Source organism: Phaeospirillum tilakii (genome assembly GCF_042683125.1).
GTDB lineage: Bacteria > Pseudomonadota > Alphaproteobacteria > Rhodospirillales > Magnetospirillaceae > Phaeospirillum > Phaeospirillum tilakii.
In genome coordinates this window covers 113516-171186 of the sequence record NZ_JBHUIY010000001.1, presented here as the reverse complement: position 1 = coordinate 171186, position 57671 = coordinate 113516, and the positions used below count along the sequence as shown (strand labels likewise).

Below are 57671 nucleotides of genomic sequence, written 5' to 3'. Positions count from 1 at the left end.
CCTTCTTGAGGTCGCTCCAGGTGGTCGGGACAGACACGTTCGAACCCCTTTCTACTCGTTCTCGATGGTGGTGTAGCGGCCCTGGCCGGTGATCACCTGGGCGAACGCGCCGGGACGGTGCAGATCGAACACGACGATCGGCATCCGGTTCTCGCGACACAGCGCGATCGCCGCGGTGTCCATCACCGCGAGGTTGCGGGCCAGCGCCTCGTCGAAGGTCAGGTGGTCGTAGCGGACCGCGCCCGGATCCTTCTTCGGATCGGCGGAATAGACCCCGTCGACCTGGGTGGCCTTGAGCAGGGCGTCGCAGCCCATCTCGACCCCGCGCAGGGCGGCGGCGGTATCGGTGGTGAAAAACGGATTGCCGGTGCCGCCGGCGAAGATCACCACCCGCCCCTTTTCCAGATGGCGGATGGCGCGGCGGCGGATGAAGCTCTCGCAGACGGTCGGCATGGTCACCGCCGACTGCACCCGGGTCGCCACGCCGCGCCGTTCCAGCGCGTTCTGCAACGACAGGGCGTTGATCACGGTGGCGAGCATGCCGACATTGTCGGCGGCGGCCCGCTCCATCCCGTTGGCGGCGCCCTTGACCCCCCGGAAGATATTCCCGCCGCCGATGACGATGCCGACCTCGACCCCGAGGGCCCGCACCGATTCGACTTCCCCGGCAACCCGGTCGAGGGTGGCGGGGTCAAGCCCGTACGCCTGCGGGCCCATCAGGCCCTCCCCGGAAATCTTGAGAAGAACGCGGCGGTAAAGTGCGTCGCTGGCCATGGACTCCCTTTGGGGACTTGGTGGCGCGAAAGGCCGAAAGGCGCGCCCCTCGGGACGGGTCGGGGCCGGGCGGCGGCGATCATACACCATTCCGTCCCGCTGTCGCCCCTGTTGTCGCGGGGCCGCGCCGGGTCACACCGGGCGCCCCACCCGGCTCCCGCCCGTTCGGACGGGAGGGGGTGGGACGCCCGGTGCGGCGGAGATCAGCGGCCGAGCTGGGCGGCGACTTCGGCGGCGAAGTCGCTCTGTTCCTTCTCGATGCCCTCGCCGAGCGCGAAGCGGGCGAAACCGGCCAGCTTGATCGGCGCGCCGAATTCCTTGCCCTTGGCTTCGATCAGCTTGGAGATCTTGCTCTCCTGGTCGATCACGAACACCTGCTCGGACAGACAGACTTCTTCGTAGTACTTGCGGATGCGGCCTTCGACCATCTTCTCGATGACGTTGGCCGGCTTGCCCGAGGCCTGGGCCTGCTCGGTCAGCACCGCGCGCTCACGGTCGAGCGCCGAGGTATCGACCACGCTCGGATCGAGGAACAGCGGGTTGGCGGCGGCGACATGCATCGCGATCTGCCGGCCGAGCTCGGCCAGCTTGCCGGCGTCGGCGGCGGATTCGAGCGCGACCAGGCAGCCGATCTTGCCGAGGCCGGGGGCGACCTGGGTGTGGACGTAGGAGGCGACCACGCCCTGGGCGACCTCGAGCCGCACCGCGCGGCGCAGGTTCATGTTCTCGCCGATGGTGGCGATCAGGCCGGTCAGCTGGTCGCCGACAGTCTTGTCCGCGCCCGGGAAGGCGGCGGCCTTGATCGCCTCGACGTCATCGCCGACCGCGAGGGCCACCTGGGCCACGCCGGCGACGAAGCCCTGGAACTGGTCGTTGCGGGCGACGAAATCGGTCTCGGCGTTGACTTCGACCACCACGCCACGGGTGCCTTCGGCGGCGAGGCCGACCAGACCCTCGGCGGCGACGCGGCCGGCCTTCTTGGCGGCGGCGGCGAGGCCCTTCTTGCGCAGCCAGTCGATGGCGGCCTCAAGCTCGCCGGCGGTCTCGTTGAGCGCCTTCTTGCAATCCATCATGCCGGCGCCAGTCTTCTCGCGCAGCTCCTTGACGAGCGAAGCGGTAATCTCGGCCATGGGTGTGTTCTCCAGGGGGAAGTTCTGCGGGTTGGGCAAGGGGTCAAACGAATGGCGGCGACCAAAGCCGCCGCCATTCCAACACGGGAGCGCGCACGATCAGGCCGGCTGCGCGGCTTCCTCGGTCTCGGCGCCCTCGATCTCCGGGATCGCCTCGACCGGAGCCTGGGCATTGGCGCCGAGGTCGCCGCCGCTGCGGCTGATCTCGGCCTGAATGCCGTCGAGCACCGAGCCCGACATCAGGTCGCAGTAGGTCTGGATCGCGCGGATCGCGTCGTCGTTGCCGGGGATCGGGAAGCTGATGCCTTGCGGATCGCTGTTCGAGTCGATCACCGCCACCACCGGGATGCCGAGCTTGTTGGCTTCCTGGACCGCCAGCGCTTCCTTGTTGGTGTCGATGATGAACAGGATGTCCGGCAGCCCGCCCATTTCCTTGATGCCGCCCAGCGCCCGCTCGAGCTTGTCGCGCTCGCGGGTCAGGTTGAGCTGCTCCTTCTTGGTCAGGCCCGACAGGGCGCCCGACGACAGCTGCTCGTCCAGCTCGCGCAGACGGCGGATCGACTGGGAGATGGTCTTCCAGTTGGTCAGCATGCCGCCCAGCCAGCGGTGGTTGACGAAGTACTGGCCGCAACGACGGGCGCTGTCGGCGACGATGTCCGACGCCTGACGCTTGGTGCCGACGAACAGCACGCGGCCACCGGCGGCGGTGACGTCACGCACCGCCTGCATCGCGCGGTGCAGCATCGGCACCGACTGCTGGAGGTCGATGATGTGGATCCCGTTGCGCACCCCGAACAGGTACGACGCCATCTTCGGGTTCCAGCGGCGGGTGTTGTGGCCGAAATGAACGCCGGCTTCGACCAGCTGGCGCAGGGTAAAGGTGGGCAGAGCCATCGGGAAGATCCTTATGCTTCTCCGGTTGAACCTCCGCGGGCGTGGCCGGGGCAGACCCCGGCACCGGAGCGAACGGGCGACAGAACAAGGTCGCCGCCGCGGACCCGCGTGCGGATTGATCCGGGCTAGATACCCCCTCGCGGCCCGATTTGCAAGCGCCGCAAGGCCCCGCAAGAAACGTGGGCTCCGCCCACACCCGGCCCCGGGCCGCAAGGCCCTTGGAACCCATTCCTTTTTCTCGGCGCATCGGCTCCGCCCTGCCCCGCCCCAATCAAGGGGATCCAAGGGCCCTGTGGCCCGGGGCCGGGTTCGGGCGGAGCCCGCTTCACCTCCGTCAGTGGCTCATATGATGAGACATCGGCGCCGCGCCCAGCGTCGGGTCGAGCATCCCGAAGATCATCGCCACATGCGCCACCACCAGGAAGCCGCCGACCGCAGCGACATGCCAGCCCAGCCGACGCCGGGGCGACAGGCTACGGCCGAGCAGGCCGAGATCGAGCAGCGCCACCAGCCCGAGCGGCACCGCCCCGGCCAGATAGCAGCCGACCGCCACCACGTCGATCCAGCCGCGCCACGCGCCGCTCGCGGTCAGCGGCACCACCACGGTCGGCACGAGGTAGAGCAGGATCGCGGCGAACACCAGCCCGGCCAGGATCGCGGCGGCACGGTTGATCCGCCGCAGCGGGCCGTCGCCTTGGCCGGTGAACAGCAGCGCCAGTTCGGTGATCGCCAGCGTCTCGGCCAGGACCACCGGAATCGCCATGAAAATCAGCAGGTTCCACGGCTGATTGGTGGCAAGAAGCTCCATGTAATGGGTCATCGACATGATAAAGGCTCTCCGTCGCGGCCGCCTCGGGGCGGCCGCCGTCAAACAGGATTTCGATCGCAATGATAAGGATGTGACGGAGTCAGGAGAGCCGGGGCGGCGGCGCGGCCGGCGGCCAGACGCGCGAGCGGGGCGCGTGCAGGGCGACGGCCGACGGCGCGGCGGGCCGCAGGGTGGCCGGTGCCGTCAGCGGGACGATCAGCCCGGCCAGACCGGCCAGGACGCAATCGATCGCGCACAGCGGCGCCCCCGTCGCCGGGGCGGGCGCGGAGGAATGATGGGAACCGCCGCAGGCGACGAGTGCCGGCGCGCGCACCACCGTCCCGCCGCCGCCGGCCAGCGCCAGCACCGGCGCCAACAGCAGCAACAGGCCGAGCAGCACGAACATCGCCCGCCGTATCGTCCGCATTCGGGTTCCAAACCGCGATGACGCGGCCGGGATCGGCCGCCGGCGCACTTTACCCCACCCCTGCCCCGCCCCGCAGCTGTTTTCGAAACGGCCGGGCGGGAGTATAAGCCGGCGCGGAACGATCATCGCAGCAAGGAGAAGCCAGGGTGAGTGTCGCCAGCATGACCGGCTACGCGCGGAGCGAAGGACGCGACCAGACCGCGTCCTGGGTGTGGGAGGCCAAGAGCGTCAACGGCCGCGGCCTCGACCTGCGGCTGCGGCTGCCGGCCGGCTGCGACGCGCTGGAGCCGGCGGCGCGCGAGGCCGCCGCCCGCCGCCTCGGGCGCGGCAGCATCCAGCTTGGCCTGACCCTGACCCGCCAGACCGAGGCGGGCGAGATGCGGATCAACACCGCGTTGCTGACCCGGCTGGCCGACCTGTGCCGCGACTGGCAGGCGGCGCGGCCGGAGCTGGCCCCGGCCCGGCTCGACGGGCTGCTGGCGATCCGGGGCGTGGTCGAACCCGCCGCCGAGACCGAACCCGCCGACGACGAGGCCGGGCGCGAGCAGCGCCTCGCCGCGATGCGCGCCGGGCTCGACGCGGTGCTCGACCGCCTCGCCGCGATGCGGCGCGAGGAAGGCGCCCGCATCGCCGCCCTGCTCACCGGCCAGCTCGACCTGATCAGCGCGCTGACCCGCCGCGCCGAGGCCTGCGCCGCGCTGCGCCCCGAGGCGATCCGCGCCCGTTTCACCCAGCAGGTGGCGGCGCTGACCGAGGCGGCCCCCAGCCTCGATCCCGACCGCGTCGCCCAGGAAGTCGCCCTGCTGCTGGTCAAGGTCGATGTGCGCGAGGAACTCGACCGCCTCGCCGCCCATGTCGCCGCCGCGCGCGACCTGCTGACCCAGGGCGGGGTGATCGGGCGCAAGCTCGACTTCCTCGCCCAGGAATTCAATCGCGAGGCCAACACCCTCTGCTCCAAGTCGGCCGACGTCGAACTGACCCGGATCGGGCTCGACCTCAAGGCGGTGATCGACCAGTTCAAGGAGCAGGTGCAGAACATCGAGTGACCCGGGCCGCCTCCGCCGTGCGAGGGCGCTTGCCCCGGCGGCGGAGTCCGGCCAATATGCCCCCCTCATCCTCATGGATTGCGAAGGTTGTAGCCCCCATGATCGTCAAAGCCCTAGCCGCCCTCGCCGTGACTTCCGGCCTGGTCCTGTCGGCGTCGCCGGCCACCGCCCAGGACAGCGGCGCCCTGACTCCCAAGCAGGCCGAGGCGGTCAAGAAGGTGGTGCGCGATTACCTGATGGAGCATCCCGAGGTGCTGGCCGAAACCCTGGAGGCGCTGCGCGAGAAGATGCGCGCCCAGGCCGAGGCCGACGCCCACAAGATGCTCGAAGCCCGCAAGGACGAGATCTTCCACAACGCCGACGATCCGGTTGCCGGCAATCCGAAGGGCGACGTCACCATCGTCGAGTTCTTCGATTACAATTGCGGCTTCTGCAAGCAGACCTACGAGTCGCTGTGGGACGCGGTCAAGGCCGACGGCAAGGTCCGGCTGGTGCTGAAGGAACTGCCGATCCTCGGCCCGGATTCGGTGTTCGCCTCCCGCGTCGCCCTCGCCGCCCGCGCCGCCAACCCGGCCAAGTACGACGACCTCCACCGCGCTTTGATGAAGTATCGCGGCAAGCTCGACGAGAAGACGGTGCTGAAGCTGGCCGCCGACCAGGGCTACAACGCCGATCAGCTCAAGAAGGCCGCCACCGGCCCCGAGATCGACCGCGAACTGACCAAGATCTCCGACCTCGCCCATACCCTGGCGATCGGCGGCACGCCGACCTTCATCATCGGCGACCGCATCCTGTCGACCGCGCTCGACCAGACCACCGTGCGTCAGTTGATCGACAACGCCCGCAAGGGCACCCCGGCCAACGCCAAGAACTGACCGCCAATCACTGACGAAAACGGCGCGGCCCTCACGGTCCGCGCCGTTTTTTTGTGGAAATCCGGGGAAGAGATAACCGCGCCCCTTGTTGGGCACTCGCCCAAGACCATTTGGGGCGCCCCCCTTTAAGGCTCAATTCGCGTTAAGGGGGAAGACTCTTCGCGGGCTCTGCCCGCCCCCGCCAAGGGCCGCAAGGCCCTTGGAACCCTTTCCTTGCCCTTCGCGCGGCCAACACCCGCGCCCAAGCGGGAAGGCCGATCCGCCCCCGATCCCCAATGGGTTCCAAGGGCCTTGCGGCCCTTGGCGGGTGTGGGCGGAGCCCACATCACTCCAAAACCCGATATCCGCCGGACCGACTTAACGCGAATTGAGCTTTTCAAAAACAGGGGAGGTCTGGAGGCGGAAGCCTCCAGGCGGGTCGCGGGCGGCAGCCCGCGTAAGGGCGCGGACGGCACAACCGCCCGCAGCCCGTTACGGTCCTACTTTTCCAGCGCGGCGGCGATCGCCTCGACCGCCGCTTCGGCCTTGGCGGCATCGGGGCCGCCGGCCTGGGCCATGTCGGGACGGCCACCGCCGCCCTTGCCGCCCAGCGCCTCCGACCCCACCCGCACCAGATCGACCGCGCTGAACTTCGCGGTCAGGTCGGCGGTCACCGCCACCACCAGCGAGGCCTTGCCGTCGGCGGTGGCGGCCAGCGCCACCACGCCCGAGCCGATCTGCTTCTTGATCTCGTCGGCCATTCCCTTCAGGTCCTTGGCCGGCACCCCGTCCAGCACCCGGCCGGCATAGGTGATCCCGGCAATCGTCCGGGTCGCCGCGCCCTGGCCGCCGCCGGTGGCGAGCTGCTTGCGCGCCTCGGCCAGCTCGCGTTCCAGCTTGCGGCGGTCGTCCAGCACCTGGGCGATGCGGGCCGGCAGATCGGCCGGGGCGATCCGCAGCGTCTCGGCGGCGCGGTGGAGCAGATCCTCCTCGGCCTGGGCCCAGGCCAGGAACGCCGCCCCGGTCACCGCCTCGACCCGGCGGATGCCGGCCGCGACCGCGCTTTCGCCGACGATCTTGAAGCCGCCGATGTCGCCGGTGCGGCGGACATGGGTGCCGCCGCACAGCTCGACCGAGAAGGTCGCAGCCTCGCCGCCGCCCATCGTCACCACCCGGACCTCGTCGCCGTACTTCTCGCCGAACAGGGCCATCGCCCCGGCCTTGATCGCCTCTTCCTGGCCCATCACCTTGGTGGCGACCCCGGCATTGGCGCGGATCTGGCGGTTGACCTGGGCCTCGACCGCGCGCAGTTCGGCCAGATCGAGCGCCTGATTGTGGGCGAAGTCGAACCGCAGCCGGTCGGGGCCGACCTGGCTGCCCTTCTGGGTGACGTGCTCGCCCAGGGTCTGGCGCAGCGCGGCGTGCAGCAGGTGGGTGGCGGAATGGTGGGCGCGGGTGGCGTCGCGCCGCTCGGCATCGACCACCAGCCGGGCGTCGCTGCCGACCGCGAGCCGGCCGCTTTCGACCACGCCGCGATGGATGATCAGGTCGCCCAGCTTCTTCTGGGTGTCGGTGACCCGCAAACGGCCGGTGGCGGTCTCGATCAGGCCGGTATCGCCGACCTGACCGCCGGACTCGCCGTAGAACGGGGTCTGGTTGACGATCACCGCCACTTCCAGCCCCTCGGTCACCTCGGCCGGCTCGGCATTGGCGGCATCGACGAAGGCCAGGATCCGGCCCTCGGCCTCGGTGGTGTCATAGCCGAGGAACTCGCTGGCCCCCAGCCGCTCCTTGAGGTCGAACCACGCCCCCTCGGTCGCCGCCTCGCCCGAGCCGGCCCACGCCGCCTTGGCGCGCTGGCGCTGCGCCTTCATCTCGGCGTCGAACCCGTCGGTATCGACCGCGATCCCCCGGCCCTTCAGCGCGTCCTGGGTCAAATCGAGCGGGAAGCCGTAGGTGTCGTACAGCTTGAACGCCACCGCGCCCGGCAGCTTCTGACCGCCGCCCAGCGCCGAGATCTCGTCCTCCAGCAGCTTCAGCCCCTTGTCGAGGGTGGCGCGGAAGCGGGTCTCCTCGGTCTTCAGCGTGTCGGCGATCGCCGCGCTGGCCCGCTCCAGTTCGGGATAGGCCGGCCCCATCTGCCGCACCAGCGCCGGCACCAGCCGCCACAGCAGCGGATCGCGGCAGCCCATCATCTGGGCATGGCGCATCGCCCGCCGCATGATCCGCCGCAGCACATAGCCGCGCCCCTCGTTCGACGGCAGCACCCCGTCGGCGATCAGGAACGCCGACGAGCGCAGATGGTCGGCCACCACCCGGTGCGACACCCGGAACGGGCCGTCGGGATCGGTGTTCGAGGCGTCGGCCGAGGCCTCGATCAGCGAGCGCAGCAGATCAACGTCGTAATTGTCGTGCTTGCCCTGCAACAAGGCGGCGAGGCGCTCCAGCCCCATCCCGGTGTCGATGCTGGGCTTGGGCAGCGCGAGGCGGGTCTCCTTGTCGACCTGCTCGTACTGCATGAAGACGAGGTTCCAGATCTCGATGAAGCGGTCGCCGTCCTGGTCGGCGCTGCCGGGCGGACCACCGGCGATCTTCTCGCCATGGTCATAGAAGATCTCGGAACAGGGACCGCACGGGCCGGTGTCGCCCATCGCCCAGAAATTGTCGGAGGTCGGAATGCGGATGATCCGCGAATCCGGCAGGCCGGCGATCTTCTTCCAGTGGCCGAACGCCTCGTCATCGTCGTGATAGACCGTCACCAGCAGCCGCTCGGCCGGAATGCCGAACTCGCGGGTGATCAGGGTCCAGGCCAGCTCGATCGCCCGTTCCTTGAAATAGTCGCCGAACGAAAAATTGCCCAGCATCTCGAAGAAGGTGTGATGCCGCGCGGTGTAGCCGACGTTATCAAGGTCGTTGTGCTTGCCGCCGGCGCGGACGCACTTCTGCGCGGTGGTGGCGCGGACGTAATCGCGCTTCTCCACCCCGGTGAAGACGTTCTTGAACTGCACCATCCCGGCGTTGGTGAACATCAGGGTCGGGTCGTTGCGCGGCACCAACGGGCTGGACGGCACCACTTCATGGCCGTTTTTCTCGAAGAAGCCGAGGAACGTGGAGCGGATGTCGTTGGCGGTCTGCATGGCGATCCTGAAACAACGGAAAATGGGGCGGCGGAGTAACCCGGCCGCAAGGCGGGTCTATTTACCGCGCGTCGCCTTGACCTGTCCAGGTTTTGCACCGCCGTTATCGTCGTGCTAGACTCGCGTCATGCGTGCCCTGCCCCTCCTGCTTCTCGCCCTGCTCCCGGCCGTCGCCAACGCCCAGACCGCCGCCCCCACCCCGCCCCCGCCGCTGCCGCGCTGCGCCGAGGACGCCGACGGCACCGCCTGCGCCTGGGGGCGCGCCGAGGCGTTCGATGCCGGCTCGCTTCAACTCCATGGACTCTCGGTCAGCCTGATCGGCATCACCGTGCCCGGCCGCAAGGATCTGTGCGCCAGCCGCGCCAGCCGCGAGGAATTCGACTGCGCCCGCCTCGCCAAGCGCAAGATGGCCGATCTGGTCAGGAACGGCGTCGCCTGCGAACTGCTCGATGTCGGCGGCGGCGAATTGTGGGGGCGCTGCCGCACCGTCGAAGGCGATCTTGGGCGACTCCTGGTTCAGGCCGGCGTCGCCCGCGCCGCCAAGGATGGACCTTATGAAGATAGCCAGCTTCAGGCGATCAATGCCAAGCGCGGGTTATGGGCCGGTGATGTCGTCCTGCCGCGCGATTGGGATAACGCCCGGCACAAGGCGCTCGATAAGGATTAGAAAATAAAAGAAAACGTGGGCTCCGCCCACACCCGCCAGGAGCCAGCGGCTCCTGGACCTGCTTCGATGGTCGTTCGTGGCCAGCAATCTTCAGCTTGGGCGCGGGCAACACGGGAAAGTCAGAAATTTTCAGGAGGCTCCTCCCGGTAAGCTTGGTGCAGGATATCCAGGAACCGGGACGACATAGGCAGATCCTGGGCACCGATCCGGCTGACTGAAACACCCGGAGTCCAGGAATTCATCACCGCGGCGCCCGCCATCCCCTTCAGCCCCTCGAGCGTGATCGGTTGCTGCCGTTGTGGAACGCCGAGCCGTTGCAGTTGGCGCCGGACAATCGCCATCGTGATCCCCGGAAGCATGGTTGCTTCAGGCCAGATCACCGCCTCGCCGTCCCAGAAAGCCAGATTCCAGATCGTGGCCTCGCTGAGCCGTCCCTCGGAATCGATGAAGGCGGAATCATCGAACCCCGCATGCACCGCTTGACGCAGATAAAGGGTCTTGGCCGACTCGCCGACATGCTTGATCGTCGGCAGAAGCCGTTGATGCGCCACGGCCATCAGCCGCAACGGGCCGGCCGGGCCGGTCGCGGCCGGGCCGGTTCGCACCAGAACCGCCGGATCGTTGGCCAAGCCCGTGGGCGTGAATTCTCCCGTGCGCGAAAACATCGTTGCCGTCAGCGACAGATCGGCGGGACCATCCGCCAGCGCCGAACGGAGATAGGCGCAAACCTGATCATCCGGCAGGGCGCTGCCAAAAAAGACCCGTGATGCCGACCTCAATCGGGCCAGATGAAGATCCAGGCCGCGCACGCATCCGGCCCGCACCTGCATGGCGGTGAAATGGGCGAAGCCGGCAAAGGCCAGCGGGGCCAGATCGATGGCGGTGGCCGGACGCCCGTCGAGATGGGTTTGAAACTGAACATTTTCCGACATCGGCTTGCTCCCGGGCGGTTTACCAGATCAAGCCCGTGCTATAGCCTGTGACAGCACTGTCAGGGTCAAGCCCCGTCATGAAGATCGGTGAACTGTCCCGGCGAACGGGCGTCAGTATTCGCATGCTGCGCTATTATGAGGCCGAGGGACTGCTGGCTCCCCGGCGAACCGAGCGCGGCTATCGGGCCTACCAGCACTCCGACGAAGAAACCGTCATTCGCATCAAGGCATTGGGACTCGCCGGCCTGACCTTGCCGGTAATCCGCCAGTTTCTTCCCTGCGCCCTGGTGGGGCGGCCCGACTTTGAACCCTGTGACGAATTGAAATCTCTTCTGCGTCGTCAGATCCTTGTGGTTGACCACCGGATCGAAACGCTGAACCAAAGCCGCGCCCTGCTGGCCGACCTGCTGGCGCAGCTGGACGCCTCCACCCCGTAGCCCGAAAAGAGCGGGGGTCGTCGGCACGGGGGGCATCCCGGCGCAAGACGCTCGATTAAGGGTGGCCTCCGCCGACACCCGCCAGGAGGCGACGGCTCCTGGACCTGCTTCGATGGTCGTTCGGGGGCGGCACCTCTCAGGTTGGGCGCAGGCTGCGGTTCAAGATAGACTCGACACCGCTTTATTAAGGTCGCGCCCGATGTCCCTGAAGATTTTCGCCTTTTCCTGCGGCACGATGACCGCCGAATTCGCCCGCGTGATGGACGGTGGCGCAGGCGACGTCACGATGCCGATCCCGGCCTTTCTGATCGAACACCCGAAAGGGCGAGCTTTGTTCGATACCGGGCCGCACCCTGACTGCCAGCGCGACCCCACCGCCAGAATCGGCAAGGAGATGGCCAGCGCCTACCGCCTCTCGTTTCAGCCAGGGGAAGAGATCAGCGCCCACCTGGAAGCGATCGACCGGGATCCCGGGAAAATCGACCTGCTGATCAACTCGCATTTTCATTTCGATCATGTCGGCGGCAACGCGCTGATCCCCAACGCGACCCTGTTGGTGCAACGGCGCGAATGGGAGGCCAGCCGAGACCCGGACAAGGCCGCCTTGCACGGTTACGATCCACGGGATTTCGACGTCGGCCACAAGGTCCGCCTGATCGACGGCGAGTATGACGTCTTCGGCGACGGTTCGGTCACCTGCCTGCCGACACCCGGCCATAGTCCGGGGCATCAGTCCTTGCGGCTGAAACTCGCGAACGGCACCGTTGTCCTCGCCGCCGACGCCAGCTTTTTCCGCCGAACCCTACGGGAACGAAGGCTGCCGCGATATATCGACGATCGTGACAGCCTGCTGGCTTCCCTTGACCGCCTGCAAGCCCTTGAGCAGGGCGGCGCGCGGATTCTGTTTGGTCACGATCCCGATTGCTGGAATATCCCACCGCAAAAAGACGACAACATAGAATATTGATTTTGAAATAAAAATGGGGTCAGGGGCCTCGCCCCGGGCGGGTGCGGGCGGCAGCCCGCCAACGGCGCCCCCCCTACATCTCGTCGCCGGTACGGAAATAATGGTCCGCGAGACGACCCTGGACGTAGCGGATCCGCAGGCCACGGGCGACCAGGAAGGCGCGGGGGTCGTCGCAGCGGCACAGCACCACCTGGGTGCCCTCGCCCAGGCCGTGGATCCCCTCCACCAGAATCCTCAGGTCCGCTTCCGGCAGCGAAACCAGATCGCAGTTCCACGACAGCTTGACGAAATCGGGCCGCAGCCGCTTGAACGACAACACTTCGAAATCATGCCAGTCGACCCCGTCGATGGCGATCTTGAAGCCCCTGGCATCGGCCAGTTTCCGCAGATCACGCATCGCCCCCATGTTCTGCACCATGTCGGTCTTGTGGATCTCCGCCACGATCCGTCCGGCCATCCGGGTCGGCAACTGATCGTAAAAGTTTCGGAACTCCCGCCCCAGCACGGTGTTGAGGGACAGGTTCAGACTGAACCCCTTGTGACGATATTCCGTGATCTCCGAGCCGATTCCCCGCAGCGTGGCCACGTCGAAATCATCCCGCAAGGCATGGAACAGCCAGGGATTGCCCTGAAGATTGACGTCTGGCATGAAGCGGAGCTGGATCTGCTTGGTCGAAACTGAAAATTCCAGAAATTCAATCGAGGGAACCTTCTCCCCGACGAAATAGACCGGCTGATTGAAGATGCAACTGCGCATGTCCTTGGTGCGCAGCACCTCCGACAGCATCGGCAGATGCTCCGGCATCATGTTTTTTACCGGCTGATTGTCCTGCCCGCTCGCCTGCGCGGCGGCGATGATCGCGCGGATGGCAACCATCACCTTGTCATATTCCGTCCCGGCGTCGCAGATCTTGAAAAAGGCATACTCGCCATAGGGGTTGCGGGTGTTGAACCTCCCGTCCCCCAGAAACATCTTTTCCAACTGCGCGCAGACCTCCAGCACGTCGGAGATCGTGACATGGGAATAGGCAACAAAGATATCGCCGTTATTGGCGCGGAATAACCTGTAATACGGAGAATGCGCAAAACTTCTTTGCAACAATGCCGTGGCTTTTTCAACGACATTGACTTTCGGATCGGCACCTTTCTCGATCTGCGAGGCGCACAGATGAATGATGCGCTTCCCCAACGGGTCTTTCTTGATCTTCTGCATCTCGTGCAGCAGCGCCCGTTCCGATTCAGTCACTAACATATCCACCCCACACGCAACGGATCAGCCAAGCGGCCTCGCGTCTCATCGCCGGAGCCCGACAGCGTGGAAAGGATCTGTCGATCCCCCACTTGCGGACGCTCCTCCCCTGAACACAAAAAGCCCCAGACCCGGCCCGAAACAAAAGTCATAAGCATTCATCGCGCAATTTATGACCAACCAACGTCAATGATCGGCTTATGATTTGATAGGCCAAATGGTTTATAGTCACTTATGTGACTATCATAGATTCCATGTCGTCACATTGGAATCAAGAACTCCATCCACTGATGAATTAATTGTCACATTACTCGAAACGCCGCCACCGGCCCGGGGCCCTGCGGCAGATGAACAATCAATCACCACCCGCACCGGCCAAGGAATGCTTGCAACCTTGGGTCTATATTTTGAAAAATGGGCAGAAGACCCGAGCGTAAAGGAAAAGATGCCTGTCGGGAGCAACAGGCCCGATCCCCGCGTCAGGGCAGGTCGATGCTTGCCCTGGAGCAACCGCAGGGCGAAGTCGCGCGTGTTTTTCAGTTGGTGTTCCTGCGACAGGAAACCGTGTCTGACGGCCTCCTCCGGCGAAAACGAACGGCCGGAGTGGGATCAGCTTCCCGGCGTCGCCGGACCGCCATTGAGGACGAGGAATTTCGCCGTCGCGTCGATCCAGCCCCGGCTTCTGCCGTACCAATGCTCCGGGGCATCGTAGCGGTAGGTCCAACTGTTGGGCCGGCCGGAGGTATCGCACCACCGCCCCGGGCGACGGGACAGCGGGTCGCGGCGGCTGTTGATCGCCAGCACCGGCACCGCCGGATCGGCCTGAATCCGGGCCGGGCTGTCGAGGCCGCCGATGCAGTCCCAGCCGGTGACGATCAGTCCGGCCCATTGCCCCGGCCGGGCCGGATAGCGGGCCACCGCCGCGCCGCCCTCGCTGTGGCCGGCCAGGAACAGCCGGCGCCGGTCGGCCCAGGCCGCCTGCTTCAACCGGCTCCAGGCGTAATCGATCTCGGCGAGACGGAATTCGTATTTGCGCGGGAACAGGCCGAATTCGGGCGTGGCGCCGTCAAAGCGGCAATTGGCCTCGCGCCCCGGCTGGGCGAGGCTGTCGGGCAGGATGGTGACGTAACCCATCCGGGCATAGCGCGCCCCGTCCCAGCGGGCGGTGGCGTGCAGGCCGGCGCAGCCATGCAGATAGACCAGCACCGGCTGCCCCCTGAGCCCGGCCAACTCCTCCTGCACCGCCGGATCCTCCATCCGGCCGCGCAGCCCCGAGGGCAGGAACACCCGCGCCTTGGCCCAGGCGATTTCGGGACGCGGCTCGGGCTCGGCGGGACCGCTTTCGACACAGCCGGCCAGGGCAACCAGACACAGCACGGAGAAGGGGCGCAGCGGCCTGATCCGCCCAGAATCGCCAGGCGAGCTGCGGAACCGCCTCACTTCTTCTCCTTCTTGTCCATGAATTTATGGAAATCCTCCCAGGAGGCGAACCCCTTGGCGCTTTTATCCATCTCGTTTTCCAGTTCGACCTCGGCCAAGGTCCTGGCGCCGCCACCGAAGAACACCACCCATTCGATCAGTTTCGCCTCCATCTCGGCGAAACTGTTGGCGCCCTCGCACTGGTTCTGGAGATGACCCAGCGCAGCATAGGCCGCCAACAGGCCGTTGACCTCGATTTGCTTGGCGAAATGGGGGCGGGTGTCCTTCAGATGACCGATGGACAAGCCATTGACGTAATTCGGATATTCATGGACATGGATCGGATGGGCCGAGGAGGGAATGAACTCGCTGGGGTCATTCTTGAACTTCTTGGCCTTTTTCGACATCAGCACCACGCCGGCCACCGGCCCAGAACGGATCGGCGCCACCGGCGGGGGCGCGTGGCGCACCGGCGCGGGCGACATGGCCACCGGAGGCCGAATTCCCGGCATCGCCTTCCGTTGCGCCACCGGCGGGGCCGCAGGGCGCACGGGGCCGGCGGCGGGATGGGAGGGGGCGGGAGGCCCGACCGGCCGGTTGCGGTCATTCGCTGCCATGACGCCGGTTCCTCCTCTTGACGACGGTTCCGCCTCAAGCATAGTCGAATCGCGCCTTATTACGAAGATCGATCCCCTCCCCCCTCCCGTCACGCTTGCCGTCCCGCCGGCCGTCTCCCGAGCGGCATGCGCCCAAGCCGACCGGCGGCGGCCGCGCCCGACAAAGTCGGGGAGGTCCTGGACCCTCAGGTTCCTGGTCTTCCCTAATCCGCCGCGCGGGCTTATAAGCAGCCCCCGGACCTTATGTTCAGGAATCCCCCCGATGCATGACCTGAAGACGATTCGCGACAACCCGGCGGCCTTCGATGCCGGCCTCGCCCGCCGGGGCATCGCGCCCCAGGCCGAGGCGCTGCTGGCGCTCGACGCCCGGCGCCGCGCCGCCCAGACCGCGTTTCAGGAAATGCAGGCCCGCCGCAACGATGCCTCGAAGCAGATCGGCGCCCTGAAGCGCAGCGGCGGCGACGCCACCGCCCTGCTCGACGAGGTGGCGGTGCTGAAGGAGAAGATCCCGGCACTGGAGGAGGAAGACCGCGCGCTGGGCGCCGAGATCGAGGCGCTGCTGGTGTCGCTGCCGAATCTGCCGGCCGACGACGTGCCGGACGGCCCGGACGAGAGCGCCAACGTCGAGATCCGCCGCTGGGGCACCCCGCGCGCCTTCGACTTCACCCCGCTTGATCACGACGCGCTGGGCGAGAAGCTGGGCGGGATGGATTTCGATGCCGGCGCCCGGCTGTCGGGCGCCCGCTTCGTGGTGCTGAAGGGGGCTTTGGCCCGGCTGCAACGGGCGATCGGCCAGTTCATGATCGACCTTCAGACCAATGAACACGGCTACACCGAGATCGACCCGCCGCTGCTGGTCAAGGACGGCGCCGCCTTCGGCACCGGCCAGCTGCCGAAATTCACCGAGGATCTGTTCCGCGCCAACACCGGCCACTGGCTGATCCCCACCGCCGAGGTGCCGCTGACCAATCTGGTGGCCGACAGCATCCTCGAAGAAGCCGCGCTGCCGCTGCGGATGACCGCGCTGACCCCCTGCTTCCGCTCCGAGGCCGGCTCGGCCGGCAAGGACACGCGGGGGATGATCCGCCAGCACCAGTTCCACAAGGTCGAGATGGTCTCGATCGCCCATCCCGACCATTCCGAGGAAGAGCATCAGCGGATGACCCGTTGCGCCGAGACGGTGTTGCAGCGTCTCGAACTGCCCTACCGGGTGATGGCGCTGTGTGCCGGCGACATGGGCTTCTCGGCGCGCAAGACCTATGACCTTGAAGTCTGGCTGCCGGGCCAGCAGCGTTATCGCGAGATTTCCTCCTGCTCGAACTGCGGCGACTTCCAGGCGCGGCGGATGAAGGCGCGCTTCCGCCCCGAGGGCGAGAAGGGCACCCGGGCAGTGCACACCCTCAACGGCTCGGGCCTCGCCGTCGGCCGCACCCTGATCGCGGTGATGGAGAACCACCAGACCGCCGACGGCGGCATCCAGATCCCCGAGGCGCTCAGGCCCTATCTCGGCGGGCTGGAGCGGATCGGCTGATGTTCGCTCCGGTCGCCGACCCGTCCCGCCTGCGCATCCTGCTCAGCAACGATGACGGCATCGACGCCCCCGGGCTGGCGGTGCTGGAGCGGATCGCCCTGACCCTGTCGGACGATGTCTGGGTGGTGGCGCCCGAGCATGAGCAGAGCGCAGCCAGCCATTCGCTGACCATCCGCCGCCCGCTCCGGATCCGCGAGGCGCGGCCGCGTCATTACGCGGTGGACGGCACCCCCACCGACGCGGTGCTGCTCGGGGTCAACCAGATCCTGGCCAACGACCGCAAGCCCGATCTGGTGCTGTCGGGGATCAACCGCGGCGCCAACCTGGGCGAGGACGTCACCTATTCCGGCACGGTGGCGGCGGCGATGGAGGCCACCATCCTCGGCATTCCGGCGATCGCGCTGTCGCAGTTCGTCACCCCGCCGGCGGCGCCGCAATGGGACACCGCCGAACGCTGGGCGCCCGAGGTGATCCGCAAGCTGCTGGCCACCGGCTGGCGGCGCAACGTGCTGATCAACGTCAATTTCCCCGACGTCGCCGCCGAAGCGGTCGGCGGAATCGAGGTCTGCCGCCAGGGCAAGCGCAAGATCGGCGATCAGGTGCTGGAGCGCCACGACCCGCGCGGCGAGCCCTATTACTGGATCGGTGCCCAGCGTGCCGAGGAGCGCGGCGTGCCCGGCACCGACCTGGAGGCGGTCTATCGCGGCGCGGTGGCGGTGACGCCGCTGTGCTTCGACCTGACCGAATGGGGCAGCCTGGAGGCGCTGGCCGCCGCCCTGCCATGAAGCCGGTCGAGCGGCGGATCCATCGCCTGCTCACCGAACTGCGGCGCCAGGGCGTCACCGATCCCCGGGTGCTGGCGGCGCTGGCCGAGGTGCCGCGCGATGATTTCGTCCCGGCGCCGTTCCGCGATCAGGCTTACGAGAACCTCGCCCTGCCGATCGGCTGCGGCCAGACCATCAGCCAGCCGCTGGTGGTCGGTCTGATGACCCAGGCGCTGGAAATCGGCCCCCGGATGAAGGTGCTGGAGATCGGCACCGGCTCGGGCTACCAGACCGCCCTGCTGTCGCTGCTGGCCCGCCGGGTCGAGTCGATCGAGCGCCACCGCCCGCTGCTGGCCGAGGCCGAGGCGCGGCTGCGCCGGCTGCACCGCCACAACGTCACCTGCCGCCATGGCGACGGCAGCCTGGGCTGGCCCCAGCACGCCCCGTTCGACCGGATCATCGTCACCGCTGCCGCGACCGAACTGCCGCCGGCCCTGCTGGCCCAGTTGCGCCCCGACGGGATCCTGGTGCTGCCGCTGGCGGTGCCCGGGCTGGCCGGCGAGCAATTGGTGCGGGTGACACTCGGCCCCGACGGCCCGGTGCTGGCCCCGTTCCTGCCGGTGCGCTTCGTCCCGCTGGTGGCCGGCCTGCCCTGATGGCATGCTGACGGGTGGCTCGTCGGGCTTTCGCCCGAACCCAACCGGGGCGATGCCCCGGACCCCCTTTATTTTTGAAAAAGAAGGGGGTTCGGGGGATACCCCCGAGCGGGTGCGGGCAGCCGCCCGCCTGGCGCCAGCCAGACCGTCCCTCGGGCAACGGAGACCTCCCGGCAATGATCGCCTATGACCTGCCGCTGTGGCGCCCGCCGTCGGAGGGCGACAATCTGATCGTCCAGGCGACGCTGGGCTGTCGCTACAACGCCTGCACCTTCTGCTCGATGTACAAGAGCAAGCGGTTCCAGGCCCGCTTGCTCGACGAGGTCTGCGCCGAGATCGACCGGATGGCCATGCTGTGGCCCGAGGCGCGGCGGGTGTTCCTGGCCGACGGCGATGCCTATTGCCTCGATACCGACCATTTGCTCGCCTTGTGCGGCCACCTCGCCGCCCGTTTCCCCGCATTGCAACGGATCTCGGCTTACGCCACCCCGTTCGACATCCTGGCCAAGGGGGCCGGGGACATCGCCCGGCTGAAGGCGGCCCGGCTCGGGCTGGTCTATCTCGGTATCGAGAGCGGCTGGGACGACCTGCTCCACCGCATCGCCAAGGGCTCGGCGGCGCAGATGGAAGCGGCGCTGACCCTGGCCCGCGCCAGCGGGCTCAAGGTGTCGGCGACGGTGATCCTTGGTCTCGCCGGGCAACGCGACTGGCAGGCCCACATCGACGCCACCGCCGAGCTGATCAACCGCGCCCCGCCGGTCTATCTCTCCACCCTGCAACTCGGGCTGGAGGCCAGCGTCGCCGACCGTTTCCGCGACCGGATCGGCCCCGGCTTCGTCTGGCAGGACGACGCGGCGATCCTGGCCGAGCAGCGCCGGCTGATCGAGCATCTGGCACCGCCCGCCCCGGTGATCTTCCGTTCCAACCACGCCAGCAACGCCCTGGCCCTGGCCGGCACCCTGCCGCGCGACCGCGACCGGCTGCTGGGCGAACTCGATTCCGCCCTGGCCGGCGGGCGGGGGCTGCGGCCGCGCTGGCTGCGCGGAATGTGATAAGCGCCACCGGGCCGTTCCACCGCCGGGAAGCGGCGCAATTCCGCCCTTCCGCCCGGCAGTCCCAGCTTGTAATGTGGCCCGACCGGCTCCGATTCCAGGGTCAGAATTTCCCGGCAGGCGTGATCCGTTGATGAGTGACGACTTCGAACTGTTCGACGACCCTCCTGCCACCGGCGCCCCGGCGTCTCCCCCCGCCCCGGCGGGACAGGATCTGTTCTTCGATGACGACGACGCCCCGGCCGGCGCCGCCGCGGCCCCGCTCGGCATCCGTGAGCGGGTGGCGCAGACCCTGGCCCTGTTCGCGGTCGGCGAGGAGGACGGCATCCTGCTGCGGCAGGCGACCGGCCCGGTGGTCGAGGCGATGGGGGCGTTGGTCGGCGAGGTGCTCGACTGGGTCGGCGCCACGCCCTCCTATGCCGACAAGCTGACCGGCGACGCCCGCGCCACCCTGGCCGGGGTGCTGGAAGAGCATTGGTGCCACCTCTATCGCGGCGAGTTCACCGCCGATTACAACGCCACCGCCCAGCAGCTCGGCTTCATGCTGGCCTACATGGATCTCGGCGCCAGCTGGTATCAGGCGATGGCGGCGGCGGCGGCCAGCCGGGCGCTGGAGAAGATCGGCCGGGCCAAGCGCGGCTCGGTGCCGCTGGCGGCGCTGATGCAGCGGGCGGTGATGCTCGACGTGTCGGTGGTGACCCATGATTATTTCGCCGCCGCCACCCAGAACCGCACCAAGACCATCCAGGACCTCGCCAGCAATTTCGAACGCTCGATCAAGCAGGTGGTCGAGGAGGTCGGCGCGATGGCCGGCTCGCTCAAGACCCATTCCGACGAGATGCTGAGCCGGCTGTCGCACATGGATTTCGAGACGGTCAACATGGCCGCCGCCGCCGAGGAGGCCGCCTACAGCGTCGACAACATCGCCGGCAACACCAACCAGCTGGCCGACTCGATCGACGGCATCCGCCACAATGTCGGCCGCACCGCCGAGGCGGCCGAGCGCGCCGCCGACACCGCCCGCGCCACCGATCAGGCGATGCAGCAATTGCTGAACGTCGCCGACCGCATCGGCCGGATCGGCCAGAGCATCGAGGGCATCGCCCGCCAGACCAAAATGCTGGCCCTGAACGCCACCATCGAGGCGGCCCGCGCCGGCGAGGCCGGCAAGGGCTTCGCCGTGGTGGCGGGCGAGATCAAGATCCTGTCCGAGCAGACCCGCAAGGCCACCCACGAGATCGCCAGCTCGGTCGCCGAGGCGGTCGAGGCCACCACCCAGGCGGTCGGCACCATCAACCGCACCGTCGAGCAGGTCGCCGGCATCAATCAGGTGGCGGGCGAGGTGCGCGCGGCGGTCGAGGCCCAGACCGCCGCCACCGCGATCATCGCCAGCCATGTCGGCGAGGCCGCCTCGGGCGCCAAGTCGGTCACCGCCTCGGTCAACAGCGCGATCGAGGCCCTCAGCGTTTCCAGTTCCGCCGCCGGCGAACTCAACCGCTCGGCCGACGCCCTGGCGGTCAAGGCGGCGGTGATGCGTACCGAGGTGGACCAGTATCTCGACCGCCTGCGGCGGATGGGATGAGCGCCCGCCCCGCCCCCCGTACCGGAGTACCCCTGTCCCGATGAACGATCAGCCCAACCGCCGCCGCGAGATGCTGGCCCGCACCCCGCTGTTTTCCGCCGTTCCGCCGGCCCTGCTCGACGAACTGGCGGCGCGGGCCCGGGTGATCCGGGTGGCGCCGCGCGAACAATTGTTCAGCAAGGGCGATCCCGGCGACCGGCTCTATCTGGTGGTGGCCGGGGTGATCCGGATCAGCACCCTGTCGCCCGAGGGCCGCGAGGTGACCTACGGCCTGATCAAACCCGGCGACCTGTTCGGCGAGATCGCCGTGCTCGACGGCGGGCCGCGTTCGGCCGACGCCACCGCGATGGAGGCGGGCGAGCTGCTGGCGCTCGAACGGCGCGACGTGATCGACTTCCTCCACCGCCACCCGGCCCAGGCGATCCACCTGCTGAAGGTGCTGTGCGAGCGGGTGCGCTGCGCCGACGCCCTGCTCGAGGACGTGGTGTTCCTGTCGCTGCCGGGGCGGCTGGCCAAGCATCTGCTGGCGCTGGCCGGCACCCTCGGGGTGCGGCGCAGCCCCGATGCGGCGCCGACGGTGCGGCTGTCGCAGCAGGAACTGGCCGACCATATCGGCATCAGCCGCGAAAGCGTCAACAAGGTGCTGTCGAAGTGGGAACAGGTCGGGATGGTCACCCTCGGACGGGGCCAGATCACCTTGAACCGCCTTGCCGATCTTGAGGATCTCGCCCAACCGGGTGACTGAACCCGGGCCGGCGCCAGTGGAGATTTCCCGCCATGAGCGTCTCGGCCCCCTTCATCCTGCGCCCGGTCGCCACCACCCTGCTGATGGTGGCGCTGCTGCTGGCCGGTCTGGTCGCCTTTCCGCAATTGGCGGTGGCGCCGCTGCCCCAGGTCGATTTCCCCACCATCGTGGTCTCGACCACCCTGCCCGGGGCCGACCCGCAGACGGTGGCCTCGTCGGTGACCCAGCCGCTGGAGCGCCAGTTCTCGCAGATCGCCGGGGTCAGCCAGCTGACCTCGACCAGCGTGCTGGGCTCGTCCTCGATCACCCTGCAATTCGACCTTGAACGCAGCATCGACGCCGCCGCCCAGGACGTCCAGGCGGCGATCAACGCCGCCGGCGGGCAATTGCCCAAGACCCTGCCCGGCCCGCCGACCTACCGCAAGGTCAACCCGGCCGACACCCCGATCCTGATCATCGCCGTCCGCTCCGACGGCCTGCCGCTGCCCCAGGTCGATGATTGCGCCGACACGGTGCTGGCCCAGCAGATCAGCCGGATTCCCGGGGTCGGGCAGGTGTCGATCGGCGGCGAGCAGAAGCCGGCGGTGCGGATCCAGATCGACCCGGCCCGGCTGGCCGCGCTCGGGCTCGACCTCGAGGACCTGCGCGGCACCATCGCCGAGGTCACCACCAACGCGCCGAAGGGCAGCCTCGACGGCGACCGCCGCGCCGTCACCCTCTACGCCAACGACCAGTTCACCTCGGCCCCGCCGTGGAACGACGCGGTGCTGGCCTACCGCAACGGCGCCCCGGTGCGGGTGCGCGACATCGGCCGCGCCGTCGATGGCCCGGAAAACGCCCGGATGGCCGCCTGGGTCGATGGCCGGCGGGCGATCTATCTGGTGATCTACAAGCAGCCCGGCGCCAACGTGATCGAGACGGTGGACCGGGTCCGCGCCGCCCTGCCCCAGTTGCAGACCGCGATCCCGCCCTCGGTCCAGGTCGAGGTGGTGATCGACCGCACCACCACCATCCGCGCCTCGGTCGCCGACGTCGAGTTCACCCTGGCCCTGACCATCGGGCTGGTGGTGCTGGTGATCTTCCTGTTCCTGCGCAATCTGTGGGCGACGGTGATCCCCGGCATCGCGGTGCCGCTGTCGCTGGCCGGCACCGCCGCGCTGATGTATCTGGCCCATTTCAGCCTCGACAACCTGTCGCTGATGGCGCTGACCATCGCCGTCGGCTTCGTGGTCGATGACGCGATCGTGATGTTGGAAAACGTTTACCGCCACCTGGAGGAGGGCAAGAAGCCGCTCCAGGCCGCGCTCGACGGCGCGCGCGAGATCGGCTTCACCATCATCTCGATCAGCCTGTCGCTGGTGGCGGTGTTCATCCCGCTGCTGCTGATGTCGGGGGTGGTCGGCCGGCTGCTGCGCGAATTCGCCCTGACCGTGTCGATGGCGATCGCGGTGTCGGTGGTGGTGTCGCTGACCCTGACCCCGATGCTGTGCGCCCGGGTGCTGAAGGACGAGCACAAGGTCAGGCACGGCCGGCTCTACTGGGCGTTCGAGCGCGGCTTCGAGGCGATGCTGGCGCTCTACCGCCACGGCCTCGACCGGGTGCTGGCCCACCAGCGGCTGACCCTGGCCGGCTTCGCCGCCACCCTCGCCGTCACCGCCGCTTTGTTCGTGGCGATCCCCAAGGGGTTCTTTCCCCAGCAGGATACCGGGGTGGTGTTCGGCACCTCCGACGCCGCCCAGGACATCTCGTTCGCCGAGATGAGCCGGCGCACCCTGGCGCTGGGACAGGTGCTGTCGGCCGACCCGGCGATCGCCCACTGGACCGGCAGCATCGGCGCGGCGAGCGGCCAGACCCTCAACAACGGCCGGTTCTTCATGGCGCTGGCCCCGCGCGAGCAGCGCGACGCCACCGCCCAGGCGGTGGTGGACCGGCTGCGCCGCGCCACCGCCGGGGTGGTGGGGGCGACCCTGTACCTCCAGGTGCCGCAGGATCTCAATGTCGGCGGCCGGCTGTCGCGCACCCAGTACCAGTACACCCTCCAGGATGCCGACCTCGACGAATTGAACCGCTTCGCCCCGCTGATGCTGGAGCGGATGCGCGCCTTGCCCGAATTGCAGGACGTCGCCTCCGACCAGCAGACCCGCGGCGGGGCGATGACCCTGACCATCGACCGCGATCAGGCCGCCCGGTTCGGCATCCGCCCGCAATTGATCGACGACACCCTCTACGACGCCTTCGGCCAGCGGCAGGTGACGCAGTATTTCACCCAGCTCAACAGCTACCATGTGGTGATGGAGGTGCTGCCCGAACTTCAGGGCAGCCCGGCCACCCTCGACCAGATCCGCCTGCATTCGCCCTCGACCGGCGGCGCGGTGCCGCTGTCGGCGCTGGTGCGGGCCGAGCCGGCCCCGGCCGGCCTGCTGGCGGTCAACCACCAGGGCCAGTTCCCGGCGGTGACGCTGTCGTTCAACCTGCGGCCGGGGGTGGCGCTGGGCGACGCGGTGGAGGCGATCAAGCGGGCCGAGGCCGCGCTCGACAAGCCCGCCGCCCTGACCGGCAGCTTCCAGGGCACCGCCCAGGTGTTCCAGCAATCGCTCGCCACCCAGCCCTGGCTGATCCTGGCCGCGCTGGTGTCGGTCTATCTGATCCTCGGCATCCTCTACGAGAGCTTCATCCACCCGCTGACGATTCTCTCGACCCTGCCCTCGGCCGGCGCCGGGGCGCTGGCCTTCCTGATGCTGGGCGGGCACGACATGACCCTGATCGCCCTGATCGGCATCCTGCTGCTGATCGGCATCGTCAAGAAGAACGGGATCATGATCGTCGATTTCGCCATCACCGCCCAGCGCGAGCGCGGCCTCCCCCCGCACGAGGCGATCCGCGAGGCCTCGCTCAAACGCTTCCGCCCGATCATGATGACCACCTGCGCCGCGCTGCTGGGCGGGCTGCCGCTGATGCTGGGAACCGGCACCGGCAGCGAACTGCGCCAGCCGCTCGGGGTGGCGATGGTCGGCGGGCTGCTGGTCAGCCAAGCGTTGACCCTGTTCACCACCCCGGTGATCTATCTGTGGTTCGAACGCCTGCGCCACCGCGCAAGATGACCTTGGGTCGGGCGGGGCTGCCAGTGGGCTCCGCCCACCCCCGCCAAGGGCCAGAGGCCCTTGGATCCCTTTGATGGTCGGGCATGGACCGGCCTTTCAGCTTGGGCTCAGGCGTTGGCGGCGCGAAGGACAAGGAACGGGTTCCAAGGGCCTTGCGGCCCTTGGCGGGTGCGGGCAGAGCCCGCGTAATGACGCCGGCCTCACCCCTCGTCGGCATGGACCGCGTTGCGGCCGGCATGCTTCGAGCGATAGAGGGCGGCATCGGCGCGGGCCAGGGTGGCGGCGACCGAGCCTTCCTGCGGCGCCCGGGTGGCGCAGCCAAAGCTGGCGGTGAAGGCGAGCGTGCCGCCGTCGGGCAGCGGCACCGCCAGGGTTTCGACCTGGGCCCGGATCCGTTCGGCGACAACGGCGGCCTCGGGCGCGGCGGTTTCCGGCAGGATCACCGCGAATTCCTCGCCGCCGAGCCGGCCGACCCGGTCGCAGGCGCGCAGGCAGGATTGCAGCGTGGTGGCAAAGGCCTGGATCACCCGATCGCCGACCTGATGGCCGTGGCTGTCGTTGATCCGCTTGAAATGGTCGATGTCGGCCATGATCACCGACAGCGGGCCGCCATAGCGGCGGGCGCGTTCGAATTCCTGGGTGGCGCCGTCGAGGAAATGGCGGCGGTTGGCGACCCCGGTGAGGTGGTCGGTGGTGGCGAACTGGCGCAGTTCGCGCTCCATCTCCTTGCGCTGGCTGATGTCGTACAGCCAGACCAGGGCGCAGGCGCGGCCGTCATGGTCGAGCCGGCAGGCCGACAGCAGGCTCCAGCAATCGCGGCCACCGTCATCGTCGCGGCGCAGGCGGATTTCCAGATCGCCGATCCAGCCGTCGGCGTCGGCCAGCGCGGCCCGCACCCGGTCGCGGTCGGCCGGGTCGGCGAACAGCCCGTCGAGGCCGAGCGGCGCCCCGTCCTCGCGGGCCCGGCCGAGCAGGGCATAGCAGCGGGCGTTGGCGAAGCTGGCGCCGCCGTCGTCGAGCTGGAAGATCGCCACCGCGATCGGGCTGGCCTCGAGGATGGTGCGCAGCCGGCTTTCGCGCTCGCGCAGGTCCTGGGTGCGTTCGATCACCCGCCGTTCGAGGATCTCGTTGTGGTGGACGATCCGCTCGATCATCTCGAGATTGTCGAAGCTGATCGAGATGTTGGTGCCGAACATCTCCAGCAGCGAGCGGTCCATCCCGTCGAGCGGATGGTCGGCCTCGACATAGATCACCACGTCGCGATAGTTGGGGGTGCGCAGGAACAGGATGGTGTGGGTGTCTTCCAGCACGGTGCGGCGCTGGTCGAAGGCGCCGCGAATCCGCTCGACCACCTGCGGATCGACCTCGGACGCGGCGGCGGCCACCAGCGGCTCGAACTTGCCCGAGGCGGCGATCACGGTGAAATCGCCGGTCGGGCGGGCCTCGCCCTGGGTGCAGAGGATGCCGCAGCCGGCGCTGCCGAGCAGCCCGCCCAACTGGGTCAGCACCCCGCTGGCGAACATCTGCATCGACCGGCTCTGCATCAGCGAGGCCGAGGCGTCGATGATCTTGCGCAGGCCGGCGCGGCCGGATTCCAGCGCGCTCAGATCCTGATAGCCGCGCAGGGCGGTGACCACGGTGGTGGTCAGCTTCTGCTGGGTCAGCTCGGTCTTGGCCTTGTAATCGTTGATGTCGTAGCGAAGGATCACCTCCTGCTCCGGCGCCTGCCCGGGCTGGCCGGTGCGCAGCACGATGCGGACCTTGCTGTTGCCCAGCTCGCCCCGGACATACTCGACGAAGCGCAGGCCGGCATCGTCGGTCTCCATCACCACGTCGAGCAGAATCAAGGCGAGATCGGGCAGGCGGCGGATCACCTCGCGCGCCTCGGCCCCGGAATAAGCGTGGTGAAAGGTGATGCCGCGCCCGAGGAAGGTCAGGCTGCGCAGCGCCAGTTCGGTGATGGTGTGGACCTCGGCATCGTCATCCACCACCAGCACGGTCCAGCCCTGGCGGGAAGCCGGGGCCGGCCGGTCGGCCTTCTTGTCCGCGAAAACCAGTTTGGCCATGACGATGTCCTGCCGTTCAGACGACGGCCGGCGCCGGGGCGGGCGCGGCGACGCGGGGGAAGAGGATCGAGAAGGTGGTGCCCGCCCCCTCCTCGCTGTCGACCGCGATGCTGCCCTTCAGCGTGCCGGTGACGATGTTGTAGACGATGTGCAGACCGAGGCCCGAGCCCCCCTGTCCGCGCCGGGTGGTGAAGAACGGATCGAAGATGCGGTCGAGATGGTCGGGCGGAATGCCCTTGCCGTCATCGGCGACCCGCAGCCGCACCGTGTCGGGATCGGGGCAATCGACGATCAGGCTGATCCGGCCCGGCCGGCCCGGCTCGAAGGCGTGGTTGAGCGCGTTCAGCACCAGATTGGTCAGCACCTGCGACAGGCCGCCGGGATAGCCGTCGATCTCGAGCCCGGGCGGGCATTCGACCGCCACCGTCACCTCGCCGCGCTTGCGCAGGGCGGGATGCAGGCTGGCCAGCACCTCGGCGATGTAGCTGGCGAGGTCGAAACTGCGGCGTTCGTCGCTGACCTGATCGACCGCCACCTGCTTGAAGCTGTGGATCAGCGAGGCGGCGCGCTCCATGTTCGACATCAGCAACTGGGCGCTACGCCCGGCGACGTCGAGATATTCCTCGAAATCGCCCTGGCTCATGTCCTCGGCCTGATAGAGCTTGCGGATCCGGTCGGTCTCGACCGCCAGGGTCGAGGCCCCGGTCAGGCCGATGCCGACCGGGGTGTTGATCTCGTGCGCCACCCCGGCCACCAGCCCGCCGAGCGAGGCCATCTTCTCGGCCTGGATCAGGCTGCGCTGGGCCTCGCGCAGATCCTGCAACGCCCGCTCCGCCCCGATCTTGGCGGTGCGCAATTCCTCCTCCATCCGGCGGCGCTCGTTGATCGGGGTGACGATCACCAGCACCGCCTCCTCGTTGAGGAAGGTCAACTGACGGGCCGACATCAGCGCCCAGAACGGCCGCCCGGACGGGTCGTGGCATTCGGCCTCGAACTCGTCGACCGCGCCGTCGCGGCCGAGCGCGGTGATCAGCCGCTCCAGCTCGGGCCGGGCCAGCCAGGGGATCGCCCCGTCGAGGCTGAGCAGGGCGCGGGCCGCTCCGTTGAGATGGATCGGGCTCAGATCCTCCAGCCGCAGCACCACCAGCGGGCTCGAGATCGCCGCGATCAGTTCGCGCTGGGCCTCGGCGGCGCGGGCCTGGGCGGCCATCTCCTGGCGGCGGGCGCCCTCGGCCTGCAACCGCTCCAGCATGGTGTTGAACGCCACCACCAGCCGGCCGATCTCGTCGCCGCTGTTCCAGCGGGCGCGCAGGGTGTAGTCGTTGCTGATCCGCACCTGATCGGCGACATGGGCCAGCGCGGCGATCGGGGTGACGATGCGGCGGGCCACCAGCAGCACCAGGGTCAGGATCACCGTCAGCAGCAGCCCGGCCAGGCCGAAATGATGGTACATCCGGCTGAAGAAGCCGTCGATGCGACGGTCGATCAGCCGGTCGAGCTGGCGGGAGGATTCGCCCCAGCACGCCCCGGCGTCGGCGATGGCGTCCTCGACCGCGGCGATGATGCGGCCGCGCTCGCCGCCCGACAGCCCGTCGGCGATCACCTCGGGGGCCAGCGCGGCCTCGAGCCGGCGCAGCGCCTGGAACAGCGGCACGTAGCGGCCGCTGAGGGCGCGGTCGAGCGACCCGTCGCCATTGCCCCGGATCCCGGCGGCAAGATCGTCCTCCAACCCCTTGGCCACGGCCGACAATTGCCCGCGCAGCATCGCCAGCGCGGCGCGGTCGCCCGGTTCGTCGGTGACCCGGTTGATCGCGTCGTGGCGCAGCCGGGCCAGGGTGTCGATCAGCTCGGGGAAGCGGATCACCACCAGCGACATGGTGTAATAGCTGTCGAGATCGGGATCGAGGATCAGGTTCGACATGTCGCCGATCCGGGCGATCACCTGACGCAGCGCGCCGATCGCCGGGCCGGCATCGCCATCGGGGGTCACCCCCCGGCCGGCGGCGATCGCCGCCTCGACCAGGGGCGCGGTCTCCATTCCCGCCCCCAGCCGGGCCTCGGCCTGATTGAGGGCGTCGAGCCGCTGCGGCAGCGCCGCCGCCAGATCGGCCGGCCGGCCGCTTTCCCGCGCCACCACCGTCAGCAGCGCGTCGCGCGCCGCCGCGATGTATTCGATACCGACCAGCTCGCGCCGGGCAAAATTGATCGAGAGATACTTTTCCTCGGCCAGACTGAACCCGAGAAAGATCACCGCGATCATATCGAGCGCATAGATCAGAAGGAGTTTGTAGGCAACCTTCAGGCGAGACAACATCAAAGGCGGGCCCTGAACGGAGTCGATCACATCAGGCGATACGGTGACACACCGGCTGTCCGGGGACGAAGTGTCGGCAACCATAGACCAATCCTGCCGCCCTGTCTGCCCGAACGTTGGGCGGGACCCAACATTGTGCCCGGTTCGGTGGCAGGCGGGACCCGCCCCCGCCGCCCGCCCTGCCCTGTTCTTGGGCAGAGGGCACATTCGGAGGCAAGCCATTGTTTATAAAAATCTTTCCGTCGAAACCTGCGCCAGCGGATCAGCCGCGACCAGCCCCACCCGTTCGGCGCGTTCAAGGATAGTTCTTTTGAATTCAACAACTTGACCACCTATCCCCGGTTTCACGGGAAACCGGTCGCGCTCAGGCGGCGGCGGCGAGACGGCGCTGGAGACCTTCGCCCAGCAGGGTGGCGGCCAGCACGGTGAGGGCGATGGCGAGGCCGGGCCACAGCGCCAGCAGCGGCGTGGTCCACACCAGATCCATCGCCCCGGTCAGCATCGCCCCCCACGAGGCCAGCGGCGGCCGGATGCCGAGGCCGAGAAAGGACAGCGCGCTTTCGACCAGGATCACCTGACCGATCGACAGGGTGGTCGCCACCACCACCGGCGAGGCGACCTCGGGCAAAACATGGCGCAGCATCACCCGCCCCGGCCCGGCCCCCAGCGCCAGCGCGGCGCGGACATGGTCGCGGGCGGCGGCGGACAGGGTGGCGGCGCGCACCAACCGGGCGACCCCGGTCCAGCCGGCCAGGGCGATGATCACCGCCAGCCAGCCGATCGTCGCCACCGGCGACCCGGTCAGGCCCGGCGCCAGCCCGAGCCGGGCCGGATCGATCGCCGCCAGCACGATCAGCAGCGGCAGCAGCGGCAGCGCCATCACCGCGTCGGTCAGCCGCATCAGCACCGCATCGACCACGCCGCGGCGAAAGCCGGCCAGCAGCCCGACCAGGGTGCCGAGCAGCGCCGCCAGGGTCGCGGTCAGCGCCGCCACCAGCAGCGACACCCGCCCGCCCTGGGCCAGCCGGGCGGCGAGGTCGCGGCCGAGTTCGTCGGTGCCGAGCCAATGCGCCGCCGAGGGGGAGGCGAGGCGGTGGGCGAGATCGATCGCCGCCGGATCGGGCAGCAGCGCCGGCCCGGCCAGGGTCGCCAGCAGCAACAGCGCCAGCAGGCCGGCGCCGGCCCGGGTGGCGGGATCGAGCGGGGGGCGGGGCCGGCTCATCGCCGCCGCATCCGGGGGTCGAGCCGGGCATAGGCCAGATCGGCCAGCACCGACCCGGCCAGGGTGGTGGCGGTGGCCAGCAGCAGCCCCGACAGGGCGAGGTTGAAATCGTTGCCCATCACCGCATCGTAGATCAGCCGCCCCATCCCCGGCCAGGCGAACACCGTCTCGGTCACCAGCGCCCCCGACAGCAGCCCGCCGATCTCCAGCGCCACCAGCGTCACCACCGGCAGCAGGGCGTTGCGCAATTGATGGACCAGCAGCACCCGCCATGGCCCGCAGCCCTTGGCCCGGGCGGTGCGCAGATAATCCCGCCCGGCCTCCAGCAGCAAAGCGGCGCGGAGATGGCGCAGCAACGGCCCGACCCCGGCCAGGGCCAGCGCGGTGGCGGGCAGGACCAGGTGGCGCAGCCGGTCGCCCACCCCGCCGTCGAGCGCGCCGAGCCCGCCGGCCGGCAGCCAGCCCAGCGTCACCGCGAACAAGGCGGCCAGCATCAGCCCCGACCAGAACACCGGCACCGACACCGAGCCGAGCGCCAGCAGGGTGGCGGCGCCGTCGAGCAGGCCGCCCGGGCGGCGGGCGGCGAGGATGCCGAGCGGCAGCGCCACCGCCAGCGACAGGGTCAGCGCCGCCCCCATCAATTGCAGGGTGTGGCCGAGCGCCGGCAGCAGCGCCGCCGCCACCGGCAGGCCGTAGAGGCGGGAATAGCCGAACTCGCCCTGCACCGCCTGGGCCAGCCAGCGCAGCCAGCGCTCGCCCCACGGCCGGTCGAGCCCGTACAGCGCCTTCAGCCGCGCCGCGTCATCGGCGGTGAGGCGGGGATCGCCGGCGATCATCAGATCGATCGGATCACCCGGCATCAGCCCCATCAAGGCGTGGATCAGCAGCGACATCGCCAGCAGCACCAGCAGCGACTGGCCGAGGCGGAGCAGGATCGCCCGGCTCATCGCCACCGCCAGTCCTCGACCCACAGGGACGAGGGATCCTGATGGCCGGTCGGGGTCAGCCCCGTCATCCCCTTGGGCAGGATGAAGGCGTTGGCGCGGAAATAAAGCGGCAGCACCGGCAGATCGGCGGCATAGCGCCGTTGCAGCGCCGACCACAGCGCCCGGCGGCGGAGCGGATCGAGTTCGACCTCGATCGCCTCGATCAGCCGGTCGGTCTCGGCATCGGCGTAGCCGGGATAATTCTGGCCGGCCCAGCCATTGGCGGCGGTGGGAATCATGCCGGAATGCAGGGTCGAGCGCGGCACGCTTTCGGGCGAGGAGAACCAGGCGAACATCGCCATCCCCGGAAAACGGCGGTGGGTCACGGTGTCGCCGAACATCACCCGGGGCGGCTCGACCCGCAGCCGGAGGGTGATGCCGAGATCGCGCCATTGCGCCTGGATCACCTGGGCGACCAGTTCGCGGCTGTGGTCGCCGGCGGTGGTGAGCAGATCGAGCGTCAGCGGCCGTCCCCCGCCATCGCGGCGCAGCCCGTCCCCGCCCCGGCGCCAGCCGGCCTGATCAAGCAGCGCGGCGGCCAGGGCCGGATCGAATGGCTGGGCCGGCACCGCCGGATCGAACGCGGCGCGGTCGGACGGCGGCACCAGGGTGGCGGCGACCGGCTGGCGGCCATCGAACAGCGCCTCGGTCAGTTGCCCGCGATCGAGCCCGGCCAGCAGCGCCCGCCGCACCCGGGGATCGGCCAGCACCGGATTGGCGAGGTTGAGGTCGAGATGCTCGTAGGCCAGACCGGGCTGGGTCAGCACGGTGAAGCGGTCGCCGGCCCGCTTCTCCAGCGCCAGCGCCTGCGGCAGCGACAGGCCCAGCTCGCCGGCGATCATGTCGATCCCGCCCGACAGCAGGTTGGCCTCCAGCGCGGCGCCGTTCTCGACCGCGCGGATCAGGATGCGGTCGAACTGCGGCGCCGGACCGGCCCAATATTCGTTACGCACCAGCAGGATGTGGCTGCCCGGCTCGACCAGGGCGACGCGGTAGGGACCGTCATACAGGCCGGGATTGGCCGGGTCGCGGTCATAGGCGGTGTGGGCGCGGTATTCCTCGGGCGCCGCCTCGAACCGGGCCCGCTCGATGTGGGCCGGCAGCGGCCGCAGATCGCCCAGCGCGGCGTAATCGAAGGTGACCCGGTCGAAATGCAGGGTGAAATGGCGCGGATCCGTCACCTCGATCCGGGTGATGCGGCGGAACAGCTCGCCCTCGGCGATGCCGGAGCGGGGGTGGCGGCCGACCTCCCAGCTGAACACCACGTCGTCGGCGCTGACCGGGGTGCCGTCGCCCCAGCGCAGCCCGTCGCGCAAGGCGAGGCTGACCGCGATCCCCTGCCCGCCTCCGGGCAGCGGCTCCAGCCGGGCCAGCCCGTTCTCCAGCGTCGGCACCCGCTCGCACAGCAGGCAGACCAGCGACCAGGACGGATCATAGGCGGTCAGCGGCCGCTGGACGAAGGCCAGGACGTAGCTCTTGGCCAGCATCGAATCCAGCAGCGGGTTGAGGGTGGCCGGGAACTGCGACAGGCCGATGGTCAACGTCCGGTGCGGCGCGGGCGGCTCCGCCGCCACGCCCGGGGCGGCCGGCGCCAGCCCCAGCATCAGCGCGGCCAGACCGGCGAACAGGCCCGAACGGCCCCACCGCGCCCGCATCGCCGCCGCTCCGGCCGGCGGGGGGCTCAGGCGGCGCCCGGCCCGGGGGATTCGGACGCCTTGTCGGCCGGCTTGGCCGCCGCCTCGGCGCCGGCGGGCGGGAAGAACGACGAGAACATCTTGAAGGCGGATTCGACGAACGCCTTGTTCTGCTTGGTCATTTCCTCGAAGGCATTGAACGGGAACAGGCTGCCGCCGATGGCGTTGCGCATGTAGTCGCGCATCTGCTCCTCGTTCTTGGCGAAGGTCTGCATGCTGTATTCGAGGTAGCGCGGCACCAGCCCGCCGAGGGAATCGCCATAGAAGCCGATCAACTGGCGCAGGAAGCTGATCGGCAGCAGGTTCTGGCCGTTCTTGCCTTCCTCCTCGACGATGATCTGGGTCAGCACCGACCGGGTGATGTCCTCGCCGGTCTTGGCATCGTAAACCACGAAATCCTGGTCTTCCTTGACCATCCGACAAAGGTGGTCGAGCGTGACATAGCTGCTGGTCGCGGTGTTGTAGAGCCGACGATTGGCGTATTTCTTGATCGTGACGGGCGCCTTGGCGGCGGTCTGGGTCTCCGGCATCGCGGGATCATCTCGACGTGTCTGGGCGGGGCTTCATTGCCCCACGGGTTGTTTCAGCCTAACAGATCGTCCCGCCCCGCGTCGAGCGGCCCCGGTCGCGATGACGTGGGCTCCGCCCACACCCGCCAAGGGCCGCAAGGCCCTTGGAACCCATTCCCTTGGCGCCTTCCGGCCCGACCGCCGGGCGTTTTTCCATCAACAATGGTTGTGTTCCAGCGCCGATTGACAGCTAAGTGTATTGAGCCAATCGTTTCCATGCACCTTGACCGCGCCGACACCCGGTCGCGGACCATTCCTGCCATGGAGAACGAGCGTGACGGCGACCGAAGACCCCGACCCCCGACCTGTTCTGTTTCGGCACAGCCTGGAGCAAGACGGCTTCGCCGTGCGTGCCGGCTCGTCCAGCACGCCCGACCCGTTCGCGCTGGTCCGGCGCCACAAGATGGATTCGGCCGGCGGCAACAATGCCGGCCAACCCTACAAGATCCTGCGCGTCCCCTGCCCTCGGGCCGAACAACACGACATCGACAAGGATTTCGGCCTGTTTCACCTCCGCGCCGACGAGGCGGTGATCTATCTCGGCCGGACGCCGCCACGCTGTGACTATTTCAGCTTCACCCCCTATGTCTGGGTGCGTCATGAAGACAGTCTGGCGCCGAAGGGCGATTGGGTGTTCGCTGCGACCGGCGATCCGCTGAACCTGAGCCGGATCGGGACCGAGGGAAGCGACGGCCCGTTCGCCGCCAACACGCTGGTGATTTTCGCCGCCGACCAGGGGCTGGCGGACCGCATCATCGCGGCCGCCCGGAACGCGAGGTACCCGGACGAGATGATCAATGTCGTCGTCATCCCGTCCGAACTGGTCCGGATGGCCGGGGTCACCCCGGGGGAAATCGGCGATTCCCTGACGATCCTGGTCCGTAACGCCAATTTCGCCGAGGGCGACGACCGGAAAGAGAAAATCGAGGACGGGTGGGTCAAACATCACTACCTCCACACCGACGATTATGCCCATGTGTGGCGGGTCACGCCGTCCACGCCCCTCACCCCGTTAAAGCCCTATGAGACCCCGGCACCGCGCCAGCGCCGGGACCAGCCCGAGGAAAGCCGGGTGCCCGGCCTGACCGCCGGACTCGACCGGCTGCAACAGGCGATCCTCGACGCGATCCCCCACGTCGAGGCCCGGGTGTACGGCTCGATCCGCTGGTTCCTCGATTCGCGGGAGGTGCTGAGCGAGACCAACCGCGCCTCGCCCACCTTCCACCAATTCGTCGCCGGCGAGGGCTCCGACACCCCCTATCTGCGCACCGCGCTCGACGGGGCGCCCGCCAATTTCACCCTGGCCGAGGACGAGATCGCGGTGGTGTTCGGCGTCAACCACGCCGCCACCGGACTGGCCACCTATTCCAATTTCGGGGTCTATGGCGACTGGATCCTGGGGCGCGATCCCGAATGCGGGCCGTTCCTGTTCGGCGACGGCACCAATCCGGTGTGGAACGGCGTCGCCGGCGCCAACAGCCACAGCTTCACCGGCACCGCGGCGCCCTATCTGGGCGAAAACGACCCGATGGCGCCCTATCTCTACGCGGTCAAGGCACTGCGCAACGCCCCGACCGACGCGCCGGAGGGGAGTTTCGTCACCGTCCCCAGCCGCGATCTCCCGGAAGAACTGGCCGATCAGATCAAGGGAAGCCCGATCCGGTCCATCCCGCTCGACCAGCCGATGATGATCGGCTACCGGGCCTACCTCAATCCACGGACCAAGGCCGGCCCCGCTTACGAAGACCTGATCCCCGACCGGGTGGTGTGGCTCAAGCTGCCGCCCGCGTGACAGAACCGGCGGCGGGAGGGGGCTTTTCCCCTCCCCCGTCGCGTCAACCCCGCTCGGGCACCACCCGCTCCGGCGCCAGCCCGGTCTCGGTGCGGTTGACCCGCACCAGCGCCAGCGCCAGCCCGCCCGCCGCCCAGGCCACCGACACCGCCAGCGACAGCAGGTAATGGCCGTCGCGCAGCAACTGCGAGGCCTCGGTGTAGAACGGCGCGCGGATGATCACCAGGGCGTGGCTGACCGGATTGGCCAGCATCACCGCCTTCATCACCACCGGCACGGTGTCGAGCGGGAACAGTGCGCCCGACAGCATCCACAGCGGCATCAGGAACACCATCATCACCGCGTGGAACGCGGCGGTCGAGCGCATCCCCCAGGCCAGCAGGAAGCCGAGCGTCGAGAAGCCGATCCCGGCCAGCACCAGCCCCCCCAGCACCAGCCCGAGGCTGGCCGGATTGACCACCAGCCCGAGCACCGGCGCGGCGATCAGGAAGATCAGGGTTTGCAGCAGCGCGATCGCGGTCGCCCCGGCGACCTTGCCGAGCACGATCGCCAGCCGGGACACCGGCGCCACCAGCACCCCCTGCAGGAAGCCGGCGTCGCGGTCCTCGATCACGGTGATGGTCGAGAACACCGCCGAGAACAGCATCAGCATCAGCATCACGCCTGGATAGAAATATTCCAGGTAGCTGACCGTCTCCATCCCCGGGGGGTGGAACGAGCCGCCGAAGCCGAAGCCGAGAAACAGCCAGAACAGCAGCGGCTGCGCCACGGTGCCGATGACCCGCTGCGGCTGGCGGAAGAACCGCACCATCTCGCGGCGGGCCAGCGACAGGGAAACGCGGGCAAGGGTACTCATCATGGATCCTTGTCGGGGTCGGAGGGGGGGGACGATCAGGCGGACCCGGGCAGCCTGGACGACATCAGGGGGAGCAGATGCGAACCCGCCGGGCGGGACGGAAGCTTCATTCCGTCCCCCGCTCGCCGGGCGCCTTGCCGGTAATACGGACGAACACGTCGTCGAGTCCGGGCTGCTTGATCGCGATCGCGCGCAGGTCGGACCGGTAACCGTCGAGGATGCGTTCGAGAATCGGCAGACTCTTGCCGTTTTCGGTCTCGGCCAGCCGCACCTCGTCGCCGACCACCGCGGTGCGCAGATCCAGGTCGCGCTCGAGCCGGGCCGCCAAGGCGACGGCGTCGCGAGCCTGGATCACCACCATCTCGGTTCCGATCATAGCCCGGAGCGCCTGGGGAGTGTCATAGGCCAGCAGTCTACCTTCGCGCAAAATCGCCACCCGATCGACCTCCTCGGCCTCCGAAAAGACATGGCTGGTCATCAGCACGGTCAGGCCCCGGCGCCGCTGCAACGCGCGCAGCGCACCAAGGAAGTTGCGCCGCGACACCGGATCGAGCCCGGTGGTCGGCTCGTCGAGCAGGATCACCCGGGGCTCGGTCATCAGCACCTTGGCCAGTTCGACCTGGCGGGCGAGACCGCCCGACAGGGTTTCCACCCGGCTGTCCAACCGTCCGCCGAGGTCGGTCCAGCCGAGGGCCTGATCGCGCCGGGCCGGAAAGACGTCGGCGCCGATGCCGTACAGATCGGCCTGAATCGCCAGATTCTCGGCCACGGTCAGATGCTTGTCGAGCGCCGGGCTCTGGAACACCACGCCCAGCACCCCGCGCACCGCCGCCGGCTCGCGCGCGAGGTCGAAGCCGGCGATCCGCACCGAGCCGCCGCTCGGCCGGGCCAGCCCGCACAGGATGCGGAACAGGGTCGATTTTCCGCTGCCGTTCGGCCCGGACAGGATGGCGAACTCGCCCTCGCCCACGTCGAGCGAGAGGTCGGCCACCGCGACCCGGGCGGCGGTCTTGCGACTGCCGGGATAGACATGTGTCAGGTTACGGATAGTGATCATCGGCCGTGCGGCCCCTTTCCCCCCGATGGAAAGCGGCACTGTTCCATAAGGATGGGGAGGCGGTAAAGCCCGGCCGGTGTCGCCGACCCGGCTTTTTTCAGCGGTTTGGCCGATCGGCGCCGCCACCGCCGCCGCCCCGCGCCGCCGTTCCCCGCCCCGGCCCCGGCCGCCCCGCCATTCCGCTGGACCGCGGGCGGGCTTTACGGCTATCGTTCCGGTTGATTGCGTTGGTTTTTTTCGGGGACAAGGGGGCCGCCGTGCACGATCCGTACAATGCCTTCACCCTCGGCGGCGACGTCTATATCGACGGGACCGGCGACGGACCGCTGGCCGGGCTGACGTTCGCCGCCAAGGACGTGTTCGACATCGCCGGCTATGTCACCGGCGCCGGCAACCCCGACTGGCGGCGGCTGGCCGAGCCGGCCCGCGCCACCGCCTGGGCGGTGACCCGCCTGCTCGAATCCGGCGCCCGGCTGGTCGGCAAGACCCACACCGACGAGCTGACCCGCGGCATCTTCGGCGACAATTCCCATTACGGCACCCCGGAAAACCCGCGCGCCCCCGGCCATGTCCCCGGCGGCTCGTCGAGCGGCTCGGCGGTGGCGGTGGCCGGCGGCCTCGCCAACCTCGCGCTGGGCACCGACACCGCCGGCTCGACCCGGGTGCCGGCCTCGTTCTGTGGGGTGTGGGGGCTGCGCCCGACCCTCGGCGCGATTCCGATGGAGGGGGTGATCGGCCAGTCCGGCACCTTCGACACCGTCGGCCTGCTGGCCGACAGCGCCGACCATCTGGCGCGGATGGGCGAGGTGCTGCTGCGCAAGAAGCCGCCGACCCAGCGGCCCGACCGCGCCGTGGTGCTGGAGGACGCGCTCGAAGCCTCCGATCCGGCGGTGGCCGACGCGATCGAGGCGGCGCTGCCGCTGATCGCCGACGCCGTCGCCCCGGTCAAGCGCGGCACCCATTTTTCCCAGGTGCCGCTGGCCGAATGGGTCGAGCCGCAGAACGCGATTCAGGGCCACGAGGCGTGGGAAACCTTCGGCGACTGGATCAACCGCTCCAATCCCCGCTTCGGCTTCGAGGTGGCCGACAATCTGCTGCGCGGCGCCCGGGTCAGCAAGACCAGCCTGTCCGCCGCCCGGGGCTTCCGCCTGCGGGCGCGGCGCTGGGTGCAGGAGGCGCTCGACGGCCACGCCGTGCTGGTGCTGCCGACCACCCCGGTCACCGCGCCGCCGGTCCATTCGCCCCGCTCGGTGATGTGGGAGATCCGCTCGCGCATCATCAGCCTGACCAGCATCGCGGCGATGGCCGGCGTGCCGCAGATCAGCCTGCCGCTGTGTCAGGTCGAGGGTCGGCCGCTCGGCCTGTCGCTGATCGGGCCGCGCGGCGGCGACGGATTGCTGCTCGCCGCCGCCCGCCGCATCGCCGCCGCGCTCTGACCCCCGCCGGCCAAGGGCTTCCCCCCGGCCGCCGCGCCGGGGGGAGGAAAAATCAGGTCGAGACCCGAAGAGACTGCAACCCTGGCGGGACCTTTCCCTCTCCCGTCGATCATAAAGTATCGGGCGCTGTTTGATCTTCCCCATCGAATTTGCATTAAAACCTTAAAATTAGAAAACAAACTTCGCGAGATTCTCTGATCTGGATATTTTTCGGGACGGACAACTTGGCGCCTCCACATTCTCTTGCGAAGACGCCATTCCCTCCTTAACTTATGTCGATCGGGGTGGCATTACGGCGCCTGGCCCGCTCACGCCTTCATCAAGAGAGAAAAACCGATGCAATTCTATGCAGCCGAGAGAATCGGTCTGTTCATCGATGGCTCCAATCTATATTCGGCGGCACGGGCGCTGGGCTTTGACATAGACTACAAGAAGCTGCTGACCCTCTTCGCCAAGGAATGTCGCCTTATTCGCGCATTTTACTACACCGCTCTTATGGACGAGCAGGAATATTCGCCCATTCGCCCCCTGATCGACTGGCTGGATTATAACGGGTTTACCATGGTGACCAAGCCGGTCAAGGAATTCGTCGATCCGACCGGCCGGCGCAAGATCAAGGGCAACATGGACATCGAACTGGCGATCGACGTGATGGAGATGGCGCCGCATCTCGACCATGTCGTGCTGTTCTCCGGCGACGGCGATTTCCGCCGGCTGGTCGAGGCGGTCCAGCGCAAGGGGGTGCGGGTGACGGTGGTCAGCACCATCCGCTCCCAGCCGCCGATGGTCGCCGACGAACTGCGCCGTCAGGCCGACGTGTTCGTCGAACTCGAGTCCCTGCGCGACAAGATCGCCCGCGCGGTACAGGTCCCCCGGGTCGATGAGCGTGGCCTTTACGATGGCGAATGAGCCGGCCGCCCCCGGCCGCGACTGCCCGCTCTGTCCCCGGCTGGCGGCGTTCCTCGCCGCCAGCCGGACCGAGCATCCCGACTGGCACAACGCCCCGGTGCCATCGTTCGGATCGCTCGCGGCGCGCTTCCTGGTGGTCGGGCTCGCCCCCGGCCTGAAGGGCGCCAACCGCACCGGCCGCCCCTTCACCGGCGACCATGCCGGCACCCTGCTCTACCCCACCCTGGCCGCCTTCGGCCTCGCCCGGGGCGATTACGATGCCCGGCCCGACGACGGCTTCACCCTGACCGATTGCCGGATCAGCAACGCCGCCCGCTGCGTGCCGCCGGCCAACAAGCCGCTGCCAGCCGAATTGGCCGCCTGCCGCCCGTTTCTCGCCGCCGAGATCGCGGCGATGCCCAACCTGCGCGGCCTGCTGGCCCTTGGCCACCACGCCCACGACCAGATCCTCGCCGTACTCGGGCTCAGAAAGGCGCTGTACAAGTTCGGACACGGGGCGCGGCACGCTTTGCCGGACGGCAGGGTGCTGGTCGATTCCTACCATTGCTCCCGTTACAACACCAACACCGGGCGGTTGACCCCCGCGATGTTCGAGGCGGCGGTGCGGACCCTGGTCGCCGCGTAATACCGCCCGGCCGGGCCGGTGGAAAAACGCGCTTCGCGGCGGGTTGCCACCCGCGCCCGCGCGGAAGCGCAGCTTCCGCACCTTCAGTTTTTCTTCAAAAGAATCAAATGGCTGGAGGTCGGGGCGGCAGCCCGGAAATCGCGGCCGGGATAAGACCGGACGCGACTCAGGATCCGGCGGTAAAACGGAGACTGCGCCCCCGCTGCCCCAGCGCCTCGCGCAACTGCATCGGCGAGACCTCGAACAACTTCACCGAAAGAACCGGATTCCTCGCGTACAGCGACCAGAACAATTTAAGGTGGATCCGATGACGATCGCGCAGAACGATCTCAAAAAAATGCGCCTTCGAGTGTTTTATTTCCTCGATCCGAGTCACCAAGGACCAGGGGATGATTTTTTTGGAGACATAGGAAATGGAGATGCCGGTGCCATCCAGCCGCACCACCGGCGCCAGACACATCTGGATCCGGATAATAAAGAATATCACCAGCACGACACCCAGGTATAAGAACGCCCAAAAAACCAGCACATTGAAGACATCTTTTGGAATAAAAAGTAAATAAAAATTCCGGACCTCCATCCCCTTCATGGTAAAAATTATAAAATATACAATAAATAAAACCTTTTTCCCACAGTGACGCCAATAGGAAAATACCGTCAGCGACACCAGGACACCCGCCGTAATTTTCTCGGGAAGATGGTCGGCCTGCGGATTCCATTGCCGGATCACCACCCAGCCGAAAAGCAGCACCAGAAAAGTGAGGACGGTGGCGGCGAGAACCGAGACGAGGATCCACAAATCGCCGTCCTGAACACGGCCGTAAATCGGATCCTGGATTCTTGCCGGCGGGGAAGAGGAGACCTCCTCCGATCGGATTGAAACGGTCACCTTTCCTCCCGCCTTGCGTTCATGAGAGGGAAGATAGCCGGATCCCCGGCGGGTTCCAAGGGCCCACGGCCCTTGGCGGGGGCGGGCGGAGCCCGCGCCAGGCGGGCAACGCCCGCCCGCCCCTCGGCTCAGACGTAATCGTAAGCGTCGGCCGCCGCGCGCACCAGCGCCCGGGCCTTGTTGAGACATTCGGCGTGCTCGGTCTCGGGCACCGAATCCGCGACGATGCCGGCGCCGGCCTGGACCACCATCTGCCCGTCCTTGATCAGGGTGGTGCGGAGCGCGATGCAGGTGTCCATGTTGCCGTTGCCGTCGAAATAGCCGATCGCCCCGGCATAGAACGAGCGCCGCTCGCTCTCCAGTTCGTCGATGATCTCCATCGCCCGGATCTTCGGCGCGCCGGAGGTGGTGCCGGCCGGGAAGCCGGCCATCAGCGCGTCCATCGCGTCGCAATCGCCGCGCAGCTTGCCCTCGACGTTGGAGACGATGTGCATCACGTGGGAATAATACTCGACCACCATCTTGCGGGTGACGGTGACGCTGCCGATCTCGGCGACGCGGCCGACATCGTTGCGGCCGAGGTCGAGCAGCATCAGATGCTCGGCCAGTTCCTTGGGATCGGCCAGCAGATCCTCGACCAGCGCCTCGTCCTCGGCCGGGGTGGCCCCGCGCGGCCGGGTGCCGGCGATCGGGCGGATGGTGACCTTGCCGTCGCGCAGCCGCACCAGGATCTCCGGGCTGGAGCCGACGATCTGGAAGCCGCCGAAATCGAGGAAGAACAGGAACGGGCTGGGATTGAGCCGGCGCAGCGAGCGATAGAGCGAGAACGGCGGCAGGGTGAACGGCACGGTCAGACGCTGCGACAGCACCACCTGGAAGATGTCGCCGGCGGCGATGTATTCCTTGGCCTTGGTGACCATCTCGCCATAACGCTCGGGGCTGATGCTGGGCACCGGCACCGGACGGTGCTCCTCGCGCGGGCCGACGGCGAAGCGGCGCGGCAGCGGCCGCTCCAGCCCCTCGACCACCGCGTTGAGCCGCTCGTTGGCGAGGTCCCACGCCGCCTGGGCATCGAGCCCGGAGCGCGGCCACACCGGGGCGACGATGGTCAGGCTGCCATTGACGTTGTCGAACACCGCGGTGACGGTCGGACGCAGGAAGATCCCGTCCGGCACGCCGATGGTGTCGGGATTGTCGTCGGGCAGACGCTCGGCCAGCCGCACCGTGTCGTAGCTGAGATAGCCGACCAGCCCGGCCGACATCGGCGGCAGGCCGTTGGGGATGTCGATCCGGCTTTCCGCCACCAGGGCGCGCAGGCTGTCGAGCGCGCCGGAAGCCTCGGCCACCGGACAGGGGGCGAAGGCGTCGCGGTCGGAGCGGGCGTTGCGGTTGATCCAGGCGCGGTTGCCGACACAGCGCCAGATCAGGTCCGGTTTCATGCCGAGGATCGAATAGCGGCCGCGCACCGCGCCGCCCTCGACCGATTCGAGCAGGAAGGCGTTGGGCTGGCCGTTGGCGAGCTTGAGGAAGGCGGAAACCGGGGTTTCGAGATCGGCGACCAAGACCCGCCACACCACCTGCGGCCGACCGGAAGTGTAGGCGTCAGCGAAGGCGGTAAAGTCGGGCTTGGTCGTCATGATCACTCTTCGTTGCTCAGTTGTTGACGGTCCACCTTGACGCCGATCGCGGCGTTGAGGGCGGCGATGAACTGGTCGGCGACATCGTTGGCCAGATTCTGGGCGATGCGGCGACGCTCGGATTCGGCCGCCGGCTTGGCGGCCTGGGGATCGAACGGCAGGACCTCGGCGACCCGGGCGATCAGGGTGGCGCCGGGCAGATCGCCGCTGACCACCTCGCCGGGCTTGGCGGCGAACAGGCCGGCGATCACCGGCGGCGGCAGGGCCACCCCTTCGCCGCCCTGGCGCTGGAACGGCTTGGTCCGACTGGGGCGCAGTCCGGCCGACTGGGCGACGGTGGCGAGGGATTCGCCGGCCTTCAGCCGCTCGACCAGCTTGTCGGCCTTGGCGCGGGCCTGCTCGTGACGGCGCTCGGCCTGCCAGCGGGCGGTGACCTCGGCCTTGATCTCGGCCAGCGGACGCGGCGCGGGCGGGGTGACCTGATCGACCCGGACCAGGAAGTAGCCGTTGTCGGGCACCTCGGTCAGCGGGCTTTCGGTGTTGGGCTCGGTGTGGAAGGCGACGTCGAGGAACTGGTCGGACTTGGGCAGGTCGGGGACCGGCTTGCCGTTGGCGCCGCGCCCCTGGGCGTCGACCGCCGGGATCTTGGTCACCTTGAGGTTGAAGCGGCCGGCCGCCTCCTCCAGGGTGGCACCGCCGCCCAGCGCGTCCTCGAGCTTGTTCGACATCTCGGCCAGGGCGTCGAGCGCCTTTTCGCGGCGCAGGTCCTGTTCGAGCCGGGCGCGGACGTCGTTGAAGGACTGGACCTTGCCCGGCTGGATCGCGGCGACGCGGACGACGTGCCAGCCGAGCGCGGTCTTGACCGGCTGGCCGGTGGCGCCGGCCCCGAGCCGGAACACCGCGTCGGACAGCCCCTCGGGCAGGTCGCGGCGCTCGACCCAGCCGAGATCGATGATGTCGCGCCCGAGCGCCTTGGCGACGGCGGCGAGATCCTTGCCCTGGCCGAGCAGTTCATAGGCGCGGGCGACGTCGGACTGGCCGTCGATCACGATCTGCGCCACCTGCCGGCGTTCGGGGGTGGAGAATTCCTCCTGCCGCTGCTGGAACGAATCGCGCAGCATCGCCTCGTCGATGGCGATGCCGGCGGCGACGTCGGCCGGGCGCAGCAGCAGCACGGTCAGGGCGCGGCTCTCGGGGGCGATGAAGCGCTCGGTGTTGGCCTTGTAATAGGCCTCGAGGGTGGCGGCGTCGGGCGCGGCCGGCAGCGGCACGCTGGCATCGTCGAGCTGGAGCGTGTCGGCGGTGCGGCGCTCGCCGCGCCAGCGCAGCAGCGGATCGGCCAGCGCCGCCGGGGCGGCGAGGCCGCCGGTCAGCGCGTCGGCCAATTGGTTGCGCACCATGTTGCCGCGCTCAATGCGCAGGAAGGAGTCCTCGGACAGGCCGGCGCGGGCGAGGCGCGAGCGGAACAGCTCGCGGTCGAACTGGCCGCCCGGGCCGTGGAAGGCCGGGTTGGCGGTGATCCGGCGCAGGATCACCTCGTCCACCGCGACCAACCCGAGCCCCCGCGCTGCCTCGTCGATCAGCGAACGGGTGATCACGGTATCGACGGTGCGGTCGAGGATGCCGAGCTTGCGCGCCTCCTCGGCGGTCAGCTTGCCGCCGAACAGCGGTTGCAGCCGCTCGATCTCGCGTTTGAATTCGTTCAGCACCTCGGGCGCGGTCACGGCGGTGCGGCCGACCTCGATCGCCGGGCCCCGGCTGGCGCCGCCGCGAACGACGTCGCCCACCCCCCAGACCACGAAGCTGAGAGCGAGCAGGGCGAACAGAATCCTGACCACCCAGGTCTTTGAAAATCTACGGAAAACGTCGAGCATCGGCGGTGGGGGGTCCCGGGTTGGGGAAACGGCGGCCAGCCCCCGCGGGGAGGCGGCCACGCGCCAAGGAAGCCGCATCATAAGGACGCCCGGACTCGCCCGCAACCCGGAACTGCCCGGAAACCGGACAAGAAAAAGCGGTCTGCGCCCCCGCCCGCCGAGGAGATCCAAGGGCCGCCGACCCTTGGCGGGCAGGGGCGGAGCCCACCCGCTTGCCACCGCCCGGCCCCCATGCCATGCTTCCCCGGCAAACAAATGAGGGGGGCCTCGGGAGGAGCCAATGGGATTTCATCGTCATTTCGGCTTGCCGCAAAGCAACCGCAACCGCCCCGAGCGCTCTCCCCTGCCGGCTCTGCTGGTGTTCGGCGCCACCGTTCTCGCCGTGATCGTCGCGTTGCTGGTGATCGTCGCCGAGTTCTGACCCCGGCGCCCTGCCCCGCCCCGGTCAGCGGATCGGGGTCGAGGGCGGCACGAAGCCGAGCAGGTGATCGTTGCCCTCGTTGTAGGGCTGGGCGTAGCAGGTCGGCTTGGCCAGGGTGGTGTAGCAATAGACCGGCTGCGGCGGCGGGGGCCGGCCCGGCCAGTCGCGGCAATAGGCCTCGCCCCGTTCGGCCCGCGGGCTCGAACAATCCTTGTCGGTGATCCAGCCCCAGATGTGATCGCCGACGGTCTTGTGGGTGTTGATCAGGCTGAGCGCCTCGAACTGCATCAGCATGTAGGGATCGGCCACCTGGCCGGGATGCATCGACAGGCCATCCCGGGTCAAGAAGCAGCCGGCGAGCGGGACGATCAGCGCCAGCGCGGCCAAGGAGGCAACACGAGACACCATCTTCCCTGATCCCCTACCATGGTACTTTGTTGTATTGTGATGACCCGCCGGGGGTGAATCAATGGGCAGTTTCTGCCGGGAATTCCTCACCCTGGCCCGATTCCTGCCGAGGAGAGACAGCGCCATGGCGGCCGAAGCCCCGACCGACCGACTGGGCCTGGTGGCCCCCGACTTCACCCTGCCCGACAGCGCGGGCCGGCTGTGGAGCCTTGATCAGATCGCCGGAGCGCGCGGCACCCTGATCGTGTTCATGTGCAACCATTGTCCCTATGTGCTGGCGATCATCGACCGGCTGGTCCGCGACGCCGCCGAGTTGCAGGCGTTCGGCATCGGCGTCGCCGCGATCAATGCCAACGATGAAGCGGCCTATCCCGAGGATTCGTTCGCGGCGATGGCCCCGTTCGCCCAGGCCCACCGCCTGCCCTTCCCCTATCTGCGCGACGAGAGCCAGGCGGTGGCGCGGGCCTATGACGCGGTCTGCACCCCGGATTTCTACGGCTTCGACGCCGGCCGGGTGCTGCGCTATCGCGGCCGGCTCGATTCCTCCGGCCGCGAGCCCGCCGCCCCCGACGTCCGCCGCGAACTGGTCGAGGCGATGCGGCTGGTCGCCGCCGGCCAGACCCCGCCCGACCCCAAACCCTGCATCGGCTGCTCGATCAAGTGGCGGACGGAGGCGTAGCGCCCACGCCCCGGCCGAGCCCGCCGATCAACAGCCGCCATGCCGCCTCGAAAAAGGCCTCGCGGTCCTGGTCGCCGTGGAACGGGGCGATCCCCATCATCGCCTGATCGATCGCCCAGCCGGTGATCAGCCCCATCACCGCCCGCTCGGTGTGCTCGACGTCGCAATCGGCGCGGATCTGGCGATTGTGGCGCGCCGCCTCGAGCAGGCGGCGGATGGTGGCGAGATAGGGCTGGATCGCCCGGAACTGGACCCGGTTGACCAGTTCGGGAAAGCGCGAGGCCTCGGCCGCCAGCAGGCGGTAGACCGCGACCGATTCCGGCAGCACCACGAACTGGAGCAGGCTGCGGCAGCTTTCCTTCAGTGCCTGGAGCGGGTTGGAGATGTCCTTCTCGAACCGGCTGGCCGCCTCGACCAGCGGGGCGCACAGCCCGGCCACCACCGCCTCGAACAGCTTTTCCTTGTTGGGATGGCGGCGATAGATGCTGTTCTTGCCGGTGCCGGCCTGCTCGGCGATCTGTTCGAGCGAGGTCGCGGCGTAGCCGTTGGCGATGAACAGCCGGGTGGCGGCGGCCAGGATGCGGCGGTCGAGCGCCTGCGATCCCTCGGCGCTCGGCCGTCCCTGTCGCCCGCATGGATACGCCATCACCTCGGTCACGCCTCCCCTCCGATCAGAAATGGTGCTTGACGGCGGCGCCGCCAGCTTTTAGTGAAAACGGAACGGAACCGTATCGTTACGTTTTGATCCCCTCAAGCTTTTTTCGGTGACACATGAACAATCCAGGCGCACGCCCCCGCTCGGGCACCCCGCAGGCGGAGCATGACGGCGCGGAACAGGGGCGGACCACCCCGCCCCGCACCCGGCTGGTCTCGGCCATCGGCCAGGACAGCCCGCCGCCCGCCGCCGCCCCCGCCAACGAGGATGGCCGCGCCGCCGCCGGCGTCGCCGGGGCGATCGAGCGCGCCGGGGCCTGGCTGTTCGCGCGGCAGAAGGCGGACGGGCACTGGGTCGGCCGGCTCGAATCCAACGCCTGCATGGAGGCGCAATGGTGCCTCGCGCTGTGGTTCCTCGGCCTCGAGGACCATCCGCTGCGGCAGCGGCTGGGGCAGGCGCTGCTCGACACCCAGCGCGCCGATGGCTCGTGGGAGGTCTATCATCAGGCCGCCGGCGGCGACATCAACACCACGGTCGAGGCCTATGCCGCGCTGCGTTCGCTCGGCTACCCGGCCGACGATCCCCGGCTGGCGCGGGCCTGCGCCTGGATCCTGGCCAAGGGCGGGCTCGGCAAGGTGCGGGTGTTCACCCGCTACTGGCTGGCGCTGATCGGCGAATGGCCGTGGGAGCAGACCCCCAACCTGCCGCCCGAGGTGGTGTGGCTGCCGCGCTGGATGCCGTTCTGCATCTATAATTTCTCGCAATGGGCCCGGGCGACCCTGATGCCGCTGGCGGTGCTGTCGGCGCGGCGGCCGAGCCGTCCGCTGCCGGCCGAAAACCGCCTCGACGCGCTGTTCCCCGAGGGGCGCGAGCACTTCGATTACCGTCTGCCGGCGCGGGCCGGGGCCGGGCTGTGGGACCGCTTCTTCCGCGCCACCGACCGGGCGCTGCACCGGTTGCAGGATTTCGGCCAGCGCCATGGCCTGTCGCTGTGGCGCGGCCCGGCGCTGGCCCAGACGCTGGAATGGATCCTGCGCCACCAGGATGCCGACGGCGGCTGGGGCGGGATTCAGCCGCCGTGGGTCTACGGCCTGATGGCGCTGCACACCGAGGGCTACGCCGTCACCCACCCGGTGATGGCCAAGGGCCTCGCCGCGCTCGATGATCCGGGCTGGCGGGTCGATCGCGACGCGGCGAGCTGGATCCAGGCCAGCAACAGCCCGGTGTGGGACACCATGCTCGCCCTGATCGCCTGCGACGACACCGGCCTCGCCGAGCGCCAGCCGGCGGCGGTGGCCCGCGCGGTGCAGTGGCTGCTCGACCGCCAGATCCGCCGTCCCGGCGACTGGTCGGGCAAGCTGCCCCATGTCCGTCCCGGCGGCTGGGCGTTCGAATATGCCAACGACCAGTATCCCGACATCGACGACACCGCCACCGCCCTGATCGCGCTGGCGCCGTTCCGCGCCGACCCGGCGTGGCAGGCCAAGGGGATCGAGGAGGCGATCACCCTCGGCATCGACTGGCTGGTGGCGATGCAGAGCGAAAGCGGCGGCTGGGGCGCGTTCGACAAGGACAACAACCGCGCGATCCTGACCAAGATCCCGTTCTGCGATTTCGGCGAGGCGCTCGATCCGCCCTCGGCCGACGTCACCGCCCACATCGTCGAGGCCTTCGCCCGGCTCGGCCTGCCGGCCAGCCATCCGGCGATGGTGCGGGCGCTGGCCTATCTGCGCCGCGAGCAGGAGGCCGACGGCCCGTGGTTCGGCCGCTGGGGCGTCAATTACATCTACGGCACCGGCGCGGTGCTGCCGGCGCTGGCGGCGATCGGCGAGGACATGAGCCAGCCTTATGTCGGCCGCGCCTGCGACTGGCTGCTGTCGCGCCAGCAGGAAGACGGCGGCTGGGGCGAAAGCTGCGCCTCCTACATCGATCCGTCGCTGGCCGGGCGCGGCGACGTCACCGCCTCGCAGACCGCCTGGGCGCTGCTGGGCCTGCTCGCCGCCAACCGCCCGGGCGACCGCGCCGCGATCGAGCGCGGCTGCCGCTTCCTGGTCGAGCGCCAGCAGGGCGGCACCTGGGAGGAGCCGCACTTCACCGCCACCGGCTTCCCCGGCTACGGCGTCGGCCAGTCGATCCGCCTCGACGACCCGGCCCTGTCGGACCGGCTGATGCAGGGCACCGAACTGTCGCGCGCCTTCATGCTGCGCTACGACCTCTACCGCCATTATTTCCCGATGATGGCGCTGGGCCGGGCGGCGCGGCGCGGCATCGGCTGAGGCGGAACGGCGGCGGCCCCGGCCGGGACCGCCGCCCCCTTTCGCCCGGCCGGGGCTCGACTCAAGCGGGATTTGCCAAGCCGGCCGGGGCGGACTATGGTACGGCGCGGCTGGTGTCCGGCCACGAACCCCCCATGGAGAGCGTTTTGACCCAGTCGCAGCAGCACGACGACGCCGCCGCCGACCTTCTGATCCAGGAGGTCGAGACCGAACTCAGAAACGAACAGATGGCGCGGCTGTGGCGCCGACACGGGCCGATCCTGGTCGGCATCGCCCTGGCCGCCGTGCTGGGCGTCGCCGGCTGGCAGGGCTGGCGGGCCTGGGACAGCCAGCAGCGCAAGGTCGCCTCGCAGGACTTCACCGAAATCGGCGCCAGCCTGGACCAGGGCAAGCGCGACGACGCCATCGCCGAACTGGGCCGGATGGCCGCCACCGCCCCGAGCGGCTACCGCCTGCTCGCCAACATGCGCCTCGCCGACCTGCGCCAGCAGCAGGGCGACACCGCCGCCGCCGCCGCGATCTACCGCGCCGTCGCCGCCGACAGCGCCGCCGACGCCGCCTATCGCGACATGGCGACGGTGCGGCTGGGCTATCTCACCCTCGATTCGGCCGACCCGGCCGAACTGGCCCACCGCCTCGACCCGCTCGCCGCCGAATCGAGCCCGTGGCGCCATTCCGCCCGCGAGATCCTGGCCCTGCTCGCCCTGCGCCAGGGCGACCGTCCGCGCGCCGCCGAGATGTTCGGCCGGCTGGCCGAGGACCCCGCCACCCCCGAGGGGATGCGCCGCCGCGCCGCCGAGATGCGGGCGATCGCCGCCACCGGTCAGGGCTGAACCCGATGAGCGGCCGCGCTTCCTGGCCCGCTTTGGCGCTGCTGCTGGCCTCGGCCCTGCCGCTCGGCGGGTGCGATACCGGCTGGCTGGGCGAAAAGGCCGCGCCGCCGCTGCCGGGCAAGCGGATCTCGGTGCTGTCGCACGACAAGCTGCTCGAACCCGAGATCGCCGGCCCCGCCGTCCAGGTGGTGCTGCCCCCGCCCGAACCCAACGACGAATGGCCCCAGGCCGGCGGCTTTTCCAACCACGCCATGCACCACATGGAGGTGGCCGGCAACCTGCACGAGGCCTGGTCGAGCGATGCCGGCAGCGGCAGCGGCAAGCGCCGCCGCCTGCTCGGCCAGCCGGTGGTGGCCGAGAACCACGTCTTCACCGTCGATGCCGATTCCCAGGTGACCGCCTTCGACGCCCGCACCGGCAAGCGGCTGTGGCGCGCGGACACCATCCCCGACAATGATTTCGAGGTCTATACCAGCGGCGGCATCGCCTATGACGAGGGCAGGCTATTCGTCGCCACCGGCTTTGCCCAGGTGGTGGCGCTCGACGCCCGCACCGGCCGGCTGCTGTGGCGCCAGACCGTGTCGGGGCCGATGCGCGGCGCCCCCACCGTGCGCGGCGGCCGCGTCTTCGCCATCACCGTCGACAACCAGACCTATGCCCTGGCCGCCGATGACGGCGCGGTGCTGTGGACCCATTCCGGCATCGCCGAGATCGCCGGCCTGCTCGCCGGCAACAGCCCGGCGGTCGATGGCAACATGGTGGTGGTGCCCTATTCCTCGGGCGAGCTGTTCGCGCTGCGGGTCGATAGCGGGGTGCCGATCTGGCAGGATTCGCTGGTCACCATCCGCCGCACCGAGACGGTCGGCGCCCTGATGGACATCCGCGGCCGGCCGATCATCGATCGCGGCCGGGTCTATGCCATCAGCAACGGCGACATGCTGGTCTGCCTCGACCAGCGCACCGGCCGCCGGCTGTGGGAAAAGGAAATCGGCGGGGTGCAGAGCCCCTGGATCGCCGGCGATTTCCTGTTCCTGGTCACCACCCACAACGAAGCGATCGCGCTGGAGGCCAAGACCGGCCGGGTGGTGTGGGTGACCCAGATGCAGACCTGGAAGGACCCCTCGGACAAATCCGGGCGGGTGCTGTGGTCCGGGCCGGTGCTGGCCTCCGACCGTCTCATTCTCGGCAGTTCGAACGGACTGATGGTGGCGCTGTCGCCTTATACCGGCGATATGCTGGGCTGGCAGGAGGCCCCCGACGGGGTGACCATCCCGCCGGTGGTGGCCAATGGCACGCTGTACTTCCTGACCGACGACGCCGAACTCGTCGCCTATCGCTGAGTTGCAGGAACCCTTTTCCGTATGACCTTCACCGTCGCCATCGTCGGACGGCCCAATGTCGGCAAGTCCACCCTGTTCAATCGCCTGATCGGGCGCAAGCTGGCGATCGTCCACGATCAGCCCGGCATCACCCGCGACCGCCGCGACGGCGACGCCAGCCTGCTCGGGCTCGATTTCCGCGTCGTCGATACCGCCGGCTTCGAGGATGAGACCGACGACAGCATCGAGGCGCGGATGCGCCGTCAGACCGACCGCGCCGTCGCCGACGCCGATGTCGCCCTGCTGCTGATCGACGCCCGCGCCGGGGTGACCCCGCTCGACCGTCATTTCGCCGACCATCTGCGCCGCCAGCGCACCCCGGTGATCCTGGTCGCCAACAAATGCGAGGGCAAGGCCGGCGCCCCCGGCCTGTACGAATGCTACGCCCTCGGCCTGGGCGAGCCGGTGCCGGTGTCGGCCGAGCATGGCGAGGGCCTGCTCGAACTGTTCGAGGCGCTGCTGCCCCACGCCCGCAAGGCCGGGGTCCGCTTCGCCGACGAGATCGAGGAGGAGGAACGCCTCGCCGCCGAGGAAGCGGCGGCGCGCGGCGAGACCGAGGCCGCGACCGAGGGCGAGGGCGACGAGGTGATCGACCCCGCCCCCGAGCCCGGCCGGCCGCTGACGATGGTGATCGTCGGCCGCCCCAATGTCGGCAAATCGACCCTGATCAACCAGCTGCTGGGCGAGGAGCGGATGCTGACCGGCCCCGAGGCCGGGCTGACCCGCGACGCGATCGGGGTCGAATGGACCCACCAGGGCCGCGCGATGAAGCTGGTCGATACCGCCGGCCTGCGCCGCAAGGCGCAGATCCATGACGCGGTCGAGAAGCTGTCGGTCGGCAACACGCTGGAATCGATCCGCCGCGCCGAGGTGGTGGTGCTGGTGATGGACGCGGCGCAGATCCTCGACAAGCAGGACCTGACCATCCTGCGCCTGATCGTCGAGGAAGGCCGCGCGGTGGTGATCGCCATCAACAAATGGGACACGGTCGATCAGCCCCAGCAGGCGCTGGGCCGGCTGCGCGACCGGCTGGAAACCTCGGCGCCGCAGATCAAGGGAGTCCGCACCGTCACCCTGTCGGCGCTGACCGGGCGCGGGCTCGACCGGCTGATGGACGCGGTGATCGAGTCGTGGACGGTGTGGAACCGCCGGGTGCCGACGGCGCGGCTCAACCGCTGGCTGGCCGAGATGCTCGACCGCCACCCGCCGCCGGCCCTGCCCGGGGGCCGGCGCTACAAGATCCGCTACATGACCCAGATCAAGGGCCGGCCGCCGACCTTTGCCCTGTTCGCCACCCGGCCGGACGAGCTGCCCGAATCCTATCAGCGTTATCTGGTCAACGGCCTGCGCGACGCCTTCGACCTCCAGGGCGTGCCGATCCGCCTCTATGTCCGGGGCGGCCGCAACCCCTACGCCGAGGACTGATCCCGCGCCCCTTGCGCGTGACACACACGGGTTGCGCGGGCTCTGCCCGCCCCCGCCAAGGGCCGCAAGGCCCTTGGAACCCTTTCCCTTGCCCTTCGCGCGGCAGGCCCCCGCGCCCAAGCTGAAAGGCCGCTCCGCGCCCGACCACCCATGGGTTCCAAGGGCCTTGCGGCCCTTGGCGGGGGTGGGCGGAGCCCACACGCGGGGCAGCAACCAATACCTTCACCTGACACACCAATCCTCCCCTCTCCGGCATCGCCTTTCATTCTAATTTAGATCTTTGGCTTTAGTCTGTTTCGCGTGCCGACGCCTTGCCGGCCGCGCTGGCGCGACTCCGCCAACACTTAAAAATCGAAAAAACGACAAAAACCGGATGGAGACGGGAGAATGGGCGGGGATTTGGTGGTACCGGGACGGGAAGTGACGTTCGCCGACAACGAACTGATTGTCTCGAAAACCGACCTGCAGGGCCGGATCACCTATTGCAACGACGTCTTCGTCCGGGTGTCGGGCTATCGCGAGGCGGAATTGCTGGGGAAGCCCCACAATGTCATCCGCCACGCGGCGATGCCACGGACGATCTTCCGCCTGCTGTGGGAAACCATCGGGCGGGGCGAGGAAATCTTCGCCTACGTCGTCAACCGCTGCAAGAACGGCGACCATTATTGGGTGCTGGCCCACGTCACCCCCGACTGGGCCGCCGATGGCAGCCCGATCGGCTACCATTCCAACCGCCGGGTGGCGCGGCGCGAGGCGCTGGCGGCGATCCGGCCGCTTTACGCCCGCCTCGCCGAGGCCGAGGCCGGCGCGGCCGACCGCAAGGCCGGGCTGGAGGCAGGCGGCGCGCTGCTCGAATCGATTCTGGCGGAAAAGGGAAAGAGCTATGAGCAGTTTGTCCTCGAACTCTAAGGCCCTGCTCGCCCTTGCCGTCGCGCTGGCCGGGCAGGCCGCCGCCGCCGTCTCGGCCGCCGCCCTCGGCCGTCCCGACCTCGCCCTCGCCGCCGCCCTGCCCGCCCTGGCGGTGATGGCGGCGGGCGGATGGGCGCTGGCCAGCCGCCGCGCCCTGCGCCGCACCGCCGCCACCCTGGCCGCCGCCGCCGATGGCGCCCTGCATGTCCGGCTCCATCCGGGCGGGGGCGGCGGCGAGGGCGAACTCCAGCGCGCCCTCAACCGCCTGCTCGACCAGACCGAGGCCTTCGCCAAGGAAATCGACGCGGCGATGCGCGCCGCCGCCGAAGCGCGGTTCCACCGCCGGATCATCGCCAGCGGCATGCGCGGCGAATTCGGCCGCTACGTCACCCGGGTCAACGCCACCCTCGACCTGATGAAAACCCAGTCCGAAACCCTGCGGATGTTCACCACCCGGATGTTGCAGAACGCGGTGACGATCTCGATGACCGTCAACGAGGGGGCGATCGCCAACGCCCGCATCGTCGGCGGGGTCCGCCGCGCCCGCGACGAGGCCCACGGCATGGCCGCCACCGCCGAGCAATTGCTGGCCAGCATCCAGGAAATCAGCAGCCAGAGCGAGGGCGCCGCCAGCCGTTCGGCCGAGGCGCGGGCGGTGACCGAATCGGGGCGGCGGGCGGTCACCACCGCGATGAGCGAGTTCGCCTCGATCGAGACGGCGGTGCATGACGCCGCCGGCCGGGTCGATGCCCTGGCCCGGGCCTCGGCGGCGATCGGCGACATCCTGGCCTCGATCGAGGAGATCGCCAGCCAGACCAACCTGCTGGCCTTGAACGCCACCATCGAAGCGGCCCGCGCCGGCGAGGCCGGCAAGGGCTTCGCGGTGGTGGCCGGCGAGGTCAAGAGCCTCGCCAACCAGACCGCGCGCGCCACCATCGACATCGGCGGACGGATCCAGAAGCTGCGCGACGAGATGGAAGGCATCATCGCCACGATGAAAAGCGGCTCGGAGGCGATCATGCAGGGGCGCGGCTCGATGGAGGCGATGGGGCAGCGGATGGAGGAGATCGGCCAACTGGTCGACGACACCAACCAGCGGATGGGCACGGTGTCGCGCATCCTCGGCGAACAGGCCGCCGCCACCACCGAGATCTCGGCCACCATCCACAAACTGGTCAGCCTGGGCGAGGCCAATGCCGAGGGGATCGAGCAGAGCACCCGGTCGCTCGGCAATGTCGAGGAGGAGGTGTCGGGCCAGCTCGCGCTGCTGATGGACCAGCAGATCCACAACAAGATCGTGATGGTCGCCAAGGCCGACCACGTGCTGTGGAAGAAGCGGCTGGTCGACATGATGACCGGCAAGGTCAAGCTGTCGGCCGACGAACTGGCGAACGAGCACACCTGCCGGCTGGGCAAATGGTATTACGGCTCGGGCTCGGCCCATTTCCACGGCCACCCCGCCTTCACCGAACTGGAACCCCATCATCGCGACGTGCACCAGAACGGCATCGCGGCGGTCAGGGCCTACAATGACGGCCATTTCGAGCAGGCGATGGCCTACATCGCCGAGGTCGAGAAGGCCTCGCAGGGGGTGCTGACCAACCTCGACCGGCTGATGGCCTGACACCGCCCATCCCTGACCAACCTCCTTTTTTAGAAAAAGGGAGAGGTCTGGAGGCGCCAGCCTCCAGGCGGGGGGCGGGGCGGCAGCCCCGCGGCGGGCTGAAACGGACCCCGCCCCCTAAATCTTGCCACGCCGCCCGCCCCCGCCTACCATCGCTCGCGATGAAAAAAGGCGGAGACGACCCGATCGTGACCCTGGGCGATGACGAAGGAACGATCGCGGCCTGCTTCGCCGCCGCCCGCGACGACCATCAGGCCGGACGGCTGCTCGACGCGGCGCGGCGGGCCCGGGCGATCCTGGCCCGCGATCCCCGCCATGCCCCCAGCCTGCATCTGCTCGGACTGGTGGCCGATCAGGCCGGACATTCCCGCCTCGCCCTCGGCCTGATCGAGCGGGCGCTGGCGCTCGACTGGCTGGCCGCGCCCTATCATGCCAGCCTCGGCATGGTGCTGCGCCGGCTGGGCCAGCCCCGGCGGGCGGCGGCGTCCTATGAATCCGCCCTCAGCCTCGCCCCCGACTGGGTCGAGCTTCAGGTGCAGGCGGCGCTGCTGTGGCGCGAACTGGGCGACACCACCCGCGCGGCCGAGGGCCTGCGCGCCGCGCTGCGGCTGCGGCCGGACTGGGCCGAACTGTGGTTCGCCCTGGGGCAGGCCGAAAACGAACGGGGCCGCCCCGCCGAGGCCGCCGAGGCATTCGCCACCGCGGTGGGGCTGCGCCCCGACGACAACGAGGCCCAGCTCGGGCTGGGGCTGACGCTGAAGAGACTGGGGCGGGTCGAGGAGGCCGCCGCCGCCTTCGCCACGGCGGCGGCGCTGCGGCCGGAGGATCCCCGCGCCCGGATCAATCTCGGCGCCACCCTGACCGCGCTCGGCCGGCTCGACGCGGCGGCGGCGGCCTATCGCGAGGCGGCGCGGCTCGATCCCGGCCGGGTCGAGCCCCACAGCAATCTCGGCATCGTCCTGCTCAATCTCGGCCGCCACGACGAGGCGGCGGCGGCGTTCCAGGCCGCGCTGGCGCTGCGGCCCGACATGGCCGAACTGCATTGCAACCTCGGCAACCTGCACAAGACGATGTGGCAGTTCGAGGCGGCGGCGGCCCGCTACCGCACCGCGCTCGACCTCAATCCCGGCCTCGCCGCCGCCTGGGTCAATCTCGGCATCGTCCACGCCCTGGTCGGCCAGCCCGAACAGGCCTGCGCCTGTTTCGAAAGCGCGCTGGCCACCGATCCCGGGCCGGACGACGCCCTGGCGATCCAGCGCAGCCTGCTGTTCACCGCCGCCAGCCGCGACGATCTCGCCCCCGAGGCGATCGCCGCCCTGCACCGCCGCTTCGGCCAACGCTATGGCGGGCGCGGCCCGCTGGCCCCCCGCCCCGCCGCCCGCACGGGAGAGGCCGGGCGCCGGCTGCGGGTCGGCTATCTCGGCTCGGATTTCCGCCGCCATCCGGTCGCGACCAACCTGCTGCCGGTGCTGCGCGCCCATGACCGCGCCCGGTTCGAGATCCATTGCTACAGCCTGGGCAGCCGCCGCGACGAGATCACCACCCAGTTCGAATCGCTGGCCGACGGCTTTCATCCGGTCGCCGGCCGCCCCGACGAGGCGATCGCCCGCCAGATCGCCGCCGACGGCATCGACATCCTGGTGGTGCTGGCCGGCCGCTTCGACCAGAACCGCCCCTCGGTCGCCGGCTGGCGGGCGGCGCCGGTGCAGATCAGCCTGTTCGACGTCGCCACCTCCGGTCTGGCCGAGATGGATTATCTGGTGGCCGACCGCCGGCTGCTGCCGCCGGGGGGGACGGAATATTTCACCGAACGGCCGCTGCGCCTGCCCCGGTTCTACCTCGCCGACCTGCCGCCGCTGCCGCCGCCCGGCCCGGAGCGCCAGGGAGCGCCGGTGTTCTGCTGCTTCAACAATCCGGCCAAGATCGGCCCCGCCACCCTGGCGCTGTGGGGCCGGCTGCTCACCGCCCGCCCCGACGCCCGGCTGGTGCTGAAATACATGGGGCTGTATGCCTCGGCCGAACTGCGCGCCCGCTTCCTCGCCGCTCTCACCGCCGCCGGCGCGACGCCCGACCAGATCGAGATGATCGCCGAGCATGACGACGAGGCCGGGTTCCTCGCCCGCTACCATGACGCCGACATCGCGCTCGACCCGTTCCCGTTCTCGGGCTCGACCACCTCGTTCCAGGCGCTGGCGATGGGGGTGCCGGTGATCACCTGGCCCTGGCCGCGGATGATCAGCCGCTGGAGCGCGGCGATGCTGGCCCCGCTCGGGCTCGACGAATTGATCGCCGGCTCGGCCGAGGATTATCTCGCCCGGGCGCTGGCCGCCGCCGACGGGGTCGCCGG

Annotated in this window: 49 protein-coding genes (2 of these 49 running past the window's edge); 25 read left to right on the top strand and 24 right to left on the bottom strand. The window is 69.1% G+C overall.

Translation table 11 applies throughout. The annotated features are described in order from the left end of the window. The 6 genes from frr to ACFSNB_RS00730 form a co-directional block, all read right to left on the bottom strand. Positions 1 to 37: the 5' portion of a ribosome recycling factor gene (gene frr / locus ACFSNB_RS00755; RefSeq protein ID WP_377313544.1), read on the bottom strand. Its footprint begins 536 nt before the window's first position; the window shows 37 of its 573 coding nt (coding positions 1–37); its start codon is at positions 35 to 37; its stop codon lies off the left edge, out of view. 14 nt (positions 38 to 51) lie between these two features. Next, positions 52 to 774 (bottom strand): UMP kinase, encoded by a 723-nt coding sequence (gene pyrH / locus ACFSNB_RS00750; RefSeq protein ID WP_377313542.1) that lies wholly within the window; start codon positions 772 to 774, stop codon positions 52 to 54. Positions 775 to 977: 203 nt separating this feature from the next. Beyond that, positions 978 to 1904: a translation elongation factor Ts gene (tsf, locus tag ACFSNB_RS00745; RefSeq protein WP_377313540.1), complete on the bottom strand. Its 927-nt coding sequence runs from the start codon at positions 1902 to 1904 to the stop codon at positions 978 to 980. Between the two features lie 99 nt (positions 1905 to 2003). Next, a complete protein-coding gene (gene rpsB / locus ACFSNB_RS00740) occupies positions 2004 to 2798 on the bottom strand; it encodes a 30S ribosomal protein S2 (protein ID WP_377313538.1) in 795 nt (264 codons plus the stop codon). Positions 2799 to 3132: 334 nt separating this feature from the next. After that, complete coding sequence (locus ACFSNB_RS00735) at positions 3133 to 3624, bottom strand: DUF6803 family protein (RefSeq protein ID WP_377313536.1); 492 nt, start codon at positions 3622 to 3624, stop codon at positions 3133 to 3135. 82 nt (positions 3625 to 3706) lie between these two features. Beyond that, complete coding sequence (locus tag ACFSNB_RS00730; protein ID WP_377313534.1) at positions 3707 to 4033, bottom strand: hypothetical protein; 327 nt, start codon at positions 4031 to 4033, stop codon at positions 3707 to 3709. Positions 4034 to 4179: 146 nt separating this feature from the next. On the opposite strand from ACFSNB_RS00730, the gene ACFSNB_RS00725 reads away from it, so the two are divergent. Further along, entirely contained in the window at positions 4180 to 5079 is a 900-nt protein-coding gene (locus tag ACFSNB_RS00725; protein ID WP_377313532.1) for a YicC/YloC family endoribonuclease, read from the top strand. A 98-nt stretch (positions 5080 to 5177) separates the two neighbouring features. Continuing rightward, positions 5178 to 5954: a DsbA family protein gene (locus tag ACFSNB_RS00720; RefSeq protein ID WP_377313530.1), complete on the top strand. Its 777-nt coding sequence runs from the start codon at positions 5178 to 5180 to the stop codon at positions 5952 to 5954. 479 nt (positions 5955 to 6433) lie between these two features. On the opposite strand, the gene alaS is transcribed toward ACFSNB_RS00720, so the two are convergent. Beyond that, positions 6434 to 9070: an alanine--tRNA ligase gene (alaS, locus tag ACFSNB_RS00715; RefSeq protein ID WP_377313528.1), complete on the bottom strand. Its 2637-nt coding sequence runs from the start codon at positions 9068 to 9070 to the stop codon at positions 6434 to 6436. A 127-nt stretch (positions 9071 to 9197) separates the two neighbouring features. Between alaS and ACFSNB_RS00710 the strand changes: the two genes are divergently transcribed. Then, positions 9198 to 9737 carry a thermonuclease family protein gene (locus ACFSNB_RS00710; protein WP_377313526.1) on the top strand — a complete coding sequence of 180 codons (540 nt, stop codon included), beginning with the start codon at positions 9198 to 9200 and terminating at the stop codon, positions 9735 to 9737. 119 nt (positions 9738 to 9856) lie between these two features. Here the strand turns inward: ACFSNB_RS00710 and ACFSNB_RS00705 are convergent, their stop codons facing one another. Continuing rightward, positions 9857 to 10669, bottom strand: a complete 813-nt coding sequence (locus tag ACFSNB_RS00705; protein ID WP_377313524.1) for an aminotransferase class IV family protein — start codon at positions 10667 to 10669, stop codon at positions 9857 to 9859. 77 nt (positions 10670 to 10746) lie between these two features. Between ACFSNB_RS00705 and ACFSNB_RS00700 the strand changes: the two genes are divergently transcribed. Beyond that, complete coding sequence (locus ACFSNB_RS00700) at positions 10747 to 11106, top strand: MerR family transcriptional regulator (protein ID WP_377313522.1); 360 nt, start codon at positions 10747 to 10749, stop codon at positions 11104 to 11106. A gap of 199 nt (positions 11107 to 11305) precedes the next feature. Beyond that, positions 11306 to 12073 (top strand): N-acyl homoserine lactonase family protein, encoded by a 768-nt coding sequence (locus ACFSNB_RS00695; RefSeq protein ID WP_377313520.1) that lies wholly within the window; start codon positions 11306 to 11308, stop codon positions 12071 to 12073. A 73-nt stretch (positions 12074 to 12146) separates the two neighbouring features. Here ACFSNB_RS00695 and ACFSNB_RS00690 read toward each other — a convergent pair whose 3' ends face one another. The 3 genes from ACFSNB_RS00690 to ACFSNB_RS00680 form a co-directional block, all read right to left on the bottom strand. Next, entirely contained in the window at positions 12147 to 13319 is a 1173-nt protein-coding gene (locus ACFSNB_RS00690; RefSeq protein WP_377313518.1) for a hypothetical protein, read from the bottom strand. Positions 13320 to 13931: 612 nt separating this feature from the next. After that, entirely contained in the window at positions 13932 to 14762 is an 831-nt protein-coding gene (locus ACFSNB_RS00685) for a dienelactone hydrolase family protein (protein ID WP_377313516.1), read from the bottom strand. Next, positions 14759 to 15400: a hypothetical protein gene (locus ACFSNB_RS00680; RefSeq protein ID WP_377313515.1), complete on the bottom strand. Its 642-nt coding sequence runs from the start codon at positions 15398 to 15400 to the stop codon at positions 14759 to 14761. Before ACFSNB_RS00680 ends, ACFSNB_RS00685 begins: the two co-directional genes overlap by 4 nt. 220 nt (positions 15401 to 15620) lie before the next feature. Here ACFSNB_RS00680 and serS point away from each other — a divergent pair, with 220 nt between their 5' ends. The 7 genes from serS to ACFSNB_RS00645 all read left to right on the top strand — a co-directional run bounded on the left by serS (position 15621) and on the right by ACFSNB_RS00645 (position 24789). Then, positions 15621 to 16889, top strand: a complete 1269-nt coding sequence (gene serS / locus ACFSNB_RS00675; protein ID WP_377313513.1) for a serine--tRNA ligase — start codon at positions 15621 to 15623, stop codon at positions 16887 to 16889. Beyond that, positions 16889 to 17674, top strand: a complete 786-nt coding sequence (surE, locus tag ACFSNB_RS00670) for a 5'/3'-nucleotidase SurE (RefSeq protein ID WP_377313511.1) — start codon at positions 16889 to 16891, stop codon at positions 17672 to 17674. Before serS ends, surE begins: the two co-directional genes overlap by 1 nt. Then, positions 17671 to 18309 (top strand): protein-L-isoaspartate(D-aspartate) O-methyltransferase, encoded by a 639-nt coding sequence (locus ACFSNB_RS00665; protein WP_377313509.1) that lies wholly within the window; start codon positions 17671 to 17673, stop codon positions 18307 to 18309. The genes surE and ACFSNB_RS00665 overlap by 4 nt, the downstream gene beginning before the upstream one ends. A 176-nt stretch (positions 18310 to 18485) precedes the next feature. Next, entirely contained in the window at positions 18486 to 19361 is an 876-nt protein-coding gene (locus ACFSNB_RS00660) for a radical SAM protein (protein WP_377313507.1), read from the top strand. 133 nt (positions 19362 to 19494) lie between these two features. After that, positions 19495 to 20943, top strand: coding sequence for a methyl-accepting chemotaxis protein (locus tag ACFSNB_RS00655; protein ID WP_377313505.1), 1449 nt, complete (start codon positions 19495 to 19497; stop codon positions 20941 to 20943). A gap of 40 nt (positions 20944 to 20983) precedes the next feature. Beyond that, complete coding sequence (locus ACFSNB_RS00650) at positions 20984 to 21688, top strand: Crp/Fnr family transcriptional regulator (RefSeq protein WP_377313503.1); 705 nt, start codon at positions 20984 to 20986, stop codon at positions 21686 to 21688. A 32-nt stretch (positions 21689 to 21720) separates the two neighbouring features. Beyond that, on the top strand, positions 21721 to 24789 hold the full coding sequence (locus ACFSNB_RS00645; protein ID WP_377313501.1) for a multidrug efflux RND transporter permease subunit: 3069 nt from the start codon (positions 21721 to 21723) through the stop codon (positions 24787 to 24789). A gap of 200 nt (positions 24790 to 24989) precedes the next feature. Here the strand turns inward: ACFSNB_RS00645 and ACFSNB_RS00640 are convergent, their stop codons facing one another. From ACFSNB_RS00640 to phaR, 6 genes are all read right to left on the bottom strand, one after another. Beyond that, positions 24990 to 26855, bottom strand: a complete 1866-nt coding sequence (locus tag ACFSNB_RS00640) for a diguanylate cyclase (RefSeq protein ID WP_377313500.1) — start codon at positions 26853 to 26855, stop codon at positions 24990 to 24992. Between the two features lie 16 nt (positions 26856 to 26871). Then, on the bottom strand, positions 26872 to 29169 hold the full coding sequence (locus ACFSNB_RS00635; protein WP_377313498.1) for an ATP-binding protein: 2298 nt from the start codon (positions 29167 to 29169) through the stop codon (positions 26872 to 26874). Between the two features lie 364 nt (positions 29170 to 29533). Continuing rightward, the gene (locus ACFSNB_RS00630) at positions 29534 to 30391 is read right to left on the bottom strand and encodes an ABC transporter permease (protein WP_377313496.1); all 858 of its coding nucleotides are present in this window, start codon (positions 30389 to 30391) and stop codon (positions 29534 to 29536) included. Beyond that, on the bottom strand, positions 30388 to 31338 hold the full coding sequence (locus ACFSNB_RS00625) for an ABC transporter permease (RefSeq protein ID WP_377313494.1): 951 nt from the start codon (positions 31336 to 31338) through the stop codon (positions 30388 to 30390). The genes ACFSNB_RS00630 and ACFSNB_RS00625 overlap by 4 nt, the downstream gene beginning before the upstream one ends. After that, positions 31335 to 33032 (bottom strand): peptide ABC transporter substrate-binding protein, encoded by a 1698-nt coding sequence (locus tag ACFSNB_RS00620; protein ID WP_377313492.1) that lies wholly within the window; start codon positions 33030 to 33032, stop codon positions 31335 to 31337. Before ACFSNB_RS00620 ends, ACFSNB_RS00625 begins: the two co-directional genes overlap by 4 nt. 26 nt (positions 33033 to 33058) lie before the next feature. Then, positions 33059 to 33601, bottom strand: coding sequence for a polyhydroxyalkanoate synthesis repressor PhaR (gene phaR, locus ACFSNB_RS00615; protein WP_377313490.1), 543 nt, complete (start codon positions 33599 to 33601; stop codon positions 33059 to 33061). 313 nt (positions 33602 to 33914) lie between these two features. Between phaR and ACFSNB_RS00610 the strand changes: the two genes are divergently transcribed. Continuing rightward, positions 33915 to 35432 carry a hypothetical protein gene (locus ACFSNB_RS00610; RefSeq protein ID WP_377313488.1) on the top strand — a complete coding sequence of 506 codons (1518 nt, stop codon included), beginning with the start codon at positions 33915 to 33917 and terminating at the stop codon, positions 35430 to 35432. Positions 35433 to 35475: 43 nt separating this feature from the next. On the opposite strand, the gene ACFSNB_RS00605 is transcribed toward ACFSNB_RS00610, so the two are convergent. Together ACFSNB_RS00605 and ACFSNB_RS00600 are read right to left on the bottom strand one after the other, a co-directional pair. Continuing rightward, positions 35476 to 36288, bottom strand: a complete 813-nt coding sequence (locus ACFSNB_RS00605) for an ABC transporter permease (protein WP_377313486.1) — start codon at positions 36286 to 36288, stop codon at positions 35476 to 35478. A gap of 106 nt (positions 36289 to 36394) precedes the next feature. Then, positions 36395 to 37345: an ABC transporter ATP-binding protein gene (locus ACFSNB_RS00600; RefSeq protein ID WP_377313484.1), complete on the bottom strand. Its 951-nt coding sequence runs from the start codon at positions 37343 to 37345 to the stop codon at positions 36395 to 36397. Between the two features lie 257 nt (positions 37346 to 37602). On the opposite strand from ACFSNB_RS00600, the gene ACFSNB_RS00595 reads away from it, so the two are divergent. From ACFSNB_RS00595 to ACFSNB_RS00585, 3 genes are all read left to right on the top strand, one after another. Then, complete coding sequence (locus ACFSNB_RS00595) at positions 37603 to 38781, top strand: amidase (RefSeq protein ID WP_377313482.1); 1179 nt, start codon at positions 37603 to 37605, stop codon at positions 38779 to 38781. 336 nt (positions 38782 to 39117) lie between these two features. Continuing rightward, positions 39118 to 39690, top strand: coding sequence for a LabA-like NYN domain-containing protein (locus tag ACFSNB_RS00590; RefSeq protein ID WP_377313480.1), 573 nt, complete (start codon positions 39118 to 39120; stop codon positions 39688 to 39690). After that, a complete protein-coding gene (locus tag ACFSNB_RS00585) occupies positions 39680 to 40315 on the top strand; it encodes a uracil-DNA glycosylase (RefSeq protein ID WP_377313478.1) in 636 nt (211 codons plus the stop codon). Before ACFSNB_RS00590 ends, ACFSNB_RS00585 begins: the two co-directional genes overlap by 11 nt. Before the next feature lie 166 nt (positions 40316 to 40481). Here the strand turns inward: ACFSNB_RS00585 and ACFSNB_RS00580 are convergent, their stop codons facing one another. The 3 genes from ACFSNB_RS00580 to ACFSNB_RS00570 form a co-directional block, all read right to left on the bottom strand. Then, a complete protein-coding gene (locus tag ACFSNB_RS00580; protein ID WP_377313476.1) occupies positions 40482 to 41204 on the bottom strand; it encodes a hypothetical protein in 723 nt (240 codons plus the stop codon). A 128-nt stretch (positions 41205 to 41332) separates the two neighbouring features. Continuing rightward, positions 41333 to 42841, bottom strand: a complete 1509-nt coding sequence (gene trpE, locus ACFSNB_RS00575) for an anthranilate synthase component I (protein ID WP_377313474.1) — start codon at positions 42839 to 42841, stop codon at positions 41333 to 41335. Positions 42842 to 42843: 2 nt separating this feature from the next. Next, a complete protein-coding gene (locus ACFSNB_RS00570) occupies positions 42844 to 44715 on the bottom strand; it encodes a peptidylprolyl isomerase (protein ID WP_377313472.1) in 1872 nt (623 codons plus the stop codon). Between the two features lie 280 nt (positions 44716 to 44995). Here ACFSNB_RS00570 and ACFSNB_RS00565 point away from each other — a divergent pair, with 280 nt between their 5' ends. Further along, positions 44996 to 45136: a hypothetical protein gene (locus ACFSNB_RS00565; protein ID WP_377313470.1), complete on the top strand. Its 141-nt coding sequence runs from the start codon at positions 44996 to 44998 to the stop codon at positions 45134 to 45136. Positions 45137 to 45160: 24 nt separating this feature from the next. Here the strand turns inward: ACFSNB_RS00565 and ACFSNB_RS00560 are convergent, their stop codons facing one another. Beyond that, positions 45161 to 45544 (bottom strand): hypothetical protein, encoded by a 384-nt coding sequence (locus ACFSNB_RS00560; protein ID WP_377313468.1) that lies wholly within the window; start codon positions 45542 to 45544, stop codon positions 45161 to 45163. Between the two features lie 124 nt (positions 45545 to 45668). Here ACFSNB_RS00560 and ACFSNB_RS00555 point away from each other — a divergent pair, with 124 nt between their 5' ends. Beyond that, positions 45669 to 46223, top strand: coding sequence for a thioredoxin family protein (locus ACFSNB_RS00555; RefSeq protein ID WP_377313466.1), 555 nt, complete (start codon positions 45669 to 45671; stop codon positions 46221 to 46223). On the opposite strand, the gene ACFSNB_RS00550 is transcribed toward ACFSNB_RS00555, so the two are convergent. Beyond that, positions 46201 to 46869: a TetR/AcrR family transcriptional regulator gene (locus tag ACFSNB_RS00550; protein ID WP_377313464.1), complete on the bottom strand. Its 669-nt coding sequence runs from the start codon at positions 46867 to 46869 to the stop codon at positions 46201 to 46203. The two genes, ACFSNB_RS00555 and ACFSNB_RS00550, sit on opposite strands and share 23 nt — an antisense overlap. Positions 46870 to 46994: 125 nt before the next feature. Here ACFSNB_RS00550 and shc point away from each other — a divergent pair, with 125 nt between their 5' ends. The 7 genes from shc to ACFSNB_RS00515 form a co-directional block, all read left to right on the top strand. Next, the gene (gene shc, locus ACFSNB_RS00545) at positions 46995 to 49154 is read left to right on the top strand and encodes a squalene--hopene cyclase (RefSeq protein WP_377313462.1); all 2160 of its coding nucleotides are present in this window, start codon (positions 46995 to 46997) and stop codon (positions 49152 to 49154) included. Between the two features lie 134 nt (positions 49155 to 49288). Beyond that, on the top strand, positions 49289 to 49987 hold the full coding sequence (locus tag ACFSNB_RS00540) for a tetratricopeptide repeat protein (protein ID WP_377313460.1): 699 nt from the start codon (positions 49289 to 49291) through the stop codon (positions 49985 to 49987). Positions 49988 to 49992: 5 nt separating this feature from the next. Then, on the top strand, positions 49993 to 51327 hold the full coding sequence (locus ACFSNB_RS00535; RefSeq protein WP_377313458.1) for an outer membrane protein assembly factor BamB family protein: 1335 nt from the start codon (positions 49993 to 49995) through the stop codon (positions 51325 to 51327). A 21-nt stretch (positions 51328 to 51348) separates the two neighbouring features. After that, complete coding sequence (gene der / locus ACFSNB_RS00530) at positions 51349 to 52791, top strand: ribosome biogenesis GTPase Der (RefSeq protein WP_377313456.1); 1443 nt, start codon at positions 51349 to 51351, stop codon at positions 52789 to 52791. Positions 52792 to 53178: 387 nt separating this feature from the next. Then, positions 53179 to 53700, top strand: a complete 522-nt coding sequence (locus ACFSNB_RS00525; RefSeq protein ID WP_377313455.1) for a PAS domain-containing protein — start codon at positions 53179 to 53181, stop codon at positions 53698 to 53700. After that, positions 53675 to 55324, top strand: a complete 1650-nt coding sequence (locus ACFSNB_RS00520) for a methyl-accepting chemotaxis protein (protein WP_377313453.1) — start codon at positions 53675 to 53677, stop codon at positions 55322 to 55324. The genes ACFSNB_RS00525 and ACFSNB_RS00520 overlap by 26 nt, the downstream gene beginning before the upstream one ends. A 188-nt stretch (positions 55325 to 55512) precedes the next feature. Next, positions 55513 to 57671, top strand: the 5' portion of a protein-coding gene (locus tag ACFSNB_RS00515; protein WP_377313451.1) for a tetratricopeptide repeat protein. It continues 130 nt past the right edge of the window; 2159 of the gene's 2289 nt are visible here — the first part of the coding sequence; it begins with the start codon at positions 55513 to 55515; its stop codon lies off the right edge, out of view.

Coding starts and splice junctions, on each gene's coding strand:
- ACFSNB_RS00635 (WP_377313498.1), bottom strand. CDS start 29,169: ATGTTGTCTCGCCTGAAGGTTGCCTACAAACTCCTTCTGATCTATGCG.
- serS (WP_377313513.1), top strand. CDS start 15,621: ATGCATGACCTGAAGACGATTCGCGACAACCCGGCGGCCTTCGATGCC.
- trpE (WP_377313474.1), bottom strand. CDS start 42,841: ATGACGACCAAGCCCGACTTTACCGCCTTCGCTGACGCCTACACTTCC.
- ACFSNB_RS00660 (WP_377313507.1), top strand. CDS start 18,486: ATGATCGCCTATGACCTGCCGCTGTGGCGCCCGCCGTCGGAGGGCGAC.
- ACFSNB_RS00665 (WP_377313509.1), top strand. CDS start 17,671: ATGAAGCCGGTCGAGCGGCGGATCCATCGCCTGCTCACCGAACTGCGG.
- ACFSNB_RS00620 (WP_377313492.1), bottom strand. CDS start 33,032: ATGCGGGCGCGGTGGGGCCGTTCGGGCCTGTTCGCCGGTCTGGCCGCG.
- ACFSNB_RS00600 (WP_377313484.1), bottom strand. CDS start 37,345: ATGATCACTATCCGTAACCTGACACATGTCTATCCCGGCAGTCGCAAG.
- ACFSNB_RS00695 (WP_377313520.1), top strand. CDS start 11,306: ATGTCCCTGAAGATTTTCGCCTTTTCCTGCGGCACGATGACCGCCGAA.
- ACFSNB_RS00555 (WP_377313466.1), top strand. CDS start 45,669: ATGGCGGCCGAAGCCCCGACCGACCGACTGGGCCTGGTGGCCCCCGAC.
- ACFSNB_RS00550 (WP_377313464.1), bottom strand. CDS start 46,869: ATGGCGTATCCATGCGGGCGACAGGGACGGCCGAGCGCCGAGGGATCG.
- ACFSNB_RS00680 (WP_377313515.1), bottom strand. CDS start 15,400: ATGCTTGAGGCGGAACCGTCGTCAAGAGGAGGAACCGGCGTCATGGCA.
- shc (WP_377313462.1), top strand. CDS start 46,995: ATGAACAATCCAGGCGCACGCCCCCGCTCGGGCACCCCGCAGGCGGAG.
- ACFSNB_RS00560 (WP_377313468.1), bottom strand. CDS start 45,544: ATGGTGTCTCGTGTTGCCTCCTTGGCCGCGCTGGCGCTGATCGTCCCG.
- ACFSNB_RS00565 (WP_377313470.1), top strand. CDS start 44,996: ATGGGATTTCATCGTCATTTCGGCTTGCCGCAAAGCAACCGCAACCGC.
- der (WP_377313456.1), top strand. CDS start 51,349: ATGACCTTCACCGTCGCCATCGTCGGACGGCCCAATGTCGGCAAGTCC.
- ACFSNB_RS00520 (WP_377313453.1), top strand. CDS start 53,675: ATGAGCAGTTTGTCCTCGAACTCTAAGGCCCTGCTCGCCCTTGCCGTC.
- ACFSNB_RS00590 (WP_377313480.1), top strand. CDS start 39,118: ATGCAATTCTATGCAGCCGAGAGAATCGGTCTGTTCATCGATGGCTCC.
- pyrH (WP_377313542.1), bottom strand. CDS start 774: ATGGCCAGCGACGCACTTTACCGCCGCGTTCTTCTCAAGATTTCCGGG.
- ACFSNB_RS00735 (WP_377313536.1), bottom strand. CDS start 3,624: ATGTCGATGACCCATTACATGGAGCTTCTTGCCACCAATCAGCCGTGG.
- ACFSNB_RS00730 (WP_377313534.1), bottom strand. CDS start 4,033: ATGCGGACGATACGGCGGGCGATGTTCGTGCTGCTCGGCCTGTTGCTG.
- ACFSNB_RS00625 (WP_377313494.1), bottom strand. CDS start 31,338: ATGAGCCGGGCGATCCTGCTCCGCCTCGGCCAGTCGCTGCTGGTGCTG.
- ACFSNB_RS00525 (WP_377313455.1), top strand. CDS start 53,179: ATGGGCGGGGATTTGGTGGTACCGGGACGGGAAGTGACGTTCGCCGAC.
- ACFSNB_RS00650 (WP_377313503.1), top strand. CDS start 20,984: ATGAACGATCAGCCCAACCGCCGCCGCGAGATGCTGGCCCGCACCCCG.
- ACFSNB_RS00655 (WP_377313505.1), top strand. CDS start 19,495: ATGAGTGACGACTTCGAACTGTTCGACGACCCTCCTGCCACCGGCGCC.
- rpsB (WP_377313538.1), bottom strand. CDS start 2,798: ATGGCTCTGCCCACCTTTACCCTGCGCCAGCTGGTCGAAGCCGGCGTT.
- ACFSNB_RS00540 (WP_377313460.1), top strand. CDS start 49,289: ATGGAGAGCGTTTTGACCCAGTCGCAGCAGCACGACGACGCCGCCGCC.
- surE (WP_377313511.1), top strand. CDS start 16,889: ATGTTCGCTCCGGTCGCCGACCCGTCCCGCCTGCGCATCCTGCTCAGC.
- ACFSNB_RS00640 (WP_377313500.1), bottom strand. CDS start 26,855: ATGGCCAAACTGGTTTTCGCGGACAAGAAGGCCGACCGGCCGGCCCCG.
- ACFSNB_RS00710 (WP_377313526.1), top strand. CDS start 9,198: ATGCGTGCCCTGCCCCTCCTGCTTCTCGCCCTGCTCCCGGCCGTCGCC.
- alaS (WP_377313528.1), bottom strand. CDS start 9,070: ATGCAGACCGCCAACGACATCCGCTCCACGTTCCTCGGCTTCTTCGAG.
- ACFSNB_RS00645 (WP_377313501.1), top strand. CDS start 21,721: ATGAGCGTCTCGGCCCCCTTCATCCTGCGCCCGGTCGCCACCACCCTG.
- ACFSNB_RS00605 (WP_377313486.1), bottom strand. CDS start 36,288: ATGAGTACCCTTGCCCGCGTTTCCCTGTCGCTGGCCCGCCGCGAGATG.
- tsf (WP_377313540.1), bottom strand. CDS start 1,904: ATGGCCGAGATTACCGCTTCGCTCGTCAAGGAGCTGCGCGAGAAGACT.
- ACFSNB_RS00570 (WP_377313472.1), bottom strand. CDS start 44,715: ATGCTCGACGTTTTCCGTAGATTTTCAAAGACCTGGGTGGTCAGGATT.
- ACFSNB_RS00630 (WP_377313496.1), bottom strand. CDS start 30,391: ATGAGCCGGCCCCGCCCCCCGCTCGATCCCGCCACCCGGGCCGGCGCC.
- ACFSNB_RS00700 (WP_377313522.1), top strand. CDS start 10,747: ATGAAGATCGGTGAACTGTCCCGGCGAACGGGCGTCAGTATTCGCATG.
- ACFSNB_RS00535 (WP_377313458.1), top strand. CDS start 49,993: ATGAGCGGCCGCGCTTCCTGGCCCGCTTTGGCGCTGCTGCTGGCCTCG.
- phaR (WP_377313490.1), bottom strand. CDS start 33,601: ATGCCGGAGACCCAGACCGCCGCCAAGGCGCCCGTCACGATCAAGAAA.
- ACFSNB_RS00585 (WP_377313478.1), top strand. CDS start 39,680: ATGGCGAATGAGCCGGCCGCCCCCGGCCGCGACTGCCCGCTCTGTCCC.
- ACFSNB_RS00705 (WP_377313524.1), bottom strand. CDS start 10,669: ATGTCGGAAAATGTTCAGTTTCAAACCCATCTCGACGGGCGTCCGGCC.
- ACFSNB_RS00720 (WP_377313530.1), top strand. CDS start 5,178: ATGATCGTCAAAGCCCTAGCCGCCCTCGCCGTGACTTCCGGCCTGGTC.